This is a genomic window from Pseudomonas sp. 11/12A (assembly GCF_000800055.1).
Taxonomy (GTDB): Bacteria; Pseudomonadota; Gammaproteobacteria; order Pseudomonadales; family Pseudomonadaceae; genus Aquipseudomonas; species Aquipseudomonas mohnii.
In genome coordinates this window covers 4,015,172-4,070,566 of the sequence record NZ_JUGV01000001.1, presented here as the reverse complement: position 1 = coordinate 4,070,566, position 55,395 = coordinate 4,015,172, and the positions used below count along the sequence as shown (strand labels likewise).

The 55,395-nt window shown below is 59.8% G+C and carries 56 protein-coding genes and 1 pseudogene (2 of these 57 only partly in view); 33 read left to right on the top strand and 24 right to left on the bottom strand.

The window, feature by feature from the left end:
- Nucleotides 1–163 carry the 3' portion of an intradiol ring-cleavage dioxygenase gene (locus GQ39_RS18710; RefSeq protein WP_047532446.1) on the top strand. It extends 554 nt beyond the left edge of the window, so the window shows 163 of its 717 coding nt (coding positions 555–717); its start codon lies off the left edge, out of view; the stop codon is at nucleotides 161–163.
- A 1-nt stretch (nucleotide 164) separates the two neighbouring features.
- Here GQ39_RS18710 and GQ39_RS18705 read toward each other — a convergent pair whose 3' ends face one another.
- Nucleotides 165–1,349 (bottom strand): aminotransferase class V-fold PLP-dependent enzyme, encoded by a 1,185-nt coding sequence (locus GQ39_RS18705; RefSeq protein ID WP_047532445.1) that lies wholly within the window; start codon nucleotides 1,347–1,349, stop codon nucleotides 165–167.
- 23 nt (nucleotides 1,350–1,372) lie between these two features.
- On the bottom strand, nucleotides 1,373–1,609 hold the full coding sequence (locus GQ39_RS18700; RefSeq protein ID WP_008056784.1) for a DUF3820 family protein: 237 nt from the start codon (nucleotides 1,607–1,609) through the stop codon (nucleotides 1,373–1,375).
- A gap of 204 nt (nucleotides 1,610–1,813) precedes the next feature.
- On the opposite strand from GQ39_RS18700, the gene GQ39_RS18695 reads away from it, so the two are divergent.
- The 4 genes from GQ39_RS18695 to GQ39_RS18680 all read left to right on the top strand — a co-directional run bounded on the left by GQ39_RS18695 (nucleotide 1,814) and on the right by GQ39_RS18680 (nucleotide 5,492).
- The gene (locus GQ39_RS18695) at nucleotides 1,814–2,281 is read left to right on the top strand and encodes a ferritin-like domain-containing protein (protein WP_047532444.1); all 468 of its coding nucleotides are present in this window, start codon (nucleotides 1,814–1,816) and stop codon (nucleotides 2,279–2,281) included.
- 155 nt (nucleotides 2,282–2,436) lie between these two features.
- Complete coding sequence (locus tag GQ39_RS18690; protein WP_047532443.1) at nucleotides 2,437–4,425, top strand: FUSC family protein; 1,989 nt, start codon at nucleotides 2,437–2,439, stop codon at nucleotides 4,423–4,425.
- Nucleotides 4,412–4,618 carry a DUF1656 domain-containing protein gene (locus GQ39_RS18685; RefSeq protein ID WP_047532442.1) on the top strand — a complete coding sequence of 69 codons (207 nt, stop codon included), beginning with the start codon at nucleotides 4,412–4,414 and terminating at the stop codon, nucleotides 4,616–4,618. The genes GQ39_RS18690 and GQ39_RS18685 overlap by 14 nt, the downstream gene beginning before the upstream one ends.
- A 10-nt stretch (nucleotides 4,619–4,628) precedes the next feature.
- Complete coding sequence (locus GQ39_RS18680; RefSeq protein ID WP_047532441.1) at nucleotides 4,629–5,492, top strand: efflux RND transporter periplasmic adaptor subunit; 864 nt, start codon at nucleotides 4,629–4,631, stop codon at nucleotides 5,490–5,492.
- 51 nt (nucleotides 5,493–5,543) lie between these two features.
- On the opposite strand, the gene GQ39_RS18675 is transcribed toward GQ39_RS18680, so the two are convergent.
- The gene (locus tag GQ39_RS18675) at nucleotides 5,544–6,014 is read right to left on the bottom strand and encodes a MaoC family dehydratase (RefSeq protein WP_007974451.1); all 471 of its coding nucleotides are present in this window, start codon (nucleotides 6,012–6,014) and stop codon (nucleotides 5,544–5,546) included.
- A gap of 41 nt (nucleotides 6,015–6,055) precedes the next feature.
- A complete protein-coding gene (locus GQ39_RS18670) occupies nucleotides 6,056–7,000 on the bottom strand; it encodes an alpha/beta hydrolase (protein ID WP_047532440.1) in 945 nt (314 codons plus the stop codon).
- Nucleotides 7,001–7,250: 250 nt separating this feature from the next.
- On the opposite strand from GQ39_RS18670, the gene fadD2 reads away from it, so the two are divergent.
- Together fadD2 and fadD1 are read left to right on the top strand one after the other, a co-directional pair.
- Complete coding sequence (gene fadD2 / locus GQ39_RS18665) at nucleotides 7,251–8,939, top strand: long-chain-fatty-acid--CoA ligase FadD2 (RefSeq protein ID WP_047532439.1); 1,689 nt, start codon at nucleotides 7,251–7,253, stop codon at nucleotides 8,937–8,939.
- A gap of 387 nt (nucleotides 8,940–9,326) precedes the next feature.
- Entirely contained in the window at nucleotides 9,327–11,024 is a 1,698-nt protein-coding gene (fadD1, locus tag GQ39_RS18660; protein ID WP_047532438.1) for a long-chain-fatty-acid--CoA ligase FadD1, read from the top strand.
- A 52-nt stretch (nucleotides 11,025–11,076) separates the two neighbouring features.
- Here fadD1 and GQ39_RS18655 read toward each other — a convergent pair whose 3' ends face one another.
- Nucleotides 11,077–11,454, bottom strand: coding sequence for a hypothetical protein (locus GQ39_RS18655; RefSeq protein WP_047532437.1), 378 nt, complete (start codon nucleotides 11,452–11,454; stop codon nucleotides 11,077–11,079).
- A gap of 200 nt (nucleotides 11,455–11,654) precedes the next feature.
- Between GQ39_RS18655 and GQ39_RS18650 the strand changes: the two genes are divergently transcribed.
- From GQ39_RS18650 to def, 3 genes are all read left to right on the top strand, one after another.
- Nucleotides 11,655–11,846 (top strand): CsbD family protein, encoded by a 192-nt coding sequence (locus GQ39_RS18650; protein ID WP_047532436.1) that lies wholly within the window; start codon nucleotides 11,655–11,657, stop codon nucleotides 11,844–11,846.
- Nucleotides 11,847–12,023: 177 nt separating this feature from the next.
- On the top strand, nucleotides 12,024–12,980 hold the full coding sequence (locus GQ39_RS18645) for a YihY/virulence factor BrkB family protein (protein ID WP_047532435.1): 957 nt from the start codon (nucleotides 12,024–12,026) through the stop codon (nucleotides 12,978–12,980).
- Nucleotides 12,981–12,982: 2 nt separating this feature from the next.
- Nucleotides 12,983–13,522 (top strand): peptide deformylase, encoded by a 540-nt coding sequence (gene def, locus GQ39_RS18640; protein WP_047532434.1) that lies wholly within the window; start codon nucleotides 12,983–12,985, stop codon nucleotides 13,520–13,522.
- An 81-nt stretch (nucleotides 13,523–13,603) separates the two neighbouring features.
- On the opposite strand, the gene GQ39_RS18635 is transcribed toward def, so the two are convergent.
- Nucleotides 13,604–14,032 (bottom strand): GNAT family N-acetyltransferase, encoded by a 429-nt coding sequence (locus tag GQ39_RS18635; protein WP_047532433.1) that lies wholly within the window; start codon nucleotides 14,030–14,032, stop codon nucleotides 13,604–13,606.
- A 793-nt stretch (nucleotides 14,033–14,825) separates the two neighbouring features.
- Between GQ39_RS18635 and GQ39_RS33795 the strand changes: the two are divergent.
- Nucleotides 14,826–15,602, top strand: a pseudogene (locus GQ39_RS33795) (PAS domain-containing protein); the annotation flags it as partial.
- Nucleotides 15,576–16,145 (top strand): methyl-accepting chemotaxis protein, encoded by a 570-nt coding sequence (locus GQ39_RS33790; RefSeq protein WP_404943291.1) that lies wholly within the window; start codon nucleotides 15,576–15,578, stop codon nucleotides 16,143–16,145. The pseudogene GQ39_RS33795 and the gene GQ39_RS33790, both read left to right, overlap by 27 nt.
- A 54-nt stretch (nucleotides 16,146–16,199) precedes the next feature.
- On the opposite strand, the gene GQ39_RS18625 is transcribed toward GQ39_RS33790, so the two are convergent.
- The 3 genes from GQ39_RS18625 to GQ39_RS18615 form a co-directional block, all read right to left on the bottom strand.
- Complete coding sequence (locus GQ39_RS18625; RefSeq protein ID WP_047532431.1) at nucleotides 16,200–16,772, bottom strand: hypothetical protein; 573 nt, start codon at nucleotides 16,770–16,772, stop codon at nucleotides 16,200–16,202.
- 194 nt (nucleotides 16,773–16,966) lie between these two features.
- The gene (locus GQ39_RS18620) at nucleotides 16,967–17,605 is read right to left on the bottom strand and encodes a glutathione S-transferase family protein (RefSeq protein ID WP_047532430.1); all 639 of its coding nucleotides are present in this window, start codon (nucleotides 17,603–17,605) and stop codon (nucleotides 16,967–16,969) included.
- A 373-nt stretch (nucleotides 17,606–17,978) separates the two neighbouring features.
- Nucleotides 17,979–18,866, bottom strand: coding sequence for a LysR family transcriptional regulator (locus GQ39_RS18615; protein WP_047532429.1), 888 nt, complete (start codon nucleotides 18,864–18,866; stop codon nucleotides 17,979–17,981).
- A gap of 176 nt (nucleotides 18,867–19,042) precedes the next feature.
- On the opposite strand from GQ39_RS18615, the gene GQ39_RS18610 reads away from it, so the two are divergent.
- Nucleotides 19,043–20,338 (top strand): SLC13 family permease, encoded by a 1,296-nt coding sequence (locus GQ39_RS18610; RefSeq protein WP_047532428.1) that lies wholly within the window; start codon nucleotides 19,043–19,045, stop codon nucleotides 20,336–20,338.
- A gap of 240 nt (nucleotides 20,339–20,578) precedes the next feature.
- Here the strand turns inward: GQ39_RS18610 and GQ39_RS18605 are convergent, their stop codons facing one another.
- Entirely contained in the window at nucleotides 20,579–21,610 is a 1,032-nt protein-coding gene (locus GQ39_RS18605; protein ID WP_047532427.1) for a LacI family DNA-binding transcriptional regulator, read from the bottom strand.
- Nucleotides 21,611–21,825: 215 nt separating this feature from the next.
- On the opposite strand from GQ39_RS18605, the gene GQ39_RS18600 reads away from it, so the two are divergent.
- Both GQ39_RS18600 and GQ39_RS18595 read left to right on the top strand, forming a co-directional pair.
- On the top strand, nucleotides 21,826–22,359 hold the full coding sequence (locus tag GQ39_RS18600) for a gluconokinase (protein ID WP_047532426.1): 534 nt from the start codon (nucleotides 21,826–21,828) through the stop codon (nucleotides 22,357–22,359).
- 81 nt (nucleotides 22,360–22,440) lie between these two features.
- A complete protein-coding gene (locus GQ39_RS18595) occupies nucleotides 22,441–23,793 on the top strand; it encodes a GntP family permease (RefSeq protein ID WP_047532425.1) in 1,353 nt (450 codons plus the stop codon).
- A 151-nt stretch (nucleotides 23,794–23,944) separates the two neighbouring features.
- Here the strand turns inward: GQ39_RS18595 and alaC are convergent, their stop codons facing one another.
- Nucleotides 23,945–25,162: an alanine transaminase gene (gene alaC / locus GQ39_RS18590; RefSeq protein WP_047532424.1), complete on the bottom strand. Its 1,218-nt coding sequence runs from the start codon at nucleotides 25,160–25,162 to the stop codon at nucleotides 23,945–23,947.
- A gap of 138 nt (nucleotides 25,163–25,300) precedes the next feature.
- Here alaC and GQ39_RS18585 point away from each other — a divergent pair, with 138 nt between their 5' ends.
- The 9 genes from GQ39_RS18585 to GQ39_RS18545 all read left to right on the top strand — a co-directional run bounded on the left by GQ39_RS18585 (nucleotide 25,301) and on the right by GQ39_RS18545 (nucleotide 35,641).
- A complete protein-coding gene (locus GQ39_RS18585) occupies nucleotides 25,301–25,963 on the top strand; it encodes a LysE family translocator (protein ID WP_047532423.1) in 663 nt (220 codons plus the stop codon).
- A 66-nt stretch (nucleotides 25,964–26,029) separates the two neighbouring features.
- Nucleotides 26,030–26,515 (top strand): GyrI-like domain-containing protein, encoded by a 486-nt coding sequence (locus tag GQ39_RS18580; protein WP_047532422.1) that lies wholly within the window; start codon nucleotides 26,030–26,032, stop codon nucleotides 26,513–26,515.
- A gap of 261 nt (nucleotides 26,516–26,776) precedes the next feature.
- On the top strand, nucleotides 26,777–26,875 hold the full coding sequence (kdpF, locus tag GQ39_RS18575) for a K(+)-transporting ATPase subunit F (RefSeq protein ID WP_047532421.1): 99 nt from the start codon (nucleotides 26,777–26,779) through the stop codon (nucleotides 26,873–26,875).
- Nucleotides 26,876–27,042: 167 nt separating this feature from the next.
- A complete protein-coding gene (kdpA, locus tag GQ39_RS18570; RefSeq protein ID WP_047532420.1) occupies nucleotides 27,043–28,749 on the top strand; it encodes a potassium-transporting ATPase subunit KdpA in 1,707 nt (568 codons plus the stop codon).
- A gap of 10 nt (nucleotides 28,750–28,759) precedes the next feature.
- Nucleotides 28,760–29,440 (top strand): K(+)-transporting ATPase subunit C, encoded by a 681-nt coding sequence (gene kdpC, locus GQ39_RS18565; RefSeq protein WP_052193616.1) that lies wholly within the window; start codon nucleotides 28,760–28,762, stop codon nucleotides 29,438–29,440.
- 11 nt (nucleotides 29,441–29,451) lie between these two features.
- Nucleotides 29,452–31,521 (top strand): potassium-transporting ATPase subunit KdpB, encoded by a 2,070-nt coding sequence (gene kdpB, locus GQ39_RS18560; protein WP_047532419.1) that lies wholly within the window; start codon nucleotides 29,452–29,454, stop codon nucleotides 31,519–31,521.
- Between the two features lie 54 nt (nucleotides 31,522–31,575).
- The gene (locus tag GQ39_RS18555) at nucleotides 31,576–34,269 is read left to right on the top strand and encodes a sensor histidine kinase (protein ID WP_047532418.1); all 2,694 of its coding nucleotides are present in this window, start codon (nucleotides 31,576–31,578) and stop codon (nucleotides 34,267–34,269) included.
- Nucleotides 34,266–34,958, top strand: coding sequence for a response regulator (locus tag GQ39_RS18550; protein ID WP_047532417.1), 693 nt, complete (start codon nucleotides 34,266–34,268; stop codon nucleotides 34,956–34,958). Before GQ39_RS18555 ends, GQ39_RS18550 begins: the two co-directional genes overlap by 4 nt.
- Before the next feature lie 185 nt (nucleotides 34,959–35,143).
- Complete coding sequence (locus tag GQ39_RS18545) at nucleotides 35,144–35,641, top strand: GNAT family N-acetyltransferase (protein ID WP_047532416.1); 498 nt, start codon at nucleotides 35,144–35,146, stop codon at nucleotides 35,639–35,641.
- Nucleotides 35,642–35,793: 152 nt separating this feature from the next.
- Here GQ39_RS18545 and GQ39_RS18540 read toward each other — a convergent pair whose 3' ends face one another.
- Nucleotides 35,794–36,279: a GNAT family N-acetyltransferase gene (locus GQ39_RS18540; protein ID WP_047532415.1), complete on the bottom strand. Its 486-nt coding sequence runs from the start codon at nucleotides 36,277–36,279 to the stop codon at nucleotides 35,794–35,796.
- A 141-nt stretch (nucleotides 36,280–36,420) separates the two neighbouring features.
- Here GQ39_RS18540 and GQ39_RS18535 point away from each other — a divergent pair, with 141 nt between their 5' ends.
- From GQ39_RS18535 to GQ39_RS31005, 3 genes are all read left to right on the top strand, one after another.
- On the top strand, nucleotides 36,421–36,846 hold the full coding sequence (locus tag GQ39_RS18535) for a YybH family protein (RefSeq protein WP_047532414.1): 426 nt from the start codon (nucleotides 36,421–36,423) through the stop codon (nucleotides 36,844–36,846).
- A gap of 78 nt (nucleotides 36,847–36,924) precedes the next feature.
- Nucleotides 36,925–37,269, top strand: coding sequence for a YciI family protein (locus tag GQ39_RS18530; RefSeq protein WP_047532413.1), 345 nt, complete (start codon nucleotides 36,925–36,927; stop codon nucleotides 37,267–37,269).
- Nucleotide 37,270: 1 nt separating this feature from the next.
- A complete protein-coding gene (locus GQ39_RS31005) occupies nucleotides 37,271–38,503 on the top strand; it encodes an RNA polymerase sigma factor (protein WP_152614008.1) in 1,233 nt (410 codons plus the stop codon).
- A gap of 1,224 nt (nucleotides 38,504–39,727) precedes the next feature.
- Here the strand turns inward: GQ39_RS31005 and GQ39_RS18520 are convergent.
- Nucleotides 39,728–40,453: an SDR family oxidoreductase gene (locus GQ39_RS18520; RefSeq protein ID WP_047532412.1), complete on the bottom strand. Its 726-nt coding sequence runs from the start codon at nucleotides 40,451–40,453 to the stop codon at nucleotides 39,728–39,730.
- Between the two features lie 111 nt (nucleotides 40,454–40,564).
- Between GQ39_RS18520 and GQ39_RS18515 the strand changes: the two genes are divergently transcribed.
- Complete coding sequence (locus GQ39_RS18515) at nucleotides 40,565–41,407, top strand: LysR family transcriptional regulator (protein ID WP_047532411.1); 843 nt, start codon at nucleotides 40,565–40,567, stop codon at nucleotides 41,405–41,407.
- Nucleotides 41,408–41,492: 85 nt separating this feature from the next.
- Here the strand turns inward: GQ39_RS18515 and GQ39_RS18510 are convergent, their stop codons facing one another.
- Nucleotides 41,493–42,347: a LysR family transcriptional regulator gene (locus GQ39_RS18510; RefSeq protein WP_047532410.1), complete on the bottom strand. Its 855-nt coding sequence runs from the start codon at nucleotides 42,345–42,347 to the stop codon at nucleotides 41,493–41,495.
- A gap of 89 nt (nucleotides 42,348–42,436) precedes the next feature.
- Between GQ39_RS18510 and GQ39_RS18505 the strand changes: the two genes are divergently transcribed.
- Nucleotides 42,437–42,874, top strand: coding sequence for a multidrug/biocide efflux PACE transporter (locus GQ39_RS18505; protein WP_047532409.1), 438 nt, complete (start codon nucleotides 42,437–42,439; stop codon nucleotides 42,872–42,874).
- A gap of 119 nt (nucleotides 42,875–42,993) precedes the next feature.
- Here the strand turns inward: GQ39_RS18505 and GQ39_RS18500 are convergent, their stop codons facing one another.
- The 4 genes from GQ39_RS18500 to GQ39_RS18485 all read right to left on the bottom strand — a co-directional run bounded on the left by GQ39_RS18500 (nucleotide 42,994) and on the right by GQ39_RS18485 (nucleotide 47,563).
- Nucleotides 42,994–43,716: a TylF/MycF/NovP-related O-methyltransferase gene (locus GQ39_RS18500; protein ID WP_047532408.1), complete on the bottom strand. Its 723-nt coding sequence runs from the start codon at nucleotides 43,714–43,716 to the stop codon at nucleotides 42,994–42,996.
- A complete protein-coding gene (locus GQ39_RS18495) occupies nucleotides 43,713–44,579 on the bottom strand; it encodes a hypothetical protein (RefSeq protein WP_047532407.1) in 867 nt (288 codons plus the stop codon). The genes GQ39_RS18500 and GQ39_RS18495 overlap by 4 nt, the downstream gene beginning before the upstream one ends.
- Before the next feature lie 184 nt (nucleotides 44,580–44,763).
- Nucleotides 44,764–46,377, bottom strand: coding sequence for an inorganic phosphate transporter (locus tag GQ39_RS18490; protein ID WP_047532406.1), 1,614 nt, complete (start codon nucleotides 46,375–46,377; stop codon nucleotides 44,764–44,766).
- Between the two features lie 163 nt (nucleotides 46,378–46,540).
- A complete protein-coding gene (locus GQ39_RS18485; RefSeq protein WP_047532405.1) occupies nucleotides 46,541–47,563 on the bottom strand; it encodes a transporter in 1,023 nt (340 codons plus the stop codon).
- A gap of 274 nt (nucleotides 47,564–47,837) precedes the next feature.
- Between GQ39_RS18485 and GQ39_RS18480 the strand changes: the two genes are divergently transcribed.
- Together GQ39_RS18480 and GQ39_RS18475 are read left to right on the top strand one after the other, a co-directional pair.
- The gene (locus tag GQ39_RS18480; RefSeq protein WP_047532404.1) at nucleotides 47,838–49,463 is read left to right on the top strand and encodes a methyl-accepting chemotaxis protein; all 1,626 of its coding nucleotides are present in this window, start codon (nucleotides 47,838–47,840) and stop codon (nucleotides 49,461–49,463) included.
- 111 nt (nucleotides 49,464–49,574) lie between these two features.
- The gene (locus GQ39_RS18475) at nucleotides 49,575–50,018 is read left to right on the top strand and encodes a hypothetical protein (protein WP_047532403.1); all 444 of its coding nucleotides are present in this window, start codon (nucleotides 49,575–49,577) and stop codon (nucleotides 50,016–50,018) included.
- A gap of 60 nt (nucleotides 50,019–50,078) precedes the next feature.
- Here GQ39_RS18475 and GQ39_RS18470 read toward each other — a convergent pair whose 3' ends face one another.
- Nucleotides 50,079–50,384 (bottom strand): PepSY domain-containing protein, encoded by a 306-nt coding sequence (locus GQ39_RS18470; RefSeq protein ID WP_047532402.1) that lies wholly within the window; start codon nucleotides 50,382–50,384, stop codon nucleotides 50,079–50,081.
- A 118-nt stretch (nucleotides 50,385–50,502) separates the two neighbouring features.
- On the bottom strand, nucleotides 50,503–51,630 hold the full coding sequence (locus GQ39_RS18465; RefSeq protein WP_047532401.1) for a glycerophosphodiester phosphodiesterase: 1,128 nt from the start codon (nucleotides 51,628–51,630) through the stop codon (nucleotides 50,503–50,505).
- A 197-nt stretch (nucleotides 51,631–51,827) separates the two neighbouring features.
- Here GQ39_RS18465 and GQ39_RS18460 point away from each other — a divergent pair, with 197 nt between their 5' ends.
- Nucleotides 51,828–52,154 carry a DUF2025 family protein gene (locus GQ39_RS18460; RefSeq protein WP_047532400.1) on the top strand — a complete coding sequence of 109 codons (327 nt, stop codon included), beginning with the start codon at nucleotides 51,828–51,830 and terminating at the stop codon, nucleotides 52,152–52,154.
- A 106-nt stretch (nucleotides 52,155–52,260) separates the two neighbouring features.
- Here the strand turns inward: GQ39_RS18460 and GQ39_RS18455 are convergent, their stop codons facing one another.
- Nucleotides 52,261–52,584, bottom strand: coding sequence for an antibiotic biosynthesis monooxygenase family protein (locus GQ39_RS18455; protein WP_047532399.1), 324 nt, complete (start codon nucleotides 52,582–52,584; stop codon nucleotides 52,261–52,263).
- Nucleotides 52,581–53,288 (bottom strand): CTP synthase C-terminal region-related (seleno)protein, encoded by a 708-nt coding sequence (locus GQ39_RS18450; RefSeq protein ID WP_047532398.1) that lies wholly within the window; start codon nucleotides 53,286–53,288, stop codon nucleotides 52,581–52,583. Before GQ39_RS18450 ends, GQ39_RS18455 begins: the two co-directional genes overlap by 4 nt.
- Before the next feature lie 15 nt (nucleotides 53,289–53,303).
- On the opposite strand from GQ39_RS18450, the gene GQ39_RS18445 reads away from it, so the two are divergent.
- Complete coding sequence (locus tag GQ39_RS18445) at nucleotides 53,304–54,245, top strand: LysR family transcriptional regulator (protein WP_081997942.1); 942 nt, start codon at nucleotides 53,304–53,306, stop codon at nucleotides 54,243–54,245.
- Nucleotides 54,246–54,264: 19 nt separating this feature from the next.
- On the opposite strand, the gene GQ39_RS18440 is transcribed toward GQ39_RS18445, so the two are convergent.
- Nucleotides 54,265–54,801, bottom strand: coding sequence for a DUF1003 domain-containing protein (locus GQ39_RS18440; protein WP_047532396.1), 537 nt, complete (start codon nucleotides 54,799–54,801; stop codon nucleotides 54,265–54,267).
- Between the two features lie 125 nt (nucleotides 54,802–54,926).
- Nucleotides 54,927–55,395: the 3' portion of a TetR/AcrR family transcriptional regulator gene (locus GQ39_RS18435; protein WP_047532395.1), read on the bottom strand. Its footprint extends 143 nt past the window's final position; only the last 469 of its 612 coding nucleotides appear in the window; the start codon falls outside the window, past its right edge; the stop codon is at nucleotides 54,927–54,929.

Here is a 55,395-nt window from a genome sequence, read left to right as displayed (position 1 = left end):
TTTCTACCAGAGCATGGGCGGCGAAGCCTCGACCTTGAACGTTCACACCCTCGCTCGAGACTCGAATGAAGACGGCTTTTTCGGGCAGATGACCATCGGCATCGATACCTTTGCAGTGTCATCCCAGATCAAGCCCGAGGACTTCGACAAGTACACGGTGTGAGTCAACTCAGTTCGGTCAGCGCCGTGATCAGTTGTGCCATGTCGGCAGCGGTGGTGGTCAGTCCCGGCGTAATGCGAATGCAGGGACCGCAGGCCGCACCGCTGCGCACCACGGTGAACAGGTTGTAGTCGTTGAGCAGCCGCTCGACCATCGACTGCTGATCGTTGTGTGCGGTGAAACGCATCGAGGTGATGCCGCAACAGAGTCTTGGGTCATCCGGTGTCAGCACTTCAATGCCCGGCAGCTCACGCGCCGCTCGAACCCACAGGTTGCGCAGGTAGTTGAGCCGTGCACCCTTGGCGGCGGCGCCGCCCATGGCCCAATGCTCCTCCAGCACCAGCGGCAAGGTCAGCAACGCCGGGATGTTCGGGGTGCTGTAGGGCGTACGGGCGCGAATGTCGGTTATCGGGAAATGCATCTCGCCCATGTCCGGGTCGATGTCGCCCAGGCGTTCAGGGGCAATGTAGAGGAAGCCCAGGGTCAGTGGCGCACCGATCCATTTGTGCAGGTTATAGGCCGCGAAGGCGATGCCCAGCTCCTCGAGATCGAACGCCAACTGGCCCAATGCATGGGCTCCGTCGAGGATTACGTCGACCCCGTGTTCCCTGGCTGCGGCGGCAATCGCCTTGACCGGCATCACCAGGCCGGTGCGATGGGTGACATGGGTCAGGGCCATCAGCTTGAGCCGTGGATAACGCACGAAAGCTTCGCGATAGGTGGTCAGCAAACTGTCGAAACTGGCGGGATGCCGGTGTTCGATCTCGATCACTTCGACGCCACGGTGACGACGGGCCAGCCAGCGCATGGCGCCCTTGACCGTGTCGTATTCCAGATCACATACCAGCACCTGGTCGCCCGGCTGCAAGCGGTTGTAGTTGCGGATCAGTGACTGCAAGCCGTCCGAGGCGTTGCGTGTAAGCGCCACCGCGTCGGCAGGCACACCAATCAGTCCGGCCACCCGCGCAAGGATCTTCAGGCCGTCACTCGCCTCGAAGCGCTGGCGTACATAGACCGAGTTACTGCGGTTGATCAGTTCGATGTTGCGCTGATACTCCTCGACCACCGTGCGCGACATGCGTCCGAAGTAACCGTTTTCCAGGTTGATCGGGCCGGGCTGGACATCGTAGCGGTCGGCAAACGTCCGCCAGAAGGATTCATCACGGGCGCGGCGGGTGTTATCGGGCATGGGCAACTCGATGAGTGGACATTTCAGTGGCGTGGCGCGGGTTTGCCGTGTTTGGCACGCAAGGGTTCGAGCAATTCAGACAAGCCGTTGTGATCTATTTCCTGCATCAGGGCCAACAGACCGCCCAGTTCGCCGTGGGGAAATCCTTCCCGGGCAAACCAGTTCAGGTAGGGGCCGGGCAGGTCGGCAATGATTCGGCCCTTGTATTTGCCGAAGGGCATCTGGCGAGTTATCAGCAGTTCGAGTTTTTCAGGGTTCATCAATCAATCGCCTGGAATCAATCAGTCTGGAAAATACAGGCATTCTGCATGCAGGCCAAATGACAGATCATGCAAAAGAAACGGATACAGATTTAACCGATATTCATAACTACTTGAAATACAAGGAGTAATTGGTCGATAGAAAGCTGGCATGCGAGGTGCAATACCTATTGCAACTTTCATCCACCCGCAAGGAATTGAAAAATGACTGACATGAATAAAGAAGCGATTTCTGTACTCAACGACCTGATTGAAACCAGCAAGGACGGTCAGGAAGGGTTCAAGACTTGCGCTGAAGACATCAAACACCCTGAACTCAAAACCCTGTTCTCGCAACGTTCCGCAGAGTGCGCCACGGCGGCTTCTGAACTGCAAAGTGCGGTTCGTTCCATGGGCGGCGATCCGGAAACCTCCACCAGTGTCAGTGGTGACTTGCACCGTCGCTGGGTTGACGTGAAGTCGATGTTCACCGGCAAGGACGAAGAAGCGGTGCTCAATGAAGCCGAGCGTGGCGAAGACCATGCGCTGAAGGCATACCGAGACGCCATGGAAAAAATCAACAAGCATAACCTGGTAGGCATTCGCGACCTCGTTGAGCGTCAGTACCACGGCGTGCAACGCAATCACGATCAAGTGAAAGTCCTGCGTAACCAGGCACGCGCACGCTCGTAAGCGTACGTTTGCTGTCAAAAACGCCAGCCAGTCTGGCGTTTTTTTGTGCCTGTGAATTAGCGCTGGACGGGACATCGATAGCTAGCTAATAATTTGTTTCTCAAGTTTTCACTGAAGCCGTCTATCGTTAAATCGTCTTTCCAAGAGTCCCTTTCGTGCCCATCACTTTCCAGGCTTTATTGGCGCCTGACCTGCGTGCCGTGCAATTCGCGATCAAGACCCTGATCGGCGGAGGCCTGGCACTGTGGCTGGCCCTGCGCTGGGGGCTGGAGCAACCGGCCTGGGCGCTGATGACGGCGTTCATCGTGGCGCAGCCATTGTCCGGCATGGTGCTGCAAAAGGGCCTGGCGCGGCTGTTGGGCACATTGATCGGGACGATCATGTCGGTGGTGTTCATGGGCGCTTTCGCCCAGACGCCGTGGTTGTTCCTGTTGGCCCTGGCGCTGTGGCTCGGACTGTGTACGGCGAGTTCGACCCTGCTGCGCAGCGCCTGGTCTTATTCATTTGTGCTGGCCGGGTACACGGTGGCGATCATTGCTTTGCCGGCCATTGCCCATCCGCTGACAGTGTTCGATCAGGCCGTGGCGCGATGCACGGAAATTTGCCTGGGGATTGTCTGTGCCACAGCCAGCAGTGCCTTGCTCTGGCCGATGCGGGTCGAGCTGCAACTGGCCGATCAGGCCCGTGCGGCGTGGCGCAGCGGTATGAACGCCGCGCGGGCGACCCTGGCCGGCGATGGCCAGGCGCGCAAGGACTTGCTGGAAATCCTCGGCAGAATCGTCGCGGTAGACGCCCAGCGCGAACACGCCTGGTTCGAAGGCCGTCGCGGCCGGCAACGTGCGCGGGCCATCAGCGGTCTGAGCCAGAAGTTGTTGATGTTGCTGCGCATCGCCCGTTCGGTTCGTCGTCAGTGGAAGCAGTTGGAGCCACAGGACTCGGCGCAATTATCGCCCTGGATGCACGAAGTCCAGGAAGCGCTCGGCAGCGGCGATCCCGCGCTTTTGCAAGCCTTGGGCCCACGCTTGCTGGAGGCGTCCCATGCGCGGCACATCAGCTCCGCGCAAAGTTACTGCCTGGTGCGGTTGACCTTGTTGATGGACACCGCGCTGGCGGCCGGTACCGCGTTGCAAGCGGTGGAGCAGGGGGGGGAGTCCCTCGACCCGCCAAGATCCCTGACCCCACACCGTGACCTGTCCCTGGCGCTGGTGTTCGGTGCCCGCAGCGCGCTGGCCTTTCTGGTGGTTTCGTGTTTCTGGCTCGCGACGGCATGGCCCGCCGCGGCCGGGGCGCTATTGCTGACGTGTGTGGTGTGCAGCCTGTTCGCCAGCCGCGAGAACGGCGCGCAGATCGGCATGAGTTTCATGCGCGGGATTTTTCTGGCCCTTCCGGTGGCGTTTATCGTCGGACAGATTCTGCTGCCGCAATGGAGCAGTTTCGCGATGCTCTGTCTGGGCTTGGGCGTGCCATTGTTTTTCGGAGCGCTGGGCATGGCCAAGCCGCAGATTGGCGCCACGGCGACTTCGTTCTGTCTGCACTTCATTGTGCTGGTGGCGCCGTTGAATCAGATGAAGTTCGACGTCGCCGTGTTTTTCAACAGTGCACAAGCCATGGTGATAGGCGTCGGTGCGGCGGTGCTGGCGTTTCATTTACTGATCCTGCGCAACCCGACCTGGCATGCCCGACGCCTGTTGGCCGCGACCCTTGGCGACCTGGTACGCCTGACCCGGCGCAATCTTGCCGGCGCCGAGAGCTGGTTCGGCGGACGCATGGCCGACCGTTTGCTGCAATTGGCGCGGCTTTATCCGGAGCTGCCGGAGCCAGCACGCAGTCGCTGGGACGATGGCTTGCTCGGCCTGGATATCGGCGATGAATTGTTGCACCTGCGCTTGAGCCTGGCAGTGGCGCAGGTGCCGCTGACCGCACCGCAACGGCACTACCTGGAGCACCTGGAAAAAGTCCTGCAACAAGGTCCGGCTGGCAGTCGCGCCGAAGCGTTGGCCGAGCCGAGCCAAGCCTTGCTGCAATCCTTGTACGCCTTGCCCCCCGATGACGCGGTGAAGCTGGCCCAGGGCGCGGTGCTGCAATTGCAAAACAGCTGGCGTGCCTGGTGCCGCCAGCAGGAGGACGTCGATGGGCTTGCGTGAGTGGTCGGTGGGCGGGGTACTGCTCAGCCCGTTTCTGATTTATGTGGTGCTGGCGTTGCTGGTGACCGGCGCCTTGCGCCTGTTGTTGCGGTTGACCCCGGTGAGCCGCTGGATCTGGCATGAAGCATTGTTTGATTGCGCCTTGTACGTCTGTGTATTGACCGTGATTACCTTCGTCCTCGGTCCCTTATAAGGAGTTGAATATGCGTACCTCCGTACGTGTCGCGGTAACCCTGTGTCTGGTGGCGGTGGCGATTTTTGCCGGGTTCCATTTATGGCAGTACTACATGCTCACGCCCTGGACTCGCGACGCGCGAATTCGTGCCGATGTGGTGGTGATTTCCCCGGACGTGTCGGGTTGGGTGCGTGAACTCAAGGCGTATGACAACCAGCAGGTGAAGGCCGGCGACCTGTTGTTGAGTATCGACCGTGACCGTTTCGAAGCCGCGCTGGAAAAGGCCCTGGCGGTGGTGCAGACCCGTCAGCAACAGCTCAATCTACGCGAGCGCGAAGCCAGCCGTCGCGCCAGCCTCGGGCCGCAAGCGATCAGCGCCGAACTGCGTGAAAACGCGCAAATCAACGCGGGCATTGCCCGTGGCGAACTGCGTGAAGCCCAGGCCGAAGCCAAGATGGCACAAATCAATCTGGACCGCAGCCAGGTCTACGCGCCGCGCAATGGCCATATCACCAACCTGCGCCTGGCCGAAGGCAATTATGTGAATGCCGGGCAATCGGTCATGGCGTTGATCGACGATTCGACCTTCTATGTGCAGGCATATTTCGAAGAAACCAAACTGCCGCGGATTCGCGTCGGCGATCCGGTGAAGGTCTGGTTGATGAGCGCCGGGGAGGCGTTGCAGGGACATGTGGAAAGCATCAGCCGCGGGATTACCGATCGCAATACGACGCCTGATGGTCAATTGCTGGCGGAAGTGGAGCCGACCTTCAACTGGGTCAGGCTGGCGCAACGGATTCCGGTGCGGATCAAACTGGACCACGTGCCCGAAGGGCTGAATCTGAGTGCGGGGATGACGGCGAGCGTGCAGGTGCAGGAGGGTGCGCGCTAAATTGTGCCCGTGGCGAGGGAGCAAGCTCGCTCGCCACGGGTCAGGGGGGGATCAACCGATGCTGATGGCCGGCAACTCGGTCAGGGTCACGCTCTGCTGTTTGCGCGGCGCCAGAATTTCCGCTTCGCCATCCACTACCAGTTCATCACGCTGGTTGAACACGCGGGTGGCAATGCGCACCCGAAACTTCGGCAGCTTTTCGAGAATCTCCAGACGCACGGTCAGGGTGTCGCCAATTTTCACCGGCTTCTGAAAGCTCATCTGTTGACCGATATAAATCGTGCCCGGCCCGGGCAACTCGCAAGCCACTGCCGCACTGATCAGCGCGCCGCTGAACATGCCGTGGGCGATACGTTCCTTGAACATGGTGCTGGCGGCGTATTCGGCGTCCAGGTGTACCGGATTGTGGTCGCCCGACATCGCGGCGAACAACTGGATGTCGCGCTCTTCGACGGTCTTGCTGAAGCTGGCGGTCTGGCCGACTTCAAGGGCTTCGTAAGGGGTGTTGGTAACCTGGGTCATCTGTCTCAATTCCTGTGACGAATAAAAAAATTCACAAAAAACTATTCGGCTCGGTGTGGACGACGATGGCTCAAGACCTGGGCGATCCAGGCCAGCACATCGGCGGTCACTTCATCGCGGTTGCTTTCATTGAACAGTTCATGCCGCGCCTGCGGGTAAATAGTCAGTTGCAGGCTCTGGCTGCCGGCCTTGCGCAAGGCATTGGCCAGATCTGTCAGACGTTTGCCTTCGCTCACCGGATCACATTCGCCGCCAATCACCAGCAACGGCAGGCCCGGATCGATCTGAGCGAGATTGGACGCTTTGCTGATTTGCTGCAACCCGCCGAGCAAATCGATCCACAGCTGATTGGTGCAACGGAAGCCGCAGAGCGGATCGTTGGCGTACAAGTCGACCTCCTTCGGATCGCGGCTGAGCCAGTCGAACCGGGTACGCGCCGGTTTGAACTTCTTGTTGAACGAGCCGAATGACAACCATTCGATCAGGGCGCTGCGGCCTTTGGGGCCTTGGCGCAGGCGTTCGAACCGGGCGATTTGCCGCGCCGCGCGATAAAGCGCAACGGGCTGGAAATTCGATCCACTGAGAATTGCCCCATGCAGGCTGGCACTGTGATGCAGCAAATAAGCCTGGGCAATGTAGCTGCCCATGCTGTGACCGAGCAGCACAATCGGCATGTCGGGATGCTGCTGGCCGATGTGCTGGTTGAGGCACGCCAGATCCCCCACCACTTTGCTCCAGCCATCGCTATCGGCGAAATGACCGAGGGTCCCGTTTTCGGCAGTTTTGCCATGTCCGCGCAAATCCGGCGCATACACGCCGTAACCCTGTTCGCAGAGTTTTTCCGCCAGACGCGTATACCGCCCGCTGTGTTCCGCCATGCCATGAGCCAGCAAAATCAATGCCTTGAGACTGCCTGCCGGTAGCCACTGGTTGACGAAGAGACGGCTGTGATCGCTGGTGGTCAGCCAGAAAGTGTCGTGGATCATGGCGTTTCCTTTGCTGGGGCATGGTACTTGCGGCTTGCAACCCAAGTGTATAGCGCATCCTGCGTCGGGCGTCTGATCTGCTCACGCCATGGGACGAAGATTCACACGATCTATGACGATCGTGCGCGTATTTGCCTGATTCGACATAGCTGCTAGTGTCCGTGAAGCTCCGCTTTTCGCTTTCTGCTTTTAAGAAATGACAGAGACAGAAAAGTGGCCCGGATAGGTTCAGGTAAAGAGGACAAGAACAATGCAACCTGATTTCTGGAATGACAAACGCCCGACCGGTGTGCCCCTGGACATTGATACGGGCGCCTATAAGTCGGTGATCGAGGTGTTCGAACGTTCCTGCAAGAAGTTTGCGGATCGCCCGGCGTTCAGCAATATGGGTGTCACCCTGACCTACGCTGAGCTGGAACGCTACAGCGCCGCCTTCGCCGGTTACCTGCAAGCCCACACCGACCTGGTGCCGGGGGATCGCATCGCGGTGCAGATGCCCAACGTCCTGCATTACCCGATCGCCGTCTTCGGCGCATTGCGCGCCGGGTTGATCGTGGTCAACACCAACCCTCTGTACACCGCGCGGGAAATGCGTCATCAGTTCAAGGACTCCGGTGCCCGGGCGCTGGTGTACCTGAACATGTTCGGGCAGAAAGTCCAGGAAGTGCTGCCCGATACCGACCTGCAGTACCTGATCGAAGCGAAGATGGGCGACCTGATGCCCGCCGCCAAGGGCTGGCTAGTCAATACCATGGTGAGCAAGGTCAAGAAAATGGTCCCGGCCTATCACTTGCCCCAGGCGATTTCCTTCAAGAGTGCACTGCGCCTGGGCCAGGGCCTGGGGATCAAGCCGTTGAACGCCGGCCTCGATGACATCGCGGTGCTGCAATACACCGGCGGCACCACCGGCCTGGCCAAGGGCGCGATGCTGACCCACGGTAACCTGGTGGCCAATATGCAGCAGGCGCGGGCCTGCCTCAGTCAGACCGCTGTCGACGGCCACCCGCTGCTGCGCGAAGGACAGGAAGTGATGATCGCGCCGCTGCCGCTTTACCACATCTATGCCTTCACGGCGAACTGCATGTGCATGATGGTGACCGGCAACCACAACGTGCTGATCACCAATCCGCGGGACATCGGCGGCTTTATCAAGGAACTGAAGAACTGGCGGTTCTCGGCATTGCTGGGGCTCAACACGCTGTTTGTCGCGTTGATGGATCACCCGGATTTCAAGACCCTGGATTTCTCCAGCCTCAAGCTCACCAACTCCGGCGGCACCGCACTGGTCAAGGCCACCGCCGAGCGCTGGGAGCAAATGACCGGTTGCCGCATCACTGAAGGCTACGGCCTGACGGAAACCTCGCCCGTGGCCTGCACCAACCCGTATGGCGACCAGTCGCGCATCGGCACGGTTGGCTTGCCGGTGCCGGGCACCACGCTGAAGGTCATCAACGATGAAGGCGTCGAACAGCCGTTGGGCGAGCGCGGCGAACTGTGTATCAAAGGCCCGCAGATCATGAAGGGCTACTGGCAGAAACCCGAAGCCACTGAAGAAGTGCTGGATGCCGAGGGCTGGTTCAAGTCCGGCGACATTGCCGTGATCGACCCGGACGGGTTTGTGCGTATCGTCGATCGCAAGAAGGACATGATCATCGTCTCGGGTTTCAACGTGTACCCGAACGAGATTGAAGACGTGGTCATGGCCCACCCGAAAGTCGCCAACTGCGCGGTCATCGGGGTGCCGGACGAGCGCTCGGGCGAAGCGGTGAAGTTGTTTGTGGTGGCCCGTGAAGCGGGGGTCAGCCTTGAAGAGCTGAAGGCGTACTGCAAGGAAAACTTCACGGCGTACAAAGTGCCCAAGCACATCGTGTTGCGTGAGTCGTTGCCAATGACGCCGGTGGGCAAGATCTTGCGACGGGAGTTGCGTGATATCGCTTGATCGATGAATGGCCGCGCTTTGCGTGGATCGGTGTAGGAGCGAGCTTGCTCGCGATTGTCTTGAACGATGACGCGTAGAACCAGATGCCCCGCGGCGGTCTCCAGTTTTTCGCGAGCAGGCTCGCTCCTACATTGATTTAAGCCCCGGTTTTCGGGGCTTTCAGCGCTTTATAGAATCTTTGCTCTAAAATGACCGCTTGTCATTCTTGAGTCACAAAAGTGACCGTAGAGGCCGCTTTTGGCTCTAGTCGACCCTTGGCAAAGCTGCTACTCTCGGCGCGCTTTGTGACTTCTCGGCCTTGTAAAAAGCCAGACTCACCAATAATCACACCAATAATAATCGCATCAAATGCGGTGCTGAATTCGCGTTGCTGAGGAGTGGGCTTCCATGAACGAAGACTTTTGGAAGGATAAGTACCCAGCTGGAGTTGCTGCCGACATCAATCCAGACGAGTACCCGAATATTCAGGCAGTGTTGAAGCAATCCTGCCATCGCTTCGCCAACAAGCCGGCGTTCAGCAACCTGGGCAAGACAATCACGTACGGTGAACTGTACGAATTGTCCGGTGCCTTTGCGGCTTACCTGCAACAGCATACCGATTTGCAGCCCGGCGATCGAATCGCCGTGCAACTGCCCAACGTGCTGCAATACCCGATTGCCGTCTTTGGTGCCATCCGCGCGGGCTTGATCGTGGTCAATACCAACCCGCTGTACACCGCGCGGGAAATGGAACACCAGTTCAACGATTCCGGTGCCAAGGCCCTGGTGTGCCTGGCCAACATGGCGCACCTGGCCGAGACCGTCGTGCCGAAAACCGGCGTCAAGCACGTGATCGTCACCGAAGTGGCCGACCTGCTGCCACCGCTCAAGCGCCTGCTGATCAATAGCGTCATCAAATACGTGAAGAAGATGGTCCCGGCGTACCACCTGCCAAAAGCCGTCAAGTTCAATGACGTATTGAGCAAGGGGCATGGTCAGCCAGTGGCGGAAGCCAGCCCGGCCAGCAGTGACGTGGCGGTGCTGCAATACACCGGCGGCACCACCGGTGTGGCCAAGGGCGCCATGCTGACCCACCGCAACCTGGTGGCGAACATGCTGCAGTGCAAGGCGCTCATGGGCTCCAACCTCAATGAAGGTTGCGAGATCCTGATCACGCCGCTGCCGCTGTACCACATCTATGCCTTCACCTTTCACTGCATGGCGATGATGCTGATCGGCAACCACAACATCCTGATCAGCAACCCGCGCGACTTGCCGGCGATGGTCAAGGAGCTGTCGAAGTGGAAGTTCAGCGGTTTCGTCGGCCTCAACACTCTGTTCGTGGCCCTGTGCAATAACGAAGGCTTCCGCAAGCTGGACTTCTCGGCGCTGAAAGTGACCTTGTCCGGCGGCATGGCCCTGCAACTGGCGGCGGCCGAGCGCTGGAAAGCCGTCACCGGTTGCGCCATCTGCGAAGGTTACGGCATGACCGAAACCAGCCCGGTGGCGACGGTCAACCCGATCCAGAACATTCAGATTGGCACCATCGGCATTCCGGTGCCATCGACCCTGTGCAAAGTCATCGACGATGCCGGTGTTGAACAGCCAATGGGCGAAATCGGCGAACTGTGCGTGAAAGGTCCGCAGGTCATGAAGGGCTACTGGCAGCGTCAGGACGCCACCGATGAAATCCTCGACAGCGAAGGCTGGTTGAAGACCGGGGACATCGCGCTGATCCAGCCGGATGGCTACATGCGCATTGTCGATCGCAAGAAAGACATGATCCTGGTGTCCGGTTTCAACGTTTACCCGAATGAACTCGAAGATGTACTGGCAACCTTGCCGGGCGTGTTGCAATGCGCGGCCATCGGCATTCCGGACGAGAAATCGGGGGAGGCGATCAAGATCTTCATCGTCGCCAAGCCAGGCGTGACGCTGACCAAGGAGCAGGTGATGGAGCACATGCGCGCCAACGTCACCGGCTACAAGGTGCCGCGCTCCGTGGAGTTTCGCGATGCATTGCCGACCACCAACGTTGGCAAAATCCTGCGTCGCGAGTTGCGTGATGAAGAGTTGAAGAAGATCAAGGCGAAGAACGCCGCCTAATCAAAAAGCCCCGCAGACGCGGGGCTTTTTGTTAGTGCTCTTGTGGCGAGGCTTATTGCCGGAACGGCGCGAAATTGACGTTGGTGCCCGCCGGGCGCATGTCCTGCAGGTACGAGTCCTTGTCGGCGCTCAGTTCCAGGCTCAATGCGGCCTTGCGCTTGCCCTGGTTGCGCACCACCAGACCTTCGAGCTTCTCGCGCAGGAATACCGTCGGCACTTTCAGGTGCAACAGTTCGTCGGTTTCCGGGGCGTGCATCAGCAGGTGAATCCACTCGTACTGACCAATGGCCAGACGCGCGACCGGAATATCGAACCACCAGATGTTGCGGTTGCGGTTCAATTCGGTGAAGTGGCAGTTGTTGACGCCAAGCACTGCACCGCCGAGTTCCTGGTTTCTGCGGGCAATGGCCTGCTTTTTATCGAGTTTCATAACATTCCTACGGGATTGGATCTTCAGCGCCATGGCCTGAATACGTTGCGGCATTCTCGGGGGTTGCCGGGCAAACATAAAGCCCAACCTGCGCTGAACGATGAAATGTCGGGCTGAAAATAAATGAAACTCCGTGCAAACGCTTCCGGTCAACCTTGTGTAACGACCTTTTTCATCGAGATGTTCACAGGAGAAACACCATGAGCAGCACTGGCGATAAAGTAAAAGGCATGGCCAACGAAGCAACCGGTAACGTCAAGCAAGGCGTGGGTAAAGTCACCGGTAACGACAAAATGCGCGCCGAAGGCGTGATGCAGGAAAAGAAAGGCGAAGCCCAGCAAGCCGTTGGCAAAGCCAAGGATGCCCTGAAGAAAGGCATCGACAAAGCATAACCCAGCCTTTAATAAAGGTAAGAAACGGCCATCCGCGGATGGCCGTTTTTGTGTCAGCCTGAACTTGAGGGCTGAAATTGTTTCAAAGTCGCCAGCTAGAGTATTTTGATGTAGACAACGGCCCTTGAGTCGCCACGACTTAACCCACCATTTTGTTTGCGGCGAAAGGAGACGCTAATGATTTTTCCGGACATGAAAGGTCTGCCCTTGCACCGTGTGATGGTGCGCACGGTCACCGAGTTCATCGACGACGAGATGTCGACCTATGCCTCGGCGCTCGCCTATCAAATGCTGTTTTCGCTGTTTCCGTTCATTCTGTTCCTGATCGCCCTGATCGGCTTCCTGCACCTGCCGGACTTCTTCTCCTGGCTGCGCCTGCAATCGGAACTGGTACTGCCGCCCCAGGCCCTGGAGCAGGTGAACCCGGTGATCGACCAACTCCAGCAGTCCAAGGGTGGGCTGCTTTCTGTGGGTATCGTGATCGCCCTGTGGACGGCCTCTGCCGGCGTGCGGCTGATGATGAGCGCGATGAACGCCGCCTACGATGTGGTCGAAGGCCGACCGGCGTGGAAGCGTGTCCCGCTGTCGATTTTCTACACCGTCGGCGTCGCCGGCATGCTGTTGATCGCCGCCGCATTGATGGTGCTCGGGCCGCAAGTGATGAGCTGGATCGCGGCGCAAGTCGGCCTCGAATATTTCATTGTCACGCTCTGGACCATCGCCCGCTGGCCGGTGATCGTGATTCTGTTGATGGTGGCCGTGGCGCTCATCTACTACGTGATGCCCGACGTCAAACAGGAGTTCCGCTTCATCACGCCCGGCTCGGTACTGGCCGTGGTGGTGTGGATCATCGCGTCCCTGGGCTTCGGTTTCTACGTCAAGGAGTTCGCCAACTACAACGCCATGTATGGCAGTATCGGCGCGATCATCGTGCTGTTGCTGTATTTCTATATTTCTTCTGCGGTGCTGTTGCTCGGTGCCGAGATGAATGCGGTGATCGAGCACATGTCCAAGGAAGGCAAGGACCCGGGCGAAAAAGTCCCCGGCGAGCAAGGCCCGAGCATCGAACCCAAACACCATGTGTCGGGACTGGGTCGGGACCACTCGCTCAAACCAACCACTGACGAAGCCTGAGCATGATCCGTGAAATTCTGAAAATGGGCGATGAACGCCTGCTGCGCATTGCCCCGCCGGTGCCGGCCGAGATGTTCGACAGCCCGGAACTGTGGCAATTGATCGACGACATGTTCCAGACCATGGAAAGCGTGGGGGGTGTCGGCCTCGCCGCACCGCAGATCGGCGTCGACCTGCAACTGGTGATCTTCGGCTTCGAGCACAGCGAGCGTTATCCGGAAGCCGAAGCGGTGCCGCAGACGATCCTGATCAATCCCTTGATCACGCCGCTGAGTCCGACGCTGGAAGAAGGTTTCGAAGGCTGCCTGTCGGTGCCGGGGTTGCGCGGCGCCGTGGATCGTTATCAACACATCCGCTATGAAGGCTTCGATCCCAAGGGCGAGCCCATCGTGCGCATCGCCTCGGGTTTCCATGCGCGAGTCGTGCAGCATGAGTGTGATCACCTGATCGGCCGGTTATACCCGTCGCGCATCAGCGATTTCAGCAAGTTCGGGTTTACCGAAGTGATGTTCCCGGACCTTGATCCGAACGCCGACGATTGAATCCTCAACAAGACCACTGTGGGCGCGAGCGTGCTCCCACAGGTGATCTCGACGCTATTGTCACTCGCTCCGACTCACCGGTTACCCTATGGTCCTGACCAGCGGTTCCAGGCCCATGGCGATCATCGGCTTGCTGCGCGCGTAACGGCTCAGGCGCTCGGTCATGGCATAGGGCATCAGTGGATCGAAGGCAAAGCCGCGCCGCTCGTAAAACCCGCGCAAGTCCGGGTGGCAGAACAACCAGACCGGGCTTTGGGCCTCCTTCACCGCGGCAGCGATCAACGCGGCGGCGATGCCTTGCCCGCGACAGGCCGGATCGACAAACAACCCCGTCAGCCAATGCCCGCCGGACACCGGCCGCAAGCACAATGCTCCGACGATTTCGTCACGTCGGGCGACCCACAATTGCGCGTCGCGGACTGCTTTCATCGACGATTGGTGGGCGCGATAAAACTTGTTCATCAACGGCCATAAAGGCTCATCGAGCCGGGTGTACTGAGTGTTGGGCATGGGACCGGACTGTCGGTGTGCAAAGCGGGCGATTATAAAAGAACGCGACCCCAAGGATAGGTGTATACCTGATCTCACATCCCGTGTGAGTGGAGTACGCATCATGTCCAAAGGTATGGATTCAAAGAAAGCAGCAAAGAAAAAACCGGCAAAAACCGCCATTGAGAAGCGTGCGGACAAGAAGGCCAAGAAAGTCGATATTTTCGGTCATTGATCCCGTGATCAGGGAGCCCGGTCCAAGGGCTCCCGCTGTTCGTCCAGTGAAAAAAAATCTGCAAGAAAATCCGGCGTCGTTGCACAGAAGGGAAATGATCCCGATCCGGGCAACGCCATGCCTCATGACTTCGATGCTGCCCAGCGATCCCTGTTTGGGATGCCTTCTCAGTCACACCAAGGCTGAACCGATTTTGTCCTCTGTGCTGGCCGACTAGTGGCCTTGCTTAGCCATGACGGCTGTCTATGCTCATCTGTAACTAACCATGTCGGTGGCTTCCGAGTGACCGGCGTTCAACCGTGAGAGTGCGCATTGCAAGGCACCCAGGCTTGGCAAAATGGAGCAATCGGGTAAAGGGAGTTTGCTTGTGAGTAGGTTAGGGCTGGCCCGAATCCGGGCGATCAAGAGAAGGATGTCTTGATAAGAGTGTCACTAAAGGGACCCTCCGATTAAACATCATTTATCACCTGACAAGTCCCTCCCGTGGATGGGGCGCGTGTGTTCTGTGGAACGTAGTGGTGGATTTGAAAGATCAGCAACTTTCATTAATCAAAAGACCGCGCTCAAGGTGGTACGAACATGTTCAACCTACATCACAAGGCTGACCTGCAGGAAATCGAACGTTTCAGTTGTGCGCTGAGCGAGGCCAATGCCAAGTTGGCCGCCATTAGCCGTTCGATGGCGATGATTGAATTTACCCCGGACGGCATTGTGCTCGATGCCAACGAAAACTTTTGCAGCGCCATGGGTTACAGCGTCGAAGAAGTACGCGGCAAGCACCACCGGATATTTTGCGAAGAGGCGTTTTACCGCAGCGAAGAGTACGCCAGGTTGTGGCGCGACCTGGCCCGTGGCGAGCCCGTCAGTGGCACCTTTTCACGCTTGAACAAGAGCGGCAAGGAGATCTGGCTCGAAGCCAGCTACATGCCGGTCTACGGTCCTGATCGGCAAGTGAGCAGTGTGATTAAAATCGCCAGCGACATTTCGGCGAGAGTCTACGAAGAACACGAAAACGAGAGCATGCTCGCCGCGATCGGGCGCTCCATGGCGGTGATCGAATTCACCCCCGACGGCAAGGTGATCACGGCCAACGACAACTTCTTGAAAACCATGCACTACTCGCTCAATGAAATCGTCGGTCAGCATCACAGTTTGTTTTGCCACCGCAACGAAAGTGAATCGCCAAACTACAGAGCGTTCTGGGCCTCACTCAATCGCGGCGAATATCACTCGCACCGATTCGAACGCAAGGACAAGTTCGGCCACATGGTTTATCTGGAAGCGTCCTACAACCCGCTGTTCGACACCAAGGGCCGGCTGTACAAAGTGGTGAAGTTCGCCAGCAACATCACCGAGCAGGTCACTACCCTGCAAACGGCCGCGGAATCGGCCCACAGCACCTCGGTACAAAACGATGCCTGCGCGCGCAAAGGGTCCGAGGTGGTGCAGCAAACAGTGCAGATCATCCAGGACATTTCCCGCGATTTGAACGAAGCGGCGGTGAGCATCGAGGCCGTCAGCAAACAGTCCGACATCATCGGCACCATCGTTCAGACCATTCGCGGCATTGCCGATCAGACCAACCTGCTGGCCCTCAACGCTGCCATCGAAGCGGCCCGCGCCGGCGAGCATGGACGTGGCTTCGCGGTGGTGGCCGATGAAGTGCGCAGCCTGGCCGCACGCACCAGCCAGGCAACGGTGGAAATTGTCGAAGTGGTGCGCAAGAACCACGATTTGTCAGTCAGTGCTGTGTCGAGCATGCAGTCGAGCTTGAGTCGAACCGGGCTTGGGGTAGAGCTGGCGAATGAGGCGGGGGAGGTGATTCTGGAGATTCAACAGGGCTCGCGGCACGTGGTGGACGCCATCAGCCAGTTCAATTCGACCTTGCAGTTGAATTGATTGCGGCCAAATGCAAAGGGGCCCGGTGAGAGGCCCCTTTTTATTCCGGCGCCGTTAAAGCGAAGCAAGGAACTTGTCGACCACCTGACTGCTGCCTTTACCGCTGCTGCCGTTGTCTTTCTCGGCCTGCGCCAGTTTCACCTTGTCCTGCATGCGCTCGGCGATTTCTTTGCCAATCGCCAACTGTTGTTCAGGAGGCATGGCTTTTACCTGGTCTTCCGTCAGGCCCATCTCTTTCAGAATGCTGTCGCGCAAACGCTGTTCAGGCGTTTTGCTCATATAGTCCTTGAATTCGTCGGTGGCCGAGCCACTGCCGACCTTGTTCTGGGTGTCCGCCGGTACGCTTGCAGTCGTCGCCTGCAGATTCACGCGGGTCTTGGCGAACGCTTCATCAACGTTGTCACTGATTTTACTGGCCTGGCTGACCTGTTGCGTGGCGGTTTGTGTGGCGGATGCCTGTACCTGCTCGCTGGCGTGCGCGGTTTGCGTCTGCACATTGTTTTGCAGCGCTTGCATCATGGCGCCTTGAAGGCCGCTCTGAAGCCCGGCAGCGGCGTCGGCGTTTGGATTTTCACCAGGCCGTTTGGGCAGTGGCGTCACCTGGTTTAATTTTGCACTGACCAGCATGATAAATAGACCTTGTAGGTATTGGCGGTGCAGTGTGTTGAGCAATTAATATGCCTATAAGATAAATATCTTATATATCAAGTGCTTAATTTGTTTTGTCCGGCGAGTATCGGAGGTTTGCGGTCAAGCCTTGCCGTCAGGCGGCAGGGTTCGACCGCCGGGCCGACACCGATGCACACTGGCACACGGAGTGCTCAAGGCAAGCCGTTGCAGCAATGCTTGAGAAAACCGGGGTGCTGCGCCAAACGCCTGAAATACTCATCGATGGCCGGGTAATCGGGGCGCTCGATCGGTGTCATCAACCAGCGATTGACCGACAGCCCGATGACGATATCGGCCAAGGTGAATGTGGGCCCGGCCACATAAGCCTTGGTGGTTGCCAGCTGATGTTCGAGGATGCCCATCTTCTGGTTCCAGTCGCGCACACTGACGTCCAGTCGATGCGGGTCCTGGAATTCCGGGTCCTTGCGCACCAACGCCATGAATGCATGGCTCCAGGACGGATTGAGCTCAATCGCCTGCCAATCCATCCACTGTTCCACCCGGGCCCGCGCGGCCGGTTCGGTGGGCAACAGTTCGGCATGGTGATGGTGGTGTTTGCCGGCCAGGTAACGGCAGATGGTGTTGGATTCCCACAGCGCCCCGTTCTCATCGATGATCACCGGCACCTTTGCATTGGGATTGAGCCGCAGAAACTCAGGGCTGTGTGTCGAGGCAAAACCGCTGCCCCAATCCTCACGCTCGTAGGACAGACCCAGTTCCTCGCACGTCCACAAGACCTTGCGGACGTTGATCGACGAGGCTTTACCGAGGATCTTCAGTGCATGTTCCATTTTGCTACTCCGTTAGCGAATCATGGCTTCGGGAAACTAATAGTGTGCCTGTCCACGAGTGACATCAAGTCGGCTCAAGACTGGGCCGGCAGGGCGGGTATAAGTCGCTTCGACATTCAGATGAACTGCACCGGAATGCCGGGTGGAAACGCTCTTGCGAAAAGAAGGTCGGCAGACCTTCGCAAGCGATGGTTTCTTGCAGTTTGTCTACGGCTAAACCGGAATCCGCTGACTTATGCCATCAGAATTTTGTCGTGTTGTTTTGCTGCCGATTCAGGGACTGGTTTTCGCCACCTGGATACTTCAGACGCGTTACTGATACTGGGCAGGTAGTTGCAGCTCGGAATAGCATGGTTTGTATCGGAAGATCTATTTACGAAGTTTCGATTCTTGCCGAAGTAATCAGATCGTCGACGACTGCAGACCGATTTGCTTTTCGCGTGGCCAGTCCAAGTACAGCCTTGGGCCAATCAAGCCGAAGCGCTCTGTAATGCAGGCCATCGCGATCAATTCGCTGCATTGATTCGGGTACTACCGCAATACCCATTCCCGCAGATACCAGGTTTACAGCGGACGATAGTTGGGGGGCCTGCTGGCGGATGGTCGGATTGAATCCAGATTGACGGCAGGCGGCCACGATATCTGCACTTAGCCCATAACCGGACTTGCGCGAATACAGGATGAAATTCTCCTGCCGTAAATCAGCAAGCGACAGTTCCTTGCGTGACATTAATGAGTGTCCATCAGGCAGGACAACAATAAGTGGTTCTTCGGATAAGGTGATGAAGTCAATGTCGCCGCCCATAGCAAAGGGTGGCCTGACAAAGGCTGCGTCAATGTCGCCATGACCGAGCCTGGAAATGAGCGATTCGCTATCGTTTTCTTCCAGGTTTACCTCCACCTTGGGGTGCTGTTGCTGGTAACGTCTGATCAAGCCTGTAACGGTATCGTTAAATGAGGCGGATTCGGTGAAGCCCAGCTTCAATGAGCCAACCTCACCTCGCGCAACACGGCGCGCATTTTTTTGAGCGTCCTCGGCACGCGCAAGAATATCGTGTGCCGATATCAGAAATGCCTTACCTGCGTCACTGAGTATGACGCCGCGTCCTACACGGTGGAAAAGCGGCGTACCTATTTCATCTTCCAAATCACGTATCTGCTGCCCAAGCGGGGGTTGGGCAATTCCAAGTTGTTCGGCTGCTCGCGTGAAATTCTCGGCTTGGGCTGTGACGACGAAGTAACGTAGATGTCTGAGTTCCAATTAGGACTCCAAAAATACTAATTTGATATTTTTTAAATATTAGACATATCGTTCGTGTGGCGCCATGCTTCTTTTGAATTAAAGATGCCGTCAGTGATTCGGTCGGGATAAAGTCAGGCGGCAGGGTCTTAGTAGGTCAAGAAGTAAACCAGGTCTGCGAAATAAAGGAAGGCAACATGGATATGCAACTGATTGCAGTGGCCGGTTTGGTGGCTGTGACAATCACACTATGGGCAACACGCGGGCTTCCAGAATACCTGACTGCACTTTTGTTCTTTGCGTTCGCGATGATTCTCCATGTGGCTCCCGCCTCGTTGGTCTTCTCCGGGTTTACCTCCGCCGCGTTCTGGCTCGTTATCAGTGGCTATGTCATTGGAATTGCCATTCGCAAGACGGGTTTGGCCTCTCGATGTGCGGGGGGGCTCGCGGCTTATCTTTCCAGATCGTATGCGCAAATGGTCTTTGGTATTGTCGGCCTCACGTACATGCTTGCCTTTGTTATGCCTTCCAACATGGGGCGTATTGCACTTCTGATGCCGATTGTCCTGGCGCTTGCTGACCGAGTGGGGTTCGGGGATAAGAGTCCAGGGCGTATAGGTCTCTCACTCGCTGTCGGCTTTGGAACCTTTCAGCTTTCGGCGTCCATTCTGCCTGCGAATGTTCCAAATCTTGTCATGGCGGGTGCGATCGATACCACGTACGGCCTGCAACTCTCTTATTTGCCTTATCTGATATTGCACGCGCCGGTACTTGGCTTTATGAAGGGACTTGCACTCTGTGCATGTGTCGTCTGGTTGTTTCCAGATAAAGTGAAAAAAAGCATAGAGTTGGAACCTTCTCGCCCTTGGAGTCCTGAGGAAAAGAGGTTGGGACTTCTTCTTTTGACAACGCTCGGACTCTGGCTTACCGACTCTTTGCACGGTATTTCTCCGGCGTGGGTTGGTCTCGTAGCCGCTTGCCTATGCCTCCTGCCACGGGTGGGATTCGTATCCAGTGAGGAATTTGGTCAGGAGGTCAATCATCGGACCGCTATCTATGTCGCGGCAATCCTCGGACTCGCCGCACTGGTAGGGCACACCGGACTCGGTGCATTAATAGGCAATGAAGTACTCGCCCTTGCACCTTTGGACCCGACCTCACCATTCCACAGCTATGCCTCAATCGTAGGTTTATCCACACTGCTCAATTTTGTGGTGACAGCGAATGGGGTGCCAGCGTTATTTACGCCCTTGGCACAGTCGATGGCTACCGCGTCTGGTTTGCCATTACTGAGTGTTCTAATGATGCAAGTGATCGGCTTTTCTACGCCGCTCTTGCCTTACCAGGCTTCGCCGATTGTTCTCGCTATTGAAATGGGAAGAATTCCTTTCGTGGCAGCGTTGCGATTGAGTCTGGCGCTTGCATTCATCACGTTCGTCTTTTTAGCTCCGATTAATTATGGGTGGTTCGTCTTTCTGGGTTGGCTGCCATGATTCTCTGGTTTTTTGAAGTGAGTCATACATTAACCGGATAACCAAAATCCATACTGCAGCCGGAGTGTCGCCTTGCATACCCCAATGTTCTGCATCTTGTTCTTCGAACAGTATGAGTATCGGGGACGGCGCAATGGTCAATCTGGATAGTGGGTGATTCTTACTCCTGCCAGTTCGAACCGGGACTGATTCTGAAATGGCGGACACGGCAAATTTTTGATCCGTGTCCCCTAGGGAATATTAAGTACTCTCGCGCACCTTCAACTCAAACCCCATGTCCTGCACCGGTTTGGCAACGGTGTTGCCGGCCATCAACGTCAGCATCTGCTCTGCCGCGCGACGACCGATTGCCTCGCGCGGGGTGTTGATGCTGCTCAGGCGCGGGACCATGTGTTCCGACATGGGCAGGTCATTGAAGCCCAGAATCGCCACCTGCCCGGGGATCTTGATCCCGCTGCGCATGGCTTCGAGCAATGCACCCTGGGCCAGGTCGTCGTTGCCGAAGAAAATCGCATCGACATCGGGGTGACTGGCGAGCAGTTGCAGAAACAGTTCGCCGCCCAGGCCGACCGAGGAGGCGCGTGGCGTCAGCACTTCCAGGTCCGGGTCATACAAACCGGCCTTTTGCAGGGCCTTGCGGAAACCTTCGCCGCGCAGCAGCGTGCGCTGGTCGAGTTGCGCACCGATGTAGGCCAGGCGCTTGCGCCCGCGGGACAGCAGGTGTTCGGCCGCCGTTTCGCCGGCAGCCAGTTGTGAAAAGCCTACGCAATTGACTCCGGCGGCGCTGTCGAGCTCCATCATGTAGACGCAGGGAATGTTGCTCGCTTCGATCATCCGCCGCGAACTTTCAGTGCGGTCGAAACCGGTCAGCAGCAAGCCGCGCGGCTGGTAGGCCATGTAGTTGCGCAGCAGGTTTTCTTCTTCGTCGCGGGAATAGTGGAAGTTGCCGATCAGCACTTCGAAGCCCTTGGGGCGCAACACCCGATGAATGGCTTCCAGGGTGTCGATGAACAGCAGGTTGGACAACGACGGCACCAACACCACCACCGAATGGCTCTGGGCCGAGGCGAGGGCGCGGGCTGCCGGGTTGACCACATAGTTGAGTTCAAGCGCCGCTTTCTGGACTTTTTCCACCAGTTCGGCGGCCACAGTGCTGACGCCGCGCAGGGCGCGCGAAGCGGTAATCGGACTGACACCCGCCAGGCGGGCAACTTCGTTCAGGGTAGGGCGGCCAGTGGTTCGTGTTTTTTTATCGTTTTTGGTTGAGGTCATCGATGGCTTGCCAAACAAAATTCAAGGCACTAAGGTAGCGCTGTCTCGATGCAGCTGCAAATGCGTGAGCGAGGGTTTGCCTGATCCTCGCTTTTTGGTGTTGGGAACGAACATGCTGCAACCCACAAAAATGACAAGAAGGCGTCGGCAACTTCTACTTTTGGTCTAGTGTCATAACTGGCAAAGGTAGCGCTGTCTGCGCGCTGAGGTGTTACATGAATCATCCCATCACCGCCCTGGTCATCATGGGCGTTGCCGGTTGCGGCAAGACCTGCGTCAGCGAAGCCCTGTGCCAACTCAGCGGCGCCACCGCCATTGAAGGCGACTCTTTTCACCCTGCCGCCAATATCGAAAAGATGAGCGCGGGTATCCCCCTGAATGATGAAGACCGTGCCGGCTGGCTCGACAGCCTGTGCGATGAGTTGCGTCGCGTCGACGCCCTGGGTCAGCGCCCGGTGCTGACGTGCTCGGCGCTCAAGAACATTTACCGCGAACGCCTGCGCAATGCCTTGCCGGGCCTGGGTTTTGTATTCCTTGAACTGACTCCGGAAGTCGCTGCCGACCGTGTCTCCCACCGGCCGGGCCACTTCATGCCGTCGACCTTGATCGACAGCCAGTTCGCCACCCTCGAGTCCCCCGTCGGCGAGCCCTTGACCCTGGCCCTCGATGCGTCGACCCACAGTGTCGATGAGTTGGCCGTGCAGGCGCACCACTGGTGGCTCAGGCACGGCCTGAAGCGTGCCGGCTAATTTTGCTTTTAGAGATAGCGCTGTCCTTATGGCTTTCGAATTACCCGCTTCAATAACAACAACAACCAGGAGACACCCCTAATGTTTGGCATGTCCCACGAGACGTTCCTGCTGCTCGATGCAGTGGTCACGGTGATCGGGCTTATCGTTCTGATCACCAAGTTCAAGTTGCATCCCTTTCTTGCCCTGATCATCGCGGCAGCCTTCCTCGGGCTGACCTCCGGCATGCCGATCGGCACCATCATCAAGGCGTTCCAGGACGGCTTCGGTGGCGTGCTCGGTTTCGTCGGGATCATCCTCGCGCTGGGCACCATGCTCGGCAAAATGATGGCCGAGTCGGGCGGGGCGGACCAGATCGCCCAGACCCTGATCCGCGCCTTCGGCAAGGACAAAGTGCAGTGGGCAATGATGTTTGCCGCGTTCCTGGTGGGCATCCCGCTGTTCTTCGAAATCGGCTTCGTGTTGCTGATTCCGCTGGTGTTCATCGTTGCCCGGCGTACCGGCGTGTCGATCATCAAGATCGGCATCCCGCTGCTGGCTGGTCTGTCCGCAGTCCACGGCCTGGTACCGCCGCACCCGGGTCCGCTGCTGGCGATCGGCGTGTTCGGCGCCGACATCGGTAAAACCATTCTGTATGGCCTGATCGTGGCGCTGCCTACCGCCATCATTGCCGGCCCGATCTACGGTACGTTCATTGCCAAGCACATCCCTGGCCATCCGAACCAGGAGCTGGTGGATCAACTGGCACGCGAAACCGATTCGGCTGAACTGCCGAGCTTCGGCATCACATTGGTGACCGTGCTGCTGCCGGTGTTCCTGATGCTGCTCAAGACCTTTGCCGACGTGGTGCTGCCCGATGGCAACTTCTTCCGCACCTTCATGGACCTGATCGGTCACCCGATCTCGGCCTTGCTGCTGGCCTTGCTGCTGTCGCTGTACACCTTCGGCTACAAGCAGGGCATCGGTTCCAGCCAAATGATGAAATGGCTGGACGCGAGCCTCGCGCCGACCGCCGCGATCATTCTGATCATCGGTGCCGGCGGTGGCTTCAAGCAGATGCTGGTGACCAGCGGCGTGGGTGACGTGATCGGCCACATGGCGGTGAACGCACAGATCTCGCCGATCCTGCTGGCGTGGCTGGTGGCGGCGGTGATCCGCATCGCGACCGGTTCGGCGACCGTGGCGACCATCACTGGCGCGGGCATCGTGGTGCCGGTGGTGGGGATGATTCCAGGCGTGAACCGTGAGCTGCTGGTGCTGGCCACCGGTGCGGGTTCGTTGATCCTGTCCCACGTCAACGACGCCGGTTTCTGGCTGGTCAAGCAGTACTTCAACATGACCGTGGCAGAAACCTTCAAGACCTGGACCGCGATGGAAACCATCCTGTCGGTGGTGGGCCTGGGCTTCATTCTGCTGTTGTCGTTGTTCGTTTAAGCTAAACGCCAGACACAAAAAAACCGCAGCGATGCGGTTTTTTTGTGGGTGATTTATTTGTAGGAGCGAGCTCGCTCGCGAAGGTGTGTCAGCTGCGTACACGTTAACTGACCCACCATCGCGAGCAGGCTCGCTCCTACAGGGTTTTCTGTCAGGCGCTGGATTTGGCGATCAACCCATCGGCCCGGAACATCCCGCGAATCCCGCGCACGGCCTGACGAATCCGGTCCTGGTTTTCGATCAGCGCGAAGCGCACGTGATCGTCCCCGTACTCACCAAAGCCCACGCCTGGCGAGACACAGACCTTGGCTTCGGCCAGCAGTTTCTTGGCGAACTCCAGCGAACCCAGATGGGCGTAAGCCTCGGGAATCTTGGCCCAGACGTACATCGACGCCTTTGGATTCTCGACCATCCAGCCCAGCTCATGCAGGCCTTTGACCAACACGTTACGGCGCTGGCGGTACTGCTCGGCGATATCGAGCACGCATTGCTGGTCGCCTTCGAGGGCCGCAATCGCTGCGACTTGCAGTGGGGTGAAGGTGCCGTAGTCGTGATAACTCTTGATCCGCGCCAGGGCGTTGACCAGTTCCGGGTTGCCGACCATGAAGCCGATGCGCCAGCCCGCCATGTTGTAGCTCTTGGACAGGGTGAAAAACTCCACCGCAATGTCCTTGGCGCCCGGCACCTGCATGATCGACGGGGCTTTCCAGCCGTCGTAGACGATGTCGGCGTAGGCCAGGTCATGCACCACCAGCACGTCGTACTGCTTGGCGAGCGCGATCACCCGTTCGAAGAAATCCAGTTCCACACATTGTGCGGTGGGGTTGGACGGGAAGCCGAGGATCATCATCTTCGGCTTCGGAATCGAACCCCGGATAGCCCGTTCCAGTTCGGCGAAGAAATCCACGCCCGGCACCAGCGGCACTGAGCGCACCTGGGCGCCGGCAATCACGGCACCGTAGATGTGAATCGGGTAGCTGGGGTTCGGCACCAGCACGGTGTCGCCCTGGTCGAGGGTCGCCAGCATCAAATGCGCCAGGCCTTCCTTGGAGCCGATGGTGACAATGGCTTCGGTTTCCGGGTCGATGTCGACCTCGTAGCGATCCTTGTACCAGTTGGAAATCGCCCGGCGCAGGCGCGGAATACCCTTGGACGTCGAGTAGCCATGGGTGTCTTCGCGCTGGGCGACGGTCACCAGTTTCTCGACGATGTGCGGCGGCGTGGCGCCGTCGGGGTTGCCCATGCTCAAGTCGATGATGTCTTCGCCACGGCGACGGGCGGCCATCTTCAGCTCGGCGGTGATGTTGAACACGTAAGGAGGGAGTCGATCTATGCGCGCAAAGCGGCGCGGCGAACCTTGTTCGGCCATTGTTGCCTCGGATAACGTAAGCGCCCGGAACCGTCCGAGCGACGCTGGTCACTGCGGTGACCTGTGCGGAATGTACGGTCAGCTGTGGCAGACTGTCCAGCCTCCATGTAAACAAATTTTTCCGAAGGAACTGGAACGATGGAATTCACCAGTGGCTTTTTGCTGAGCCTTTCGCTGTGCCTGGACATTGGCGTGGCCAATATCGCCATGATCACCCTGGCGATGCAGCGCGGCTATTTTCAAGGCTTTGCTCTGGGCTTGGGTACCTGCGTCGGCGACCTGATCTACGCGGTGCTGGCGCTGGCGGGCATGACGGTTTTGCTGCAGTACGAAACCGTGCGTTGGGTGCTGTGGATCGGCGGTTCGGCGTTGCTGGTGTATTTCGCGGCGAAGATGATTTATTCGGCGATCCACCATGAAGCGTTGATGGCCGAAACGGTCGAGGTGGGGCAGAACTCCCATCGCAAAGAGTTTTTTCGCGGGATCTTCCTCGCCATGTCCTCGCCCAGCGCGATTCTCTGGTTCGCCGCCGTGGGCGGCACGTTGATCGCCCGTTCTGGTGGCGGTGGGCCGCTCAGTTCGGCGCTGTTCCTCGGCGGTTTCCTCTGTGCCGGTTTGCTCTGGTCCGCCGGCCTGTGCTTTGCCGCAAGCCATGGCGGCAAGTTGCTCGGCGACAAGCTGCTGCGGTACTCCTACATGGCATCTGCGGCGATCTTCTGCTATTTCGCGGTGTACGTGATCCTTTCCGGCTACAACGAGTTTTTCGGTGCGGCCGCCGTCGAGCAGTTGCACGCGCTGTAAGTGGGCGAAACGGGTTTGGCTTCTATACTCCCAGCCGAACCCATTTTTCCTTCCAGGAGTCGAGTCATGGATGAGCAAAAAAGCGTCGAATTGTTGGAACCGCGCTTCGAACACGGGCACTTCCTGCTGATTGCAGGGCTTGGCGCTCCCTTCACCCAGCAGACCACCGCAGGCATTCCCGCGCTCTGGGAAAAATTCAGTCCCCACATCGGCAACGTGCCGGGTCAAAAGGGTGAAGTCACCTACGGCGTCTGCTGCAATTTCGATGGCAAGGGTGGCTTTGATTACATTGCCGGTGTCGAGATCAGCAAGCTCGACGATTTGCCCGAGCAATACCGCTGGGTTGAAATTCAGCCGCAGTATTACGCGGTGTTCGAGCATAAAGGGCCGCTGGAATCCCTGTCGCAGACCTTTCGCTACATCTGCGATACCTGGCTGCCCCAGTCCGGGCATCAAGCGGCGGACGCCCCCGAATTCGAACGCTACAGCGAAGACTTCAACCCCAGGCTTAAAACCGGAACACTGGAAATCTGGCTGCCGTTAAGATCCTGATGAGCAAGCCCGGAACGGGCACCTCACAGTGCCCGTTCGTTGCTGCCGTTTATGCCCCGCATCACGCCCTCACACACCGTCCGTTTCGCCCGATCTATACGCCGTCTTAATACCGCTGCCCCCAATCAGTGTCTGACCTTGATACCCCCTCACTTAACCTCTACGGCGCAGATAAGAGCGCGTAATCAGTGGTTTTTTTAGTCTGGCGCGCTCTACCGGGACCCGATTGCGGGTGCCTTCGTTTAGTCAGGGGGAGCTGTCTTGTTAACACTCGAGTTCATTTACATCGCCAGCGGCCTGTGCGCCGCCCTGTTGTTCGCCTACCTGGGTTACGCCCTTATCCGTGCAGAGCAGTTTTGATGGCCACAGTCATTGCGGTAAAGGCGTTTTTATTCGCCCGCGAGGGCGGTCTTGAGAAAGGAAACCGGCAATGTACGACCTGATTTTCATAGGGGTTAGCGTGGTGTTTTTTGCTGCGACCGCCATGGTCATCGTCGCCATGGGCAAGATTTGAACGGAGCATCGACATGTTAAGCACTATGCTGGAATTTGCGGTGATTCTCGGGTTGATGACCGGGCTCGCCATCTTGATGGGGAAGTGGCTGACGCGGGTATTTACCGGACGCAACCATGCCTTGGCGGAGCGCGCTACCTATCGTTTGCTGGGGATTGATCCGGCCGAAACCATGGGCTGGGCACGTTACGGCTCGGCCCTGTTGCTGTCGAACGCGGCCATGATGTTGCTGGGTTATATCGTGTTGCGCCTGCAAGGTTTCATGCCACTCAACCCCTTGGAGCTGAGCGCGCAAACACCGGATCTGGCGTTCAATACCGCGGCCTCATTTATCACCAACACCAACTGGCAGGCGTATTCAGGTGAAACCAGCCTGTCCAACTTCAGCCAGATGGCGGTCATTACCTTCCTGATGTTCGTCGGCGCAACGGCGGGCGTTGTGGCTGCGGCGGGTTTCATTCGCGGCCTCAGTCGGTCGAACGCCGCTGACATCGGAAACTACTGGGTGGACTTCACCCGCATGCTGTACCGGGTGATGCTGCCGCTGTGTTTTGGCATGGCGCTGGTGTATGTCTGGCAAGGCATGCCACAAACCCTGAGTTCCGAGGCCCTGGCCACCACACTGGAGGGCGCGCAACAGCAATTGATCGTCGGGGCGGTGGCGAGCTTTGAGTCCATCAAGCACATCGGCACGAACGGCGGCGGCTTCTTCAGCATGAACGCCGCGCACCCGTTCGAGAACCCGACCCCGCTGACCAACATGCTGCACATCCTCAGCATGCTGCTGATCCCGTCAGCGCTGACATACACCTTCGGCAGCATGCTGATGCGTCGGCGTCAGGGCTGGGTGTTCTTTGGCACGTTCCTGGTGATGTTCATCGGTTTTCTGAGCATCGTTTACACCGCCGAACAAAGTGGCAACCCGCTGTTGACCCGAGTGGGCGCGGACCAGGTGCTGTCGGCGACCCAGAGTGGCGGCAACATGGAGGGCAAAGAGCTGCGTTTCGGGATTGCTGACACCAGCCTGTTTGTGACCACCACCACCGGCGCCACCACCGGCTCGGTGAACGCCATGCATGATTCGCTGACGCCGATGGGTGGCTTCGTACCGCTGGCGCAGATGATGCTCAACTGCGTGTTCGGTGGCGACGGCGTGGGCTTTATCAACCTGATCCAGTACGCACTGCTGACGGTGTTTCTGGTAGGCATGATGATCGGGCGCAGCCCGGAATTCCTCGGCAAGAAGATCGAGGCACGGGAGATCAAGCTGGTCATGCTCTCGGTGCTGGCACACCCCGTCTGCATTCTTGGTTTCACCGCTTTGGCGGCACTCTGGCCCGACACCCTCAACAGCCTCAACAACCAGGGACCCCATGGTTTCAGCGAGGTGTTGTATGCCTACACCTCGGGTACGGCCAACAACGGTTCGGCGTTCGCCGGGTTGAATGCCAACACGCCGTTCTTCAACACCACCATCGGTCTGGCCATGTTGCTTGGACGTTTCTTCACCATGTTGCCGATGCTTGCAGTCGCCGGCTCCCTGGCCATGAAAAAGAACATCCCGGCCGGTGCCGGCACCATCCCGACCGCCACTCCGCTGTTCATGTTCCTGGTGGTGTTCGTGGTGTTGGTGGTGGGCGGCCTGACTTTCCTGCCGGCGCTCGCGCTCGGCCCGCTGGTCGAGCAACTGCAGTTGCTGACCGGCCAGACCTACAAGTGAGGGGGCTGTGATGACTCAAGTACAAACCCAAACCAAGATGCCGTTTCTGTTTGTCGGCCTGTTGCGCCCGGTGCTGATTTCGGCGGCGTTCTTCATGTTGCTGACCGGGCTGGCGTATCCGTTGTTCACCACGCTAGTGGCCAACGTGCTGTTCCCGTTTCAGGCTCGGGGCAGTCTGGTTGAACGGGACGGGTTAGTGATCGGTTCGGCGGTGATTGGCCAGCACTTCACTCGTGCGGAGTATTTCCAGGGGCGCCCGAGCATGACCCTCGGCGCCGACCCGCTGGACCCGAGCAAGAGCGTGGCCCAGCCGTACAACGCCGGTTCCAGTGGCGCCAGCAACCTTGGCCCGACCAGCCAGAAGTTGATCGACGCCGTAGCCCTGCGCGTCGATGCCTACCGCCAGCAGAACGGTCTGGCAGCCGATGCGCAGGTGCCGGTGGATGCGGTCACTTCGTCGGCGTCAGGCCTGGACCCACACATTTCGGTGGCCAACGCACAGATCCAGGTATCGCGCGTCGCACGCCTGCGTCACCTGCCGGAAGCCGATCTGTTGAAGTTGGTGAACGCTCACACCGAGCAACGCACCTTTGGCTTGCTCGGCGAGCCCCGGGTCAATGTGCTGCAACTCAACCTTGCGCTGGATGCTTTGAAGCCTGCGCATCAGCCGCCCCTTGCGGCCAGTGAGTAAGAGAAACAACCATGAGTAAGCAAGCTCGTTTGCCTTTGTTTGACCGTGGGTTGTTGCTCACGGCGTGCCTGGATGCTTTCAGGAAATTGATGCCCCAGGCGCAGTGGAAGAACCCGGTGATGTTTGTGGTGTACCTGGGCAGCATCCTCACCACGTTGTTGTGGGTGCAGTCGCTGGTCGGCAAGGGAGAAGCCCCCAGTGGTTTCATTCTCTGCATCACCTTGTGGCTGTGGTTCACCGTGTTGTTTGCCAACTTCGCCGAAGCCCTTGCCGAGGGGCGCAGTCGGGCCCAGGCGGCCAGCCTGCGCGGGATGAAGCGCCAGACCCTGGCCAAGCTGATGCAGCAACCCAGGCACGGTTCCACCTGGAGGCCGGTGCCTTCCAGCGAACTGCTCAAGGACGCCGTGGTGTTGATTGAGGCCGGCGATCTGGTGCCCCTCGATGGGGTGGTGATCGAAGGCGTGGCGTCGGTGGATGAAAGCGCAATTACCGGGGAGTCGGCACCGGTGATACGTGAGGCGGGCGGTGACTTTTCATCGGTCACCGGCGGCACAAAAGTGCTTTCGGACTGGCTGGTGGTGCGTATCAGTGTCAATCCCGGCGAGTCCTTTCTGGATCGCATGATTACCATGGTCGAATCCGCGAAACGCCAGAAGACGCCCAACGAAGTGGCGCTGACCATTCTGCTGGTCGGCCTGACCTTTCTGTTTTTGCTGGTGATCGTGACCCTGGGCCCGTACTCGTTGTTCGCGGTGGGCATGAGCGGTGGCGATGTGGTCAGCGCAACGGTACTGGTGGCGCTGTTGGTCTGCCTGATCCCGACGACCATTGGTGGCCTGCTGTCGGCGATTGGTGTGGCGGGCATGAGCCGGATGATGTCGGCCAACGTCATTGCCACCTCCGGGCGCGCCGTAGAAGCGGCGGGTGATGTTGACGTCCTGCTGCTGGACAAGACCGGCACCATTACCTTGGGGAATCGCCAGGCCAGCAGTTTCCTGCCGGCGCCCGGGGTCAAGGAATCGGAACTGGCGGACGCCGCGCAGTTGGCCTCGCTGGCCGACGAAACGCCGGAAGGACGCAGTATTGTGGTGCTCGCCAAGCAGAAGTTCGATCTGCGGGCGCGGGACCTCAATGCCCTGGAGGCGAGCTTCGTGCAGTTCACCGCGCAAACCCGCATGAGCGGCGTCGATCTGGCCGGTGGCCGGAGCATCCGCAAGGGCGCGGCAGATGCCATTCGCCAGCACATCGAGGCGCTGGGCGGCAGCTTTCCGTCGTCCTTGCAGAGCAAGGTCGATGAAGTCTCGCGCCGTGGCAGTACACCGCTGGTCGTGTGCGATGGAGCACAGGCATTGGGTGTGGTCGAGCTCAAGGACGTGGTCAAGGGCGGCATCAAGGAGCGCTTTACCGAACTGCGACGCATGGGCATCAAGACGGTCATGATCACTGGCGACAACCGCCTGACGGCGGCAGCGATTGCTGTCGAAGCCGGGGTTGACGATTTTCTCGCCGAGGCCCGGCCGGAAGACAAACTGCAGCTGATTCGCGACTACCAGGCTCAGGGCAAGCTGGTGGCGATGACCGGAGACGGCACCAATGATGCGCCGGCACTGGCCCAGGCGGACGTGGCGGTGGCCATGAACAGTGGCACGCAGGCCGCCAAGGAAGCGGGCAACATGGTCGATCTGGACAGCAACCCGACCAAACTGATCGAGGTGGTTGAGGTCGGCAAACAGATGCTCATGACGCGCGGCGCGTTGACCACCTTCAGCGTGGCCAACGATGTGGCCAAGTATTTTGCTATCGTACCGGCCGCATTCGTCGCCACCTATCCACAACTGGGTGCCCTGAACGTGATGAACCTGAGCAGCCCGAACTCGGCGATTCTCAGTGCGGTGATCTTCAATGCCCTGATCATCGTGTTTCTGATCCCGCTGGCGCTCAGGGGGGTGACGTACCGAGCCATCGGCGCCGCGGCGTTGCTCAATCGCAACCTGCTGATCTATGGACTGGGAGGCGTACTGGTGCCATTCGCGGGGATCAAGGTGATCGACATGCTGTTGGCCGGGCTTGGCCTGGTTTGAAAGGACTGACTGTACGGCGCCCGGTGTGGCGCCGTGCCGTTCTAAAGGATTGCCATGCTCGTAACTGATACGTTCACCGCTGCACGGGACGGCCGCCCTGATCCCGATGCGCTGCTGGAGAAGCTGCAACAAGACGAACAGGCCGCCCTGCGCGGGAAATTGCGCATCTATTTCGGCTCCAATGCCGGGGTGGGTAAAACCTGCGCCATGCTCATTGCCGCCCAGCGCGAAGTGACCCAGGGCCGTGACGTGGTGGCTGGCGTGGTCGAAACCCATGGCCGCCGGGAAACCGCTGAACTGCTCACGGGGCTGGAACTGCTGCCGCGCTACAACGTGATGCATCGCGAGTGTGCCCTCAGCGAATTCGATCTGGATGCCGCGCTGGCGCGACGTCCGGCGGTGCTGCTGGTGGATGAACTGGCCCACAGCAATGTTCCCGGTTCGCGTCATCCCAAACGCTGGCAGGATGTCGAAGAACTGCTGCGCGCAGGCATCGACGTCTGGACCACCCTCAATGTCCAGCACCTGGAAAGTCTCAACGATATCGTCAGCGGGATCATCGGTATCCGGGTGCGCGAGACCGTGCCCGATCATCTGTTCGACGATGCCCACGAAGTGGTGGTGATCGACTTGCCACCCGATGACCTGTTACGTCGTCTCAAGGAAGGCAAGGTTTACCTGCCACCCCAGGCCGAGCGAGCGTCCCGGCATTTCTTTCGCAAAGGCAACTTGCTGGCCTTGCGAGAGCTGGCGTTGCGGCGCACTGCCGATCGCGTCGATGCACAGATGCGCGATTATCGCCGCGAGCGGTCCATCAACACCCTTTGGCCCGCGCGCGAACGTTTACTGGTGGGCGTGGCCGGGTACCCTTCGGATGAACGTCTGGTGCGGGAAGCGGCGCGCCTGGCACAAAAGCTTGAGGCGGACTGGATCGTCGTCCATGTGCCTTCGGCTCAGCGCCGTGAAGCGGGGGCGAACCGCTATGCCGCTGCGATGAAAACCCTGGCGCTGGCCGCGGAATTCGGGGCTGACACGGCCACGCCGTCAGGCATGGACGTGGCCGAGACCCTGGTGGCGTTTGCTCGTGAACATAACGCCAACCGCCTGGTGCTCGGGCATTACCCGCGCAAGGTCTGGCAGTTCTGGCATCAGTCGATCAGTGACCGTATCAGCCGTCGTCATCCCGAGATCGATCAGATCGTCATCGCCCATGGCCCGCTGCCCGTCGCGGGGGCGGTGGCGCTGAACACGGATGCCGCGCTGCCGCCAAGCAGGGCTCCGGCATACCTGTGGGCCAGTCTTGCCTGTTTTATCGCCACGGCGGTGGCTGCCTTGCTGTTGCAGGTGTTTGATCTGGCCAACGTGGTCATGCTGTTTTTGCTCACGGTGGTCTTGGTCGCCCTGCGCTATGGGCGCGGTCCGGGTGTTTGGGCGGCGATGCTGGCGGTGCTGTGTTTTGATTTCTTCTTCGTCCAGCCACGCTGGTCGTTTACGGTCAACGATACCCAATATTTCTTTACCTTCGCCCTGATGCTGGGGATTGCTTTGATCACCGGTCAGTTGACGGCACGCTTGCGTCACGAGGCTCATACCGCCGCCGGCCGTGAGCGCCGGGCGACGTCGTTGGCGAGGCTGGCGCGCGACCTCTCGGCGGCGCTGACGGTGGAGCAAATCACAGAGGTGGCGCTGCGTACCTTCAGCGGCGTGTTTGAAGCACGGGTCGGGCTGGCACTGCCGGACGCCATGGACGGTATCCATGCCAGTGGCGCCGGTGCATTCCCGCTCGATGAAAGCATCGCCCAATGGGTTTACGACCACGGCCAACCCGCTGGCCAGGGCACCGATACGCTGGCAGCCGCTCAAGGCCACTATTTGCCGTTGAGGGCACCCATGCGCGTACGCGGTGTATTGGTGCTTGAGCTGGCTGAACCCGAGCGGTTGAAGGAGCCTGAAGAACAACGTTTGCTTGAGGCATGCATGAGCCAACTGGCTATCGCGCTGGAACGGGTGCATTTCGTCGAAGTGGCGCAGAGCACTCTGGTGCAGATGGAGGGTGAGCGCATGCGCAATACGCTGCTGGCTGCGATCTCTCATGACCTGCGCACACCACTGACCACCATTATTGGCGCGGCAGATGCGGCGGTGCACCATGCACCGTCAGGACCGCTGGCGCAGTTGTTGGACGGTATCCACGATCAGGCCAGTTCCATGCAGCGGTTGATCGAAAACCTGTTGGACATGGCCCGGATGCAGGAGCGCGGCGTGCGCCTGAACCGGCAATGGCACTCATTGGAGGAGATCGTTGGCAGCGCTTTACGCCAACTGCGCGAACCGTTGGCGCGGCACGTAGTGCGTACCGCGCTGTCGCCGCAGTTGCCGTTGGTGGAGGTCGATGCACTGATGATCGAACGAGTGCTGGTCAACCTGCTGGACAACGCCGCGAAGTACACGCCGGCCGGAACACTGGTGCAGGTTACCGCCCGGCAAGTGGAGGACAGTATCGTGCTGGAGGTGCTCGATGCCGGGCCCGGTTGCCCCCAGGGCAGCACGCCTCAGAGTTTGTTCGAACCCTTCACCCGGGGGCAGCGGGAGTCGGCCGTTGCCGGCATCGGCCTTGGGCTGGCATTGGCAAAACGGATTGTCCAGGCTCATGGCGCAACGATTGAGGCCCAACCCCGGGCCACTTCGGGGATCCGCTTTGTGATCACTCTACCGGCGGGTCAACCGCCTTCCATGGAATCGCTATGACCAGTGCACGGATCCTTATTGTCGAGGATGAGGCCAACATACGTCGTTTCGTCGGTATCGCGCTGCAGGACGAAGGTTTTCAGGTGTTTGAGGCCGACAACGTCAAACGCGCCCTGATCCACGCCGCCAGCCGTCAACCGGACCTGGTCATTGTCGATCTGGGCTTGCCCGACGGCGACGGCAAACAATTGATCAGCGAGCTGCGAGGCTGGATGACAGTGCCGATTCTGGTGCTGTCGGCCCGTGACCGTGAAGAGGAAAAAGTGGCGGCACTGGATGCGGGCGCCGATGACTATCTGGTCAAGCCTTTCGGCGTGCCTGAGTTGCTTGCGCGAATCCGCGCGCAATTGCGCCGACATGTGCAGAGCGGGACCGCCGCCGTCACCAGCAAGGTGACGTTTGGCATGATCGAAGTGGACCTGGCCACGCACGAGGTCCGGCGCGAGGGCCAATCAGTCCATCTGACGCCTATCGAGTATCGTCTGCTGTGTGCGTTGGTTCGCGGGCAAGGCCGGGTCATGACTCATCGCCAGCTCTTGCTCGAGGTGTGGGGCCTGGATTACGTCGATCGTGCTCACTACCTACGGGTGCACATGGCGCACTTGCGGCAAAAGCTGGAGGCCGATGCGGCGCAGCCGCAGCATTTCATCACCGAATTGCAGGTGGGTTATCGCTTGGTGGGGCTGTAAAGAAGGGCTGGCGATGCCTGCCGCGTCTGGCGGTGTGTCGCTCACTGTCCCGCTTGATTCGTCGCTCGTGCGGCAAGTCGATGTACAGCGTGACTACGCTGAACGCTCGACGGCAGGCAAGTATTGTTAGAATCGGTGAGCGTTACTCCGTCATCTCACTTGCCCCAAGGTTGCTGCGCTCTGCCATGAACTCGACAAACCCTGTCATCCGAAACGTCCTGCCCGCCGACCTGGACCGTTGCTACGCCATCGAAACCGTAGCCTACGAGGGCGACGAAGCCGCGACCCGCGAAAAAATCGCCACCCGCATCGCCACTTGGCCCGAAGGTTTCATCGTTGCCGAAGTGGGCGGCGTGGTCGCCGGTTTCATCAATTCCGGTGCGGCATTTGAAGTGGAAATGTCGGACGAAGCGTTCAAGGAGCTGATCGGCCACGACCCGGCCGGGCCCCATGTGGTGATCATGTCGGTGGTGGTGCATCCGGATTATCAGGGGCAGGGGCTGGCCAAGCGTTTGATGGGCGAGTTCATCGAGCGCATGCGCGCACTGGGCAAGGCCAGCATCAACCTGATGTGCAAGGAGCGGCATATCCCGCTGTACGCCGGGTTCGGCTTTGCCTACGTCAAGCCATCGGCGTCGGACCATGGCGGCATGGCGTGGCATGAGATGGTGCTCAGTCTCTAAACCCGACGCAGATCCCCCTGTAGGAGCGAGCTTGCTCCGGGCGGCGTTCCGACGATGGACTTAAGAACACCGCGTTTATTCGGTAAACACGCGTTATCGTTAACGACCATCGTCGGAACGCCGCCCGGAGCACAGGGGGGCGGATGTGCCTATCAGAACATCAATCCCATCCGCCGCTCATAGCCGATCCGCCCCTTGTACGCCTCGCCGCTGTCGACAAAACCGTATTTGGCATACAGGGCAATGGCCGCGGCGTTGTCCGCATCCACCGACAACTCCAGCCCGCGAATTTCCGGCCAGGCCTGGCGGGCCACTTCAGGCAAGTCTTGCAGGCAAGCCTTGCCATACCCCTTGCCCTGGGCGCGCTGATCGACTTGCAAGGCATGCAGGGTGGCGCTGTGTTCATCGGCCCAGGCGGGTAATACCGGTGGGCGTTTGAGCAGCAGGAAGGCGACGGGAATCGCGTCGGCCAACAGGGCAAATCCTTTGACGCCGGGGCCGGGTTTGGATAGCAGGGTGTGCAATGCACCGTGGATGTCACCGGAAAACCTGATTTGTTCCGGGTGTACTTCGATGGCCTCGACCTGCTGGCGTTGCAACGCATTCAGGCTTTCGTAAGGCACGAGTCGGGCTGTCACTGGAGTGTCCTTTTTCCATTGGAAATGAGCCTCGGATTCTAGCGAGTTTGCGTTCCTGGATTATTTTTATTTCGACTGTCGATTGGATGGATCGCCAGACGACTAGGGGTGTCTTCAAAACAAAAACCACGGAGAACCACCATGAATGCCACACACGAAATCCAGACCCTGATCGACAACTACCGTCAGGCGGTCATCGCCAAGGATGTCGAGAAAATCATGGCCCTGTATGCCGACGACATCGTCTCTTACGACGCGGTCAAGGCGCTGCAGTTTCGCGGCAAGGCCGCCTACCGTGCGCACTGGCTGGAATGCATGGAAATGTGCCAGGGCCCGCACACCTTTGATTTCGACCACACCAACATCGTGGCCGATGAGCACATCGCCTTTGCCCATTGGCTGGCCCACTGCGGCGGCACCAATGACAAGGGTGAAACCCAGGCGTGCTGGATGCGCGTGACGGCCTGCTATCGGCGTGAGGCCGGTCAATGGCGCATCGTCCATGAACACTGGTCGGCCCCGTTCGACATGATGAGTGGCACGGCCCTGTTCAACCTGGAGCCCTGACCGTCGGGCAGTTGATCGGGAAGCTGCGCCAAACGGCTCATTCACGGCCATAGTTGATCTTCGATCCTGGAGAAGCTCATGAAGTATTTATGCCTGGTCTACAGCGACGAGCACCTGCTGCATTCGTTGCCGGAAAGCCCGAAGGACGCCGAGTGCATGGCGTACGCCGAGTCGATCCAGGGCAGTGGCCGAATGGTCGCCGCCGAGGCGCTGGAGTCGGTGCAGACCGCCACGACCGTGCGCATGCGCAACGGCAAGCTGTCGATCACCGATGGCCCGTTCGCCGAAACCAAGGAGCAATTGGCCGGCTTCTACCTGATCGACGCCAAGGACCTCAATGAAGCCATCCAGGTCGCCGGTGACATTCCGGCGGCCCGGGTCGGCTGTGTCGAAGTGCGCCCCGTTCGTCAGTTGAATCCTTGAAATGACGTTGCCGGTCAAGGAGCGCGTCGAGCAGGTCTATCGTGAAGAGTCGCGACGGATTCTGGCGACACTGATCCGCTTGCTCGGCGATTTCGACCTCGCCGAAGAGGCCCTGCATGAGGCGTTTTTCATTGCAGTCGAGCGCTGGCAGCGGGACGGTGTGCCGGACAAGCCGCGGGCGTGGCTGGTGTCCACCGGACGCTTCAAAGCCATTGATGTGTTGCGCCGGCGCGCCCGCTTCGCCGCCTCTCGTCCGTTGTTGATCGCACAACTGGAAGCACTGGAGCAGGCCGACTGGAGTGACGAGGACGTGGAAGACGACCGCCTGCGGCTGATTTTCACCTGCTGTCACCCGGCACTGGCAGCGGACACCCAGGTGCCGCTGACCCTGCGGGAAGTCTGCGACCTGACCACGGAAGAAATCGCCCGGGCCTTCCTCTCGGCGCCGGCCACCATCGCCCAGCGCATCGTGCGCGCCAAGGCGAAAATCCGTGACGCGAAAATCCCTTATCAGGTGCCGACCCTGGCGGAACTGCCCGAACGCCTCGACAGCGTGTTACGGGTGATTTACCTGGTGTTCAACGAAGGTTATTCGGCGTCCATCGGCGCGCTGGTGACCCGCGAAGAGTTGACCCGTGAAGCCATTCGACTCGGTCGTTTGCTCATGGAGCTGTTGCCGGAGCCCGAGGTGATGGGGTTGCTGGCGCTGATGCTGTTGCACGAATCGCGGCGTCCGGCGCGCACGTCTTCGAGTGGCGAACTGATCCTGTTGGATGAGCAGGACCGAACGTTGTGGGACCGCCAGATGATCGCCGAAGGCTGTGCGTTGGTGGAGCGGGCGCTGGGCACGCGGCGATTCGGCCCCTATTGCCTGCAAGCGGCGATTGCGGCGGTGCATGCCGAAGCACCGTCGGTGGAGCAGACCGATTGGGCGCAGATTGTCGGGCTGTATGACGTGTTGCTGCGCGCCGTACCTTCACCGGTGATCGAGTTGAACCGCGCCGCTGCGCTGTCGAAGCGGGATGGGCCGCTGGCGGGACTGGCGCTGGTCGAGGCGATTCTGGATCGCGGTGAGCTGCAGGATTACCACTTGGCCCATTCGGCGCGGGCGGAATTTTGTCGGCAGTTGGGGCGGGTGGAGCAGGCGCGGCAGGCGTATGAGCGGGCACTGGAGTTGACCCGGCAGGAGCCGGAGCGGCGGTTTATCGAGGGCCGGCTCAGGGCATTGAGGTGATATGGGGTGTATCGGCGGCCTTTGGGCCGACCGGGCTCCTGGTTGATTGTGTACATATCCGTTGCTGCGGTAACGGCCGCCTATGGTTTCGCCCTTACGGCGACTTACTTTTTTTTCAGACCCCTCCGCCAAAAAAAAGATAAGCAAAAAAAGGCTCGCCCCGAGCGTCCGGCCCCTCGCTGGGGCTCGGGGTTCCTTCGCTGCGGTGTCCATCCGGGGACACTGCCCTCCGGTTGGCTTCGCTTCAACCTACATGCAGCGTGTTCGACTGCGTCGAACGGCGCTGCGCGCCACTCCCCGGATGAACACCTCCACTCAGCCTTCCGAAGGGGCGGGTGGATCAAGATCAAGCGCTGCAGGCGAGCTAACGCTCGGCCTGATGAGTGGTGAAGAGCGGGGTTGTGGGGCTTGCTTTTCTGTAGGAGCTGGCTTACCAGCGAAGGCGGCCTGACAGCCGACCAATCACCTGCAGCTGCCCCAATCTCCTGTGGGAGCTGGCCTGCCAGCGATGGCGGCCGATCAGCCGATCAATCATCCGCAGGTGTACCCGTTCTCCTGTGGGAGCTGGCCTGCCAGCGATGGCGGCCGATCAGCCGATCAATCATCCGCAGGTGTACCCGCTGTCCTGTGGGAGCTGGCTTGCCAGCGAAGGCGGCCGATCAGCCGATCAATCATCCGCAGGTGTACCCGTTCTCCTGTGGGAGCTGGCCTGTCAGCGAAGGCGGCCGATCAGCCGGTCAATCATCCGCAGGTGTACCCGTTCTCCTGTGGGAACTGGCCTGCCAGCGATGGCGGCCGATCAGCCGATCAATCATCCGCAGGTGTACCCGTTCTCCTGTGGGAGCTGGCCTGCCAGCGATGGCGGGCGATCAGCCGATCAATCATCCGCAGGTGTACCCGTTCTCCTGTGGGAACTGGCCTGCCAGCGATGGCGGCCGATCAGCCGATCAATCATCCGCAGGTGTACCCGCTCTCCTGGGGGAGCTGGCCTGTCAGCGAAGGCGGCCGATCAGCCGATCAATCATCCGCAGGTGTACCCGCTCTCCTGTGGGAGCTGGCTTGCCAGCGATGGCGGCCGATCAGCCGATCAATCATCCGCAGGTGTACCCGTTCTCCTGTGGGAGCTGGCTCGTCGGGGCGCCGCATCGCAGCGAAGGCGGCCTGACAGCCGACCAATCACCCACAGATGTACGCCATCTCTGCACAATCAAACCCGCACGACCTTCAGCTTTGCTGACGTGTCGCCGCCATCACGATCTCGCGAATGCACACGTTCTGCGGTTGCTGGTACGCAAACGCGATGGCTGATGCGACATCTTCGGCGCTCAATACGGTACCGCCCATGTCCTGTTTCCAGGCCTGGTAACCGGTCTTGATCGCTTCATCGGTGGTGTGGCCGAGCAGTTCGGTTTCTACCGCGCCCGGTGCGATGGTGATGACTCGCACGTTATGCGGTGACAGTTCTTCCCGCAGGTTTTCCGACAGGCCATGTACCGCGAATTTGGTCCCGACGTAGGCCACGTGGTTGGGGAATGTCTTGCGCCCGGCCACCGAGCTGACGTTGATGATCGTGCCGTGTTTGCGCTCGATCATCCCGGCCACCACCGCGTGCACGCCATTGAGCAGGCCTTTCACATTGACGTCGAGCATCTGGTCCCACTGTGCCGGGTCCTGTTTGCTCATCTCGCCCAGCAGCATTACCCCGGCGTTGTTGATCAGCGCATCGGCCGGGCCGAACTGTGCTTCGGCTTCGGCCACGGCGGCGAGCAGGGTCGGGCGGTCGGTGATGTCGACGCGACGGCTGAGGGTGTCCGGCAAATCGAGCGCTTGCAGGCGTTCGACCCGCCGAGCCAGCAGTAACAGCGGATGGCCGGCTGCACTCAGCAAGCGAGCGGCGGCTTCGCCAATGCCTGAACTGGCCCCGGTGATGATGATCAATGGCTTACCCATGGCTGGACTCCTGAAATCAGAAAAACAAATAACTCAACGTGATGCGCAGTATATTTATCGCTGCCGTGGCTGAAAAATGCCTTATTTCTCTGTCTGTCATCGGAACTGCCTATGGATATCCGCCACCTCACAGCCTTTGTCGCGGTGTTCGAGGAGCGCAACATCACCCTCGCGGCCCAGCGGTTGTTCGTCAGCCAGCCGACCCTGTCGGTAACCATCAAGCAGCTCGAAGAGGAGTTGGGCGCCCGGCTGTTCGTGCGTCAGCCCCGTGGCGTTGATGTCAGTGATGAGGCGCGGGTCCTGTACCCGCAGGCCCTGCGGATGGTGGCGGATGCGCAAGCCTTGAGCCGGTTGTTCCTCGGCCAGGAAAACCGCACGCCGCTGACCTTGGGCATCGAAGGCGATATTGCCGAAAGTCACATCGAAGCGTTCGTGCGCATGGCCCGACAGGCACTGCCCAACCTGTTGCTGACGCTCGAAGAAGGCTGCCGCGGCGACGGGCGCCTGGCGGTGGAGGAGATGTGCTGCGAGGACGAGTTGTTCCTGCCACTGTGGGAGGAATCCTATGTGATGGCGCTGCCGGTGGGACATCCGATGGCCATCGCGCAAAGCGGGCAAGCCTGGACGCCGATCAGTGACTGGATCACCTGCCCACAGCACCCGTCCCATCAACGCTTGATGGCGCTGTACGGACGTTCGCCAGACGCGGTGGCGGGGCATGCCGGCTCGTTGAAACAGGCGCTGCACATGGTGGCTGCGGGCATTGGCGTGGCGCTGTTGCCGCAGTCATTGGTGAGCGGGCAGGCACGGGTGACGACTCGTGCGATGCACTTGCCGACCCCGACGCGTCGGGTGGGTTTGTGCTACGCCGCCCAGGCGCTGGAGTTACCTGCGATGCGCGGGTTGCATGAGTTTTTTCAAATGAATCAGCCGATGCGGGTCGAGGTGGCGTGATCAGGCTCAGGTGATGGAGTGTCTGAATTGACGTCATCGCGGGCAAGTCACGCTCCTACAGCTTCCGCGCAGCGCCGAAGGACTCTCACTCCAGCATCTTGCCCAGCAACCAACTACCCGCCGGCCCCGGTGGGTGCAGCCGCGACCACAGGGCATCGACCGACACCGTCTTCGGCCAGCCACGCACCGGCAGCTCCTGCAAGGTGCCCGGACCGAAGCGCTCCACCAGCCAGCGCGGCAACGGCGCCCAGCCGAATCCGCCCTGGGCCATCTCCAGCAGCATCAAATAACTCGGCGCCGACCAGACGCGCCCTTTGGCCCGGCTTTCATAGGGATTGACGATGGTTGCCAGGCGCAATTCACGGTGCTGCTGTAGCACGTCCTGATCAATGTATGGCAGCGCTGCCAGCGGATGTTCAGGGGACGCGAACAGCGCGATGTCCGTGCGTTCATCCACCGTCGAGCTGACCAGGTCCGGTGGGTAGCTGTCCTGCATTTCGGCGAAGGCGACCTGCGCCCGACCGCTCTGTACCAGCGCCACCAGGTCATCGCATTCGGCGATCAGGCATTCGAGTTCCAGGTCGGGATAACGCTGCTCGAAGGCACTGAGTGACGCTTCGAAGCGGTCGGACTGGTAGGTGTCGGACAGCGCCACGGTCAATTTCGCCTCGACCCCTTGGGACAGTTGGCTGGCCGCCATTTCCAGGCGACTGGTGGCGGCCAGAATGTCCTCGGCGCGCTGCAACATCACGTACCCGGCCGGGGTGAGCGTGGGTTTGCGGGTGGTGCGGTCAAACAGCGTCAGGTTGAGGTCGATTTCCAGACTGGCCACCGCCGCGCTGACGGTCGACTGACTGCGACCCAATTTACGCGCCGCAGCGGAAAACGAGCCCTGAGTCGCGGCCTGGACGAAGGCCTGCAACACTTCTTGGGAGGCCATGAACTATCGCCTTGATCGATGGTTATTGGTTATGAAGTATCGGTGCGAGAAAGGATCATGGCAACCACCGTCACTCAAGGAGTCTGGCCATGAGCGCCAACAAATCCATTACTGAGCGTATTTTCCAGGCCATCGGTTTCGAATTGCTGGCCATCCTGATCTGCACCCCATTGCTGGCGTGGATCATGGACAAGCCGATGCTCGACATGGGCGTCGTGACCCTGGTCATGGCCGCACTGGCCCTGGCGTGGAACGTGGTCTTCAACGGTTTCTTCGATCGGATGCTCAAGCGCCTGGCCATTGCACACAACGCCTGGGTCCGGGTGGTGCATGCGCTGTTGTTCGAAGGCGGCCTGGTGGCCCTCGGCGTACCGCTGATTGCCTGGTGGCTGAACATCAGCTTGTGGCAGGCATTTTTGCTGGATATCGGGGTGCTGCTGTTTTTCCTGCCGTACACCTACCTGTACCACTGGGTGTATGACGTGGTGCGCGAGCGCATGGTCATTCGTGAAAGCTGCGGCGCATAAACGACGAGAGCGAGCTGGCTCGCGAAACGGTCAACGATTCAACATCATTGTTGAAGGTCAGACCGCATTCGCGAGCCAGCTCGCTCCCACAGGTTTTGTGTCAGGTCCCGGTCCGGGTATCAGACGTGGAAGTAACCTACGCAGGAATCGAACGGCAGACGCTTGAGTTCGATCTTGTTCAGGTCCAGCACTTCACGCAGGGCTTTGGTTTCGCCCGGGAAGTTGCGGTAGGCGACTTCGTCGAGCACCACGATTGCGCCTTTAGGCATGTACGGCAGGAAGGTTTCCAGCGCGACTTTGGTCGATTCGTACAGGTCGGTGTCGAGAATCAGCATGGCCACGACCAGGTCAGGACGGGTCTTGACCCACTCAGGCACGGTCTTGACGATGTCACCCTTGACCAGTTCGCAGCGCGGGATGCGGTTGACCGGGCGCAGCAGGTCGTTGGCGTCGATCATGTCCTGGATCAGCGACTGGTCGGTGTCGGAGAACATGGTCTCGTTGACGTCGGCCGGGTCTTCGTTCTTGTCGATGCTCTGGAAGCCTTCGAAGGTGTCGAAGCCAATGATCGAGCGGTTGATCGCGTAGGGTTCCAGGATCATCGACAGGTGCATGTAGAGCATCAGCGAGTTGCCCTTGTACACGCCGCACTCGATGATCGCGCCCGGTACTTCGGCCACTTTCTTGAACAGCTCCATGCGCGACAGCGCAGCGGTCACGCCGATGCGGTTGGCGAAAACGAACGGTGCATCGGCGACGTATTCGGCATCGACCCGTTTGAGGACGTTGGCACGGGTTTCGTTGTACTGGGCCTCGGCAGGCGTGATGCGACGCTTGGTCATTGGTCGATTCCTTGGAAATTCGAAAAGTCGTGGGCGTGGAAATAGTCTTTGAAGCCTGCGCCGACATCCGGGCACGCGCTGTCGACGTTGATGGCGCCGCGCTGGTGCTTGAGGTCGTCGAGATGCATCAGGCGGAAGTCCACGCTGAAGCGGGTTTGATCGGTGTGGTTGGCCACGGTGCCGTGCAGGTGCGAGCCGGAGAAGATCAGCATCTCCCCGGTGTTGCCGGCGATGCGCACTTCAGAGGCGCTATCGATAGCTTCCAGTGGCACCGGGTGCACCCGGACTTCCTCCTTGAGGTTGTCCTTGGCCTTGTGGCGCTGATTGTTGATCCAGTCGTTGAGGCTCCATTGGCTGGAGGTGTTCTTCACCGGTACGTCGAAGTAGCCGGCGTTGATCATCATGGTCTGGTCGGGGCTGATGGTGTGCACCGGCATCCAGGTGTTGATCTGGCAATCGACGCTGCCGTACCACGTGTCGCGATGCGGCTTGTAGGCGTAGCTGACCCCGGCGTGCAGGTAGTCATAGTTGGGCACCACGCGAATGCGCGGCACGTCGAAAATGTATTCGCGCGGGTCGACGCCGATCTCGTCGATAAACGCCAGAATCAGTTCCTTGACGCGTTGGCTATTGGTGAACTGGCCCTTGAGGCGCGTCACCAGAACCACGAATTCGTCCACCGGCATCAGCGTGTGCAGCGCCTGGTGATGGGTTTCGCCGTCGAAGGCGGCGGTGATGCTCTCCTGCGCGAACGCGCACAGATCCTTGGCGGCACGCAGATGAGTGTTCAGGAAGATGTCGCCGGCGTAGATGGCTTCTTTGAAGTCAGCTTTGTGTTGAAGCTGATTGATGTACAGATTCACGATTTCACTCCTGAATGCATCGAGTCTTTTATGAGTCGGCATCACGCTAACAAACTGAAGGGCTGCTGGACGTGTGGTGCGTCAATAAAGCGTAAGCTCCTGAGGCTGCGAGCAAATGCCGTGCCGTCGGACAAAAAAAATCCCGGCTCAGGATCGGGCCGGGACGGTTGAAACAGCGATCGAATCAGAACAGTTGGGTGAACAACCAGTACAGGCTGCCCGACAGCACAATGGCCGCCGGCAAGGTCAGTACCCAGGCCATCAGCAGATTGCGGATGGTCCTCATCTGCAGGCCGCCACCATTGGCGACCATGGTCCCGGCCACACCGGAAGACAGCACATGCGTGGTCGACACCGGCAAACCGAACATGTCGGCGGCGCCGATGGTCAGCATGGCCACGGTTTCCGCCGAGGCGCCCTGGGCGTAGGTCAGGTGGGTCTTGCCGATCTTCTCGCCAACCGTCACCACGATCCGTTTCCAGCCGACCATGGTGCCCAGGCCGAGGGCGATGGCCACCGCGATCTTCACCCATAGCGGGATGAAGCGCGTCGAGTTATCGATCTGCTGCTTGAACAGTTGCAGCTTGCCGCTGGTATCGGCGTCGAAGTTGCCGAGCTTGTTCTTGTCCATCAGGCGAATGGTTTCGCTGGTCAGGTACATGTCGTTGCGCACGTTGCCCACGGCTTCGGCGGGGACTTTCGACAGCGAACCATACCCCTTGACCTCGGCGCCAATGCTACCGGTCAGCGCGGCGAGCGCCGGCACCAGCTGCGGTGTGGCGTCCTTGCTGCGCACGTAGTCGGACAGCACCGCCCGCGGGTCGGCCGGCGCGGGTTGCGGGGCACTTTTCACCAGGGCTTGCTGGGTGACTTCGGCCACCGCGGCAAATTGCAAGGCCTGGTCGGCGGGCATGGTGCGGTTCAGGGCGTAGGCCATCGGCAGCGTACCGACCAGAATCAACATGATCAGGCCCATGCCCTTCTGGCCGTCGTTGGAGCCGTGGGCGAACGACACGCCAGTGCAGGTCACGATCAGCAGGCCGCGAATCCACCAAGGTGGCGGCGTGTCGCCTTTCGGTTCTTTGTACAGCGCACGGTTTTTCACAAAGGCGCGCAGGGCCAGCAGCAGCAATGCGGCGCAGCCGAAGCCGACCAGCGGCGACAGCAGCAGTGCATAACCGATCTTGGTCGCTTGCGCCCAGTCCACGCCGCTGGTGCCATCACGGCCATGCATCAGTGCGTTGGCCACGCCAACGCCGATGATCGAGCCGATCAGGGTGTGCGATGAAGACGCCGGCAGGCCCAGCCACCAGGTGCCGAGGTTCCACAGGATCGCCGCGATCAGCAGGGCGAAGATCATCGCAAAGCCAGCGGACGACCCGACCTGCAGAATCAGCTCAACCGGCAGCAGGGCGATGATGCCGAAGGCCACGGCGCCGCTGGACAGCAACACACCGAGGAAGTTGAAGAAACCGGACCAGACCACCGCGACGTTCGGCGGCAATGAGTTGGTGTAAATCACGGTGGCCACCGCGTTGGCGGTGTCGTGGAAGCCGTTGACGAATTCAAAGCCCAGAGCGATCAACAGCGCGACGCCCAGCAGCAGAAACGGCGTCCAGGTGGTGACCACCGTGCCGAGTTCGTGCATGTCGTGCATCAGGCTGTAGGCGGTGAACAGCAAGCCGATGGCCAGTACGGCAAAAAACACCACGATGGTGAACAGTCCAGGTTTTTTATCCAATTGCGGTTTTGCGCTACTGACGGGCGCCTGGGCGGCGGAGAAGGTGGGTGTAGCCATCGCTGACATTCCTGAGGAGGGAGGTGTATCAGTGATAATCGTTGCTAATTGTTACAGGGAGACTGCTTTGGATCAGGGTTTAGGTGTTTCGTGGGCCGTTTATCTGGAACCCAGACAATCCTGAGGGCGGTACAAAAAACCTGTGTCAGTTGATGAGGGCGTGTCAATAATCCCGCTGCTTGCGAAACGCCCAGCGCCCGGCAATCACTGTGAAGGTCGCGACCAGCGCCACCAGGATCCAGAACCCTTCCGGATCACCGGCCAGCGGAATGCCGCCAACGTTCATGCCGAAGAAGCCGGCAATGATATTGATGGGCAGTGCCAGCACCGTCACCACCGTCAGGGTGAACAGCGTGCGGTTGGTCTGTTCGTTGATGTTGGCGGCGATCTCTTCCTGCAACAACTTGATCCGTTCACCCAGCGCCGTGAGGTCGTTGATGATCAACGCGAACTCCTCGGTGGATTTGCGCAGCTCCTTCACGTCTTCCTTTTGCAGCCACGTCGGCGGGCGATTGAGCAGGCGCAGCAACGACCCCGGTTCCAGCGCCAGCAGCCGCTGCAAGCGCACCAGCACCCGACGGTTGGCGCCCAGCTCGGCACGGTTGGTCGACAGGCGCGAGGAGAGTAATTCGTCTTCGACCTGATCGACGCTCTGGCTGGTCTTGCGCACGATCTGGGTCAGCACTTCACCCTGATCGCGCAGCAGGTGCACCAGCAGTTCCAGCGGCGAGCGAAAGCGTTCGCCGGCCTTCACCGAAGAGCGCAGCTTGTCCACCGAGTGCAGCGGTTGCAGGCGTGCGCTGATGATCAGCCGACTGCGCACGCAGACCCACAGCGTCGAAACATCCGACGAGACCATGCTGCTGAGGTTGAACACCACGTCGTTGACCACCGCCAGCAATGCCGAGTCGACATGCTCGATACGCGTCGAACGCGAGCCTTCGTGCAAGGCCTCGAAAAACTCGTCAGGCAATTCCAGATGACTTTTCATCCAGCGCTCGCACGCGGCATGGGCAAGATTCAAATGCAGCCAGAGGAATTCACCGCTGTCGTCCGGTTGCTGAAGGCACTGCAGCGCCCTGGCCGAATCGATCTCGCGACCGCGCTCGCCAGGACGAAAACTGAAGCCGTAAAGCAAGCCGAACAGATCCGGATCGCGATGGCTTTGATCGATGCTGTGGTTCATGAGTGCTCGCAAGGTGAGGCGCCTGCTGCGGGTTTTACAGGTTCACTAGAGCCGCATCATCGCAAGCACTGATGACGTTTTTGTGACGACAAAGTGAACGCAAACGATTGCTCGGCCGATGGTCGGATTTCCCTAAAGAACCGCTCTGGCACGCCGATCTTGCTTGGGGTAAGTTGCGCGCCTTCGGCCAAAAGCCGACGCCGCAGACAAGGATGTCCTGAGACCTTTCACGCCTGAACCGGGCGTGCTTCATTCCTGTCATGAGTACTGTCCGATGTTTTTGCAAAAGTCCCTGAGAGCGCAAATTCTCGCCCTGCTGAGCGGCAGTCTGATTGCGATGTTGCTGATCGCGCTGGCCTGCTTTCACTTTTTGTCCAGCGGTGTCCAGAGCTACGCCAACCTGATCGAGGGGCCGTTGCACACGTCGCAACTGATCGATGAAGCCAACCTGCAATTCAAGGTGCAGGTACAGGAGTGGAAAAACGTCCTGCTGCGCGGCAAGCAACCGGCGGACCTGGACAAATACTGGAAGCAGTTCCAGGAGCGTCAGCGCGATGTGCAGGACATCCTCGGCGAACTGGCCGGGCAGCAGGGCATCGAGCCGCAACTGAAATCGCGCATCGAACGGCTGCGCGACGAGCATCGCCAACTGGGCGCCGCGTATCAGAAGGGCCGCGATGCCTATCTCGCGGCGGGTGCCGATCCCACGGCCGGTGACACTGCCGTCAAGGGGGTGGACCGCGCGACCAGCGATCAGATGAGCGCCTTGGTCAGCGAGTTGCGCCAGCAGGGTGTGGACCAATCGAAACAGCTCAGCGCCAGTGCCCATCGCACGGTGTTGCTGGGGATCATCGTGATGCTGGTGTCGGGGGCGCTGATCGGTCTGTTGAGCCTGTGGCTGATCAACCGCAACCTGGTCGAGCCGATTCGCCAACTGATCGAATACGTGGCGCAACTCAGCCACGGCAAATTCGCCGAGCGCGTGGCCAGCGGCCGTCAGGATGAACTGGGCAAACTGGCGATGGCGGCCAATACCTTGCGCGACTTCCTCGCCGAAACCTTCAGCCGCTTGCAACGCAGTGCCTCGGATCTGGAAAGCGCCAGCGGCGAGCTGAATTCGATCGCGACCGTGATGGCCGGCGGCACCCATGAGCAGTTCAATCGCACCGATCAGGTGGCCACGGCGATGAACGAAATGTCCGCCACCGCACAGGAAGTCGCCCGCCATGCCGCTGATGCCGCACGCGCCGCTGACGATGCGGACCATTCCGCGCAGCAGGGCGAGAAAGTCATGCAGGGCACCATTGACACCATTACCCGGATGCGCGGCGAAATCGACAACACCGCCACGGTCATTCGTCAGCTGGAAACCGACAGCGGGCGCATCGGCAAGGTACTGGAAGTGATTCGCGGCATCGCCGAACAGACCAACCTGCTGGCGCTTAACGCCGCGATTGAAGCCGCTCGCGCTGGAGAGGCCGGTCGCGGTTTTGCCGTGGTGGCTGATGAAGTGCGCAGCCTGGCCCAGCGTACGGCGGCGTCGATCATCGAAATCAACCAGATCATACACACCGTGCAGAGCGGTGCGGTGGATGCGGCCCAGGCGATTGAAAGCGGTCAGTCGCGCAGTGAGGAAAGCGTCCGGCAAGTCACCGAGGCGGGCGCCATGCTCGAGCGCATCACCCTGGCCGTGGAAGCGATTCGCGACATGAACCGCCAGATCGCTACCGCCGCCGAAGAGCAGACGTCCGTCGCCGAAGACATCTCGCGCAATCTGACGGAGATCACCAGCATCGCCAGCACCAACCTGGACAACGTGCAACGCACCGAAGCGGCGAGCAACAACCTGCGCGGGTTGTCGGGGGAGTTGAACGAGGTGACGGCGCGTCTGAGCGCGTAATGAAAACGGCTGTGTATCGGTTTGCTTACTGACTCGCTACACAGTCGATCTCAAGTGCTGGCTCGGCGTGTCGATGAGGGAGGGGACTTCGAACTACTTTGGATAACGCCCATGGTCAGCATCACCTCCGTTTCAATCGCCCAGCCACTGTCGAGCACGGCGACCGCTTCGACCAGCGCCACGAGCACTGAAGACACGTCCACCACCGCAGCGACCTCGACATCGGCTTCTAGCAATGACACCAAGGCTTCCGCTGGCGGCGCATCGGCATCGGGTAGCAGCAGTTCCAGTAGCAGCGAAGAATCCGACTCGGTCAAAGCACTGCGCAAGCAGATCGCCGAGCTGCAAAAGCAATTGCAGGAACAACAGCAGCAACTGCAAGCGGCCCAGGCCAGGCAGGAAAGCGCCGATGCCAAGGCGGCTGATGTGGCGGCGGCTCAAGCGCAGATAGCGACGACCTCTGCCTCATTGCAAACCGCCACCGCGTCGCTGTTGCAGGCCTTGCAGGAAGAGGGCGGCAGCACATCCGGTTCGCTGGTCAGCACATCGGCGTGACGTGAAAACGCACAAAAGCCGCACGATGGTCAGGTCGTGCGGCTTTTGTGCGCGTCGCGGTTACTTGTCTTGCTTGTTCTTCAGGACCTTGCCGGTGGCGGCATCGATGTCCACATCCCACTCGACGTTCTGCTTGTCGCGCAGTTCGATCTCATACTCGAAACCGTTGAAATGGTTATCCAGCTCGGTTTTGGTGATCGTTGCACCCGGGTGCAGGTCCAGAGCGATTTTGTTCAGCTCTTCCAACGGCTTGATCTTGCCGTCCTTGACCAGTTGCGGGATCTCGTCCACTCGAACATCGGCCTGGGCCAAACCCGCGGTCAGGGTCAAGGCAGCGGCGGTGAACAGGGCGGTCAGGGTTTTCATGGGCTTCTTTCCTTGGGTGAGCGGTTTGAGTGGGATCAGGTTAATTGTGGCAACTTAATTCAGCCTTAATTCCCGAGCATCGCTGGTTTGCCAGCGATGCGGACGCGTCGATCCCGGCTCAGAAACCGTTGTTGCGCAACACCTGCTCCACACTCGCCGCCGCCGGGCGCTTGTAGAATTTGAGCAACTCGCTCGCACGGTTGGTGAAGATGCCGTCGACGCCGGCGTCCATGACTTTCTGGTAATCCACCGCATCGTCGAGGGTGTAGACATGCACCAATAGCCCCTGGTCGTGGGTGTACTGGTTCATCCAGGGCTTCACCAAATCCGCGTAACTCTGTTCACCACCCTGGGTCAGCGCGGTAGACGGGCCGGTGCCGATCGCGCCCTGGGCCTTGGCGTAGTCGATCCAGCGCTGGAATTCGGCTTTGTCCTTGGGTTGCTGTCTGGCGTAGTAAGCCGCTTTGTCTTTCTCGCCGGATGCGGCAAACGGCACGTTGGAGGCCGGCTCGATGTTGCCTTCGCCGACCCACAGCAGAAGGATTTTCGGCACCTGCGGCATTTCCTTTTGCAGCAGCTCGAGGCTGTTCTTCTCGAAGGTTTGCAGGATCACCTTGCCAGTGCCCTGGCCGACGGCCACTTCGTTTTTTGTCGGTGTCGACCCCGGCGGGATCAGCCAGCCACGGGCCTGGAGTTTTTCCTTCAGCTCGCGTTCGATGCCGGGAAACTGCCTGGGCTCCTTGGTTTCGATGTACAGGCCGGGTTTGTGCACCGGATTGCCTTCGGCGATGTCGATGATTTCATCGAGGGTGAGGATTTTCAGCCCGGCAAAGGCAGGCCGCGCGCGATCGGGGTAGGCGCTGTTGAACCAGCTGCCGGCATCCAGGGTTTTCAGTTCGGCGAGGGTGAATGCCGTTGCCGGGCTGTCCTTGCGCTCGGGGAACCGGGTGGCGACGTCGGTGGTGCGTTGCAGATGATTGTCGTGCAGGGCGAACAGCACGCCATCCTTGCTGCGTTGCAGGTCCAGCTCCAGGTAATCGGCGCCGAGATCGCGGGCGGTCTTGTAGGCGGCGGCAGTCGATTCCGGGGCATCAAAGGACGCGCCGCGATGGGCAATCACCGCCGGGTGCGGGATGCCCAGACGGGCTGCCAATGCAACCGGGGCTGGCTCGCTGGCGGCATGCGCCTGGCCGAGGCCGAGCAGCAGACTCAGCAGCAAGGCGCTTTTGCTGAAGGTGACGGGCATGGTCGAAATCCTTTCGCGATGGTTGTCGAAGCCCTCTCTTGTAGCAACTGAGCGTGACAAGCGCTATCGCCGGACCGACATCCATCTGTTCAAAACGGTTTTTTGCAGTACCCTTGGCCCCGGCCATTTCCCCGGCAGAGGGAAATCCACTCGTCATCCTTGCGTGTCAACCATCCATCACCTTTTGTGAGGTTTTCATGCGCATCACTTCCCAGCTCATCTGCCAGGCCGCCGACCAACTCAAAGGTTTCGTCGGGCTCAATCGCAAGACCGGCCGTTACATCGTGCGCTTCAGTGAAGACGCTTTCGGCATGGACGTGGCCGATGACGGCATCATTCCCGCCAGCGAATTCGTCTGGGCGCCCGGCCACGAGCAGACCATGACCCTCAAGCGCGAGCTGATTCAATTGCTGCTGGATCAGAACATCGATGACCGGATCAACATCACCGAGCCGTTGCGGGTGTACATGCAGCGGCAGGAAGTGCCGGAGATTCTGGCGGTGAGGCAATGGGTGCAGGGTTGAGTGATTGCGGTGACTCGTCTGGCCCCATCGCGAGCAAGCTCGCTCCCACCGATCCATTGTCGGAGCGAGCTTGCTCGCGATGTCTGCCTTAATAACGCCGCATCAATTACCGTTCGAACTCATAAGCGCGCTCAACCCGGCATACCCGCGTATGGCAATGGGTATACCAGGTCGAGCGCCCCCGTTCGCGAATCGCGCTGTGCTCAGGATGCTGTTTCCACGCCAGGATCGCCGCCTCACTGGCCCAGTACGACACGGTAATCCCCAGCCCGTCATCGCCTCGTGCCGACTCCACCCCGAGGAACCCCGGCTGTTGGCGGGCCAGCTCGACCATGCGTTTGGCCGCTTCGGCGTACCCCTGGTCACCCTCGGTGCGTAGCGAGGTGAAGATCACGGCGAAGTAAGGGGCTGGCGGGGTGTTGGCGATCATGAGGGCTGCCCCGTGGAGGCCTGGATGAATGCCCGTACCAGGGGCGGCAAGGTGCCCTTGAGCGCGGCGCGTTCGGGTTGGAACAGGGTGGCGATAAAGAACGGATGACCTCGCAGTTCCAGCGCTCGCAAGCCGTGGGCCGAATCGTGTCCGACGGCCTGGAGATCGTGCCTGAGCAAGGCGTGCTCGAACTCAGGATTCACACCGTAATTGCAGCGGTAGCCTTCACGTATTTCAGCGGTTTCGTACGCCTTGGCGATCAACGAACCTTCACGCAAATGAATGCTGTCGATGGCCTCCACCAGCGAGCAGGCCAGCTGCGTGAGCAACACCCGCGCAGCATTGGGCGATGTCTCGCCATGTTCGGCATCCGTCCAGCCCAGCACGTTGCGCGCATATTCCAGCACGGCGTGTTGAAAGCCGCCGCAGGTGCCGAGGAAAGGCCGCCCTTGTTCGCGGGCAAAACGAATCGCCCGCAATGCGCCGTCCATGTTGCGGTAGGGGCTCGCGGGCACGCACCAGAAACCGTCGTAGCCCTCGAGCGGGGTGTCGGCGTGGAGGCTGTCAGTCGCCAGCCAATGCCCATGCACGTTCTGGCCACCGTGTTCGGCTGCCATCTCCAGGGCCACGGGAATGGCCTGGTGAGCGGTGACGTGCGGGTCATAGTCGCCGATCAGGGCGATGCGGATAACGCGGTTTTCCATGAGCAACCTCGGCGCTTGTTGATTCCTGGCGCTCACTATAGATTGGCGTTCACGCACTCAATATGGGCGTTTTCCCAAGTGATCAATGCAGCCACGCACTATCGACTGGACTACCCGGACCTGGCCCTGATTCTGGCGTTGGTGCGTGGCGGCTCTCTGGCCCGGGCCTCGCAGCTGTTGCGGGTGGATGTCTCGACGGTGTTTCGTGCGGTGCGTCGACTGGAAGCCGCGCTGGGTCAGCAATTGTTCGAAAAGAGCCGCGCCGGCTACTTGCCGACCAGCCTGGCCCAGTCCTTGGCCGAGCAGGCCGAGCGCGCCGAACAGGCACTTGAGGCTGCGCGCATTGGCGTGGAGCAGGGCGGTGAAGTGATCAGCGGCACCGTGCGCCTGACCTGCACCGACTCGGTTCTGCAAGGTTTGTTGCTGCCGGCGCTAGCGCGGTTCATGCCCAATTACCCGGCACTGACCATCGAGCTCAGTACCTCCAACGACTTCGCCAACCTCAGCCGTCGCGATGCCGACATCGCCCTGCGCCTGACCCGCACCCCGCCCGAGCATTTGGTCGGGCGGCGACTGGCGGCTGTCGCATACCGGGTGTGCGCCAGCGCGAGTTATCTGCAATCGGTCGATCCCCATGACCTCGCCGCATTGACCTGGATTGCCCCGGACGAATTCCTGCCCGATCACCCGACCATTGCCTGGCGTCGCCAGGCGTTGCCCGGTGTGACGCCCGCTTATCGCTGCAACAGCATGCTGTGGGTGACCGAACTGGTCCGGGCAGGGTTGGGGGTGGCGGCATTGCCGGACTTTCTGATCGGCGACGGATTGCAGGCGCTGGGTGAGCCACTGCAGGGTTATGACACCGCGCTGTGGCTGCTGACCCGCCCGGATTGCCGCGCCCTGCGCTCGGTGGTCACTTTGTTTGATGAGCTGGGGCGGGCATTGAAGCTGCCCTGAACAGCGTGACCTAAACCGATCAGCTTTTTGATGGCGTCGAATTCAACACGTGCTGATGCATTTCCGAGGTCAGGTTTTCGATGCGCTCGCTGAGCGCCTTGGTCAGTTCAGTCAGGCGGGTGTTTTGCTCGAGTAGTTCCAGCAGGTGCGAGTTGTTCTTCGCCGCCTCTGCCTGTCGCTCACTGTTGGCGGTCGCCAGCGCTTCACGATGCTGGGCATCGGCATCGGACTGCGCTTTATCCCGCGCCGCCTGACGGGTCTGGGCCAGCAGAATCAGAGGTGCGGCATACGCCGCCTGCAGGCTGAACGCCAGGTTGAGCAGGATGAAGGGATAGACATCGAAGTGGGTCACACCGGAGATGTTGAGGGCGATCCACACCGCGACGATCAGTGTTTGGGCACCGAGAAAAGTTGGCGTGCCAAAGAACCGCGCAAAGGCCTCGGCGCGCAGGGCGAACTTGTCATCGCCAAAGGTCGGCGCGAGGTGGGCGTGAGGACGATGGAAGCGCAGGTGATCGACGGGGGCGGCGGGTTTGTTGTTGGGTGTCGTGCTCATGGTGATCTCTGGTGGAGGTTGGAACCTGGACTCACTATAACCTTGCTGTCAGTTTCATTCTGAAACACATTGCGCCGCTCTATCCGTCGCCGCCCAATGTGGGGACAACGCCCGCACATTGTCATTTATGGCAACTGGTAGCAGGCCAGGAACATATCCAGTGCCGACTCCACGACAGAGCCCTGCATGTCTGCCGACAAGCCCGGCAACCCCATGGAAACCTGTGGCCAGAACGCGAAGGATTTGAGCAGGCCCTGAACCTGTTGCGCAGCAAATCCAGGATCGACTGCTTTCAACCGACCATCGGCCTGGGCCGCGCGAATCCACACCGTCAGGCTTTCTTCGCGCTCACCCAGGCGAGCCACCATATCCTGTGCGCGCTCAGGGGAATGGATGGTCGCCGCGATAGCCACTCGCGCCAGGTCGAGGAAATTGTCATCGCCCAGCATGCGCAGCTTGGCCATCAACAGGGGGCGCAACTGATCGCGCAATGCCGAGCCAGCCTGATAGGGCGTTTCCTTTTCGGCTGTCAGACGGGCCCACAATTGATTGAGGATTTCGGCGAACAACTCTTCCTTGCTGGGGAAATGGTTG

Bases quoted from the DNA above. Each gene is read 5' to 3' on its own strand.
- GQ39_RS31005 (WP_152614008.1), top strand. From the start codon at position 37,271: ATGACGTTGCCGGTCAAGGAGCGCGTCGAGCAGGTCTATCGTGAAGAG.
- GQ39_RS18470 (WP_047532402.1), bottom strand. From the start codon at position 50,384: ATGAAAACCCTGACCGCCCTGTTCACCGCCGCTGCCTTGACCCTGACC.
- GQ39_RS18625 (WP_047532431.1), bottom strand. From the start codon at position 16,772: ATGCTGGTCAGTGCAAAATTAAACCAGGTGACGCCACTGCCCAAACGG.
- GQ39_RS18595 (WP_047532425.1), top strand. From the start codon at position 22,441: ATGTTTGGCATGTCCCACGAGACGTTCCTGCTGCTCGATGCAGTGGTC.
- GQ39_RS18505 (WP_047532409.1), top strand. From the start codon at position 42,437: ATGAGCGCCAACAAATCCATTACTGAGCGTATTTTCCAGGCCATCGGT.
- GQ39_RS18550 (WP_047532417.1), top strand. From the start codon at position 34,266: ATGACCAGTGCACGGATCCTTATTGTCGAGGATGAGGCCAACATACGT.
- GQ39_RS18545 (WP_047532416.1), top strand. From the start codon at position 35,144: ATGAACTCGACAAACCCTGTCATCCGAAACGTCCTGCCCGCCGACCTG.
- GQ39_RS18520 (WP_047532412.1), bottom strand. From the start codon at position 40,453: ATGGGTAAGCCATTGATCATCATCACCGGGGCCAGTTCAGGCATTGGC.
- GQ39_RS18655 (WP_047532437.1), bottom strand. From the start codon at position 11,454: ATGAAACTCGATAAAAAGCAGGCCATTGCCCGCAGAAACCAGGAACTC.
- GQ39_RS18510 (WP_047532410.1), bottom strand. From the start codon at position 42,347: ATGGCCTCCCAAGAAGTGTTGCAGGCCTTCGTCCAGGCCGCGACTCAG.
- def (WP_047532434.1), top strand. From the start codon at position 12,983: ATGATCCGTGAAATTCTGAAAATGGGCGATGAACGCCTGCTGCGCATT.
- kdpA (WP_047532420.1), top strand. From the start codon at position 27,043: ATGTTAAGCACTATGCTGGAATTTGCGGTGATTCTCGGGTTGATGACC.
- fadD2 (WP_047532439.1), top strand. From the start codon at position 7,251: ATGCAACCTGATTTCTGGAATGACAAACGCCCGACCGGTGTGCCCCTG.
- GQ39_RS18645 (WP_047532435.1), top strand. From the start codon at position 12,024: ATGATTTTTCCGGACATGAAAGGTCTGCCCTTGCACCGTGTGATGGTG.
- GQ39_RS18670 (WP_047532440.1), bottom strand. From the start codon at position 7,000: ATGATCCACGACACTTTCTGGCTGACCACCAGCGATCACAGCCGTCTC.
- fadD1 (WP_047532438.1), top strand. From the start codon at position 9,327: ATGAACGAAGACTTTTGGAAGGATAAGTACCCAGCTGGAGTTGCTGCC.
- GQ39_RS18490 (WP_047532406.1), bottom strand. From the start codon at position 46,377: ATGGCTACACCCACCTTCTCCGCCGCCCAGGCGCCCGTCAGTAGCGCA.
- GQ39_RS18610 (WP_047532428.1), top strand. From the start codon at position 19,043: ATGGATATGCAACTGATTGCAGTGGCCGGTTTGGTGGCTGTGACAATC.
- GQ39_RS18440 (WP_047532396.1), bottom strand. From the start codon at position 54,801: ATGAGCACGACACCCAACAACAAACCCGCCGCCCCCGTCGATCACCTG.
- GQ39_RS18475 (WP_047532403.1), top strand. From the start codon at position 49,575: ATGGTCAGCATCACCTCCGTTTCAATCGCCCAGCCACTGTCGAGCACG.
- GQ39_RS18500 (WP_047532408.1), bottom strand. From the start codon at position 43,716: ATGACCAAGCGTCGCATCACGCCTGCCGAGGCCCAGTACAACGAAACC.
- GQ39_RS18675 (WP_007974451.1), bottom strand. From the start codon at position 6,014: ATGACCCAGGTTACCAACACCCCTTACGAAGCCCTTGAAGTCGGCCAG.
- GQ39_RS18605 (WP_047532427.1), bottom strand. From the start codon at position 21,610: ATGACCTCAACCAAAAACGATAAAAAAACACGAACCACTGGCCGCCCT.
- GQ39_RS18460 (WP_047532400.1), top strand. From the start codon at position 51,828: ATGCGCATCACTTCCCAGCTCATCTGCCAGGCCGCCGACCAACTCAAA.
- GQ39_RS18530 (WP_047532413.1), top strand. From the start codon at position 36,925: ATGAAGTATTTATGCCTGGTCTACAGCGACGAGCACCTGCTGCATTCG.
- GQ39_RS18480 (WP_047532404.1), top strand. From the start codon at position 47,838: ATGTTTTTGCAAAAGTCCCTGAGAGCGCAAATTCTCGCCCTGCTGAGC.
- GQ39_RS18515 (WP_047532411.1), top strand. From the start codon at position 40,565: ATGGATATCCGCCACCTCACAGCCTTTGTCGCGGTGTTCGAGGAGCGC.
- kdpB (WP_047532419.1), top strand. From the start codon at position 29,452: ATGAGTAAGCAAGCTCGTTTGCCTTTGTTTGACCGTGGGTTGTTGCTC.
- GQ39_RS18535 (WP_047532414.1), top strand. From the start codon at position 36,421: ATGAATGCCACACACGAAATCCAGACCCTGATCGACAACTACCGTCAG.
- GQ39_RS18635 (WP_047532433.1), bottom strand. From the start codon at position 14,032: ATGCCCAACACTCAGTACACCCGGCTCGATGAGCCTTTATGGCCGTTG.
- GQ39_RS18450 (WP_047532398.1), bottom strand. From the start codon at position 53,288: ATGGAAAACCGCGTTATCCGCATCGCCCTGATCGGCGACTATGACCCG.
- GQ39_RS18685 (WP_047532442.1), top strand. From the start codon at position 4,412: ATGGGCTTGCGTGAGTGGTCGGTGGGCGGGGTACTGCTCAGCCCGTTT.
- GQ39_RS18585 (WP_047532423.1), top strand. From the start codon at position 25,301: ATGGAATTCACCAGTGGCTTTTTGCTGAGCCTTTCGCTGTGCCTGGAC.
- GQ39_RS18700 (WP_008056784.1), bottom strand. From the start codon at position 1,609: ATGAACCCTGAAAAACTCGAACTGCTGATAACTCGCCAGATGCCCTTC.
- GQ39_RS18465 (WP_047532401.1), bottom strand. From the start codon at position 51,630: ATGCCCGTCACCTTCAGCAAAAGCGCCTTGCTGCTGAGTCTGCTGCTC.
- GQ39_RS18455 (WP_047532399.1), bottom strand. From the start codon at position 52,584: ATGATCGCCAACACCCCGCCAGCCCCTTACTTCGCCGTGATCTTCACC.
- GQ39_RS18555 (WP_047532418.1), top strand. From the start codon at position 31,576: ATGCTCGTAACTGATACGTTCACCGCTGCACGGGACGGCCGCCCTGAT.
- GQ39_RS18600 (WP_047532426.1), top strand. From the start codon at position 21,826: ATGAATCATCCCATCACCGCCCTGGTCATCATGGGCGTTGCCGGTTGC.
- alaC (WP_047532424.1), bottom strand. From the start codon at position 25,162: ATGGCCGAACAAGGTTCGCCGCGCCGCTTTGCGCGCATAGATCGACTC.
- kdpC (WP_052193616.1), top strand. From the start codon at position 28,760: ATGACTCAAGTACAAACCCAAACCAAGATGCCGTTTCTGTTTGTCGGC.
- GQ39_RS18680 (WP_047532441.1), top strand. From the start codon at position 4,629: ATGCGTACCTCCGTACGTGTCGCGGTAACCCTGTGTCTGGTGGCGGTG.
- GQ39_RS18580 (WP_047532422.1), top strand. From the start codon at position 26,030: ATGGATGAGCAAAAAAGCGTCGAATTGTTGGAACCGCGCTTCGAACAC.
- GQ39_RS18650 (WP_047532436.1), top strand. From the start codon at position 11,655: ATGAGCAGCACTGGCGATAAAGTAAAAGGCATGGCCAACGAAGCAACC.
- GQ39_RS18620 (WP_047532430.1), bottom strand. From the start codon at position 17,605: ATGGAACATGCACTGAAGATCCTCGGTAAAGCCTCGTCGATCAACGTC.
- GQ39_RS18705 (WP_047532445.1), bottom strand. From the start codon at position 1,349: ATGCCCGATAACACCCGCCGCGCCCGTGATGAATCCTTCTGGCGGACG.
- GQ39_RS18695 (WP_047532444.1), top strand. From the start codon at position 1,814: ATGACTGACATGAATAAAGAAGCGATTTCTGTACTCAACGACCTGATT.
- GQ39_RS18485 (WP_047532405.1), bottom strand. From the start codon at position 47,563: ATGAACCACAGCATCGATCAAAGCCATCGCGATCCGGATCTGTTCGGC.